Origin of the sequence: Streptomyces sp. MBT53, from assembly GCF_016654115.1 — a bacterium.
GTDB lineage: Bacteria > Actinomycetota > Actinomycetes > Streptomycetales > Streptomycetaceae > Streptomyces.
Genome location: NZ_JAEQAZ010000058.1, coordinates 1 through 42,650, shown reverse-complemented (window position 1 = coordinate 42,650; position 42,650 = coordinate 1). Strand labels below are relative to the sequence as shown.

The 42,650-nt window shown below is 70.3% G+C and carries 39 protein-coding genes; 20 read left to right on the top strand and 19 right to left on the bottom strand.

Annotation, left to right across the window (positions count from 1 at the left end; genetic code table 11):
- A partial coding sequence (locus tag JHN45_RS22445) for a cbb3-type cytochrome c oxidase subunit I (RefSeq protein ID WP_201050274.1) occupies positions 1-820 on the top strand: 820 nt, incomplete at its 5' end.
- A gap of 5 nt (positions 821-825) precedes the next feature.
- Entirely contained in the window at positions 826-1,167 is a 342-nt protein-coding gene (locus tag JHN45_RS22440) for a hypothetical protein (RefSeq protein WP_374195634.1), read from the top strand.
- Between the two features lie 49 nt (positions 1,168-1,216).
- Here JHN45_RS22440 and JHN45_RS22435 read toward each other — a convergent pair whose 3' ends face one another.
- On the bottom strand, positions 1,217-3,175 hold the full coding sequence (locus JHN45_RS22435) for a ricin-type beta-trefoil lectin domain protein (RefSeq protein WP_201050265.1): 1,959 nt from the start codon (positions 3,173-3,175) through the stop codon (positions 1,217-1,219).
- Positions 3,176-3,376: 201 nt separating this feature from the next.
- On the opposite strand from JHN45_RS22435, the gene JHN45_RS22430 reads away from it, so the two are divergent.
- Entirely contained in the window at positions 3,377-4,603 is a 1,227-nt protein-coding gene (locus tag JHN45_RS22430; RefSeq protein ID WP_201050293.1) for a glycosyltransferase, read from the top strand.
- On the opposite strand, the gene JHN45_RS22425 is transcribed toward JHN45_RS22430, so the two are convergent.
- Complete coding sequence (locus tag JHN45_RS22425; protein ID WP_201050263.1) at positions 4,600-4,998, bottom strand: VOC family protein; 399 nt, start codon at positions 4,996-4,998, stop codon at positions 4,600-4,602. The two genes, JHN45_RS22430 and JHN45_RS22425, sit on opposite strands and share 4 nt — an antisense overlap.
- A 100-nt stretch (positions 4,999-5,098) precedes the next feature.
- Here JHN45_RS22425 and JHN45_RS22420 point away from each other — a divergent pair, with 100 nt between their 5' ends.
- Entirely contained in the window at positions 5,099-6,073 is a 975-nt protein-coding gene (locus JHN45_RS22420; protein ID WP_201050260.1) for a YafY family protein, read from the top strand.
- Here the strand turns inward: JHN45_RS22420 and JHN45_RS22415 are convergent.
- Complete coding sequence (locus tag JHN45_RS22415; RefSeq protein WP_201050292.1) at positions 6,070-6,735, bottom strand: TetR/AcrR family transcriptional regulator; 666 nt, start codon at positions 6,733-6,735, stop codon at positions 6,070-6,072. The two genes, JHN45_RS22420 and JHN45_RS22415, sit on opposite strands and share 4 nt — an antisense overlap.
- Positions 6,736-6,899: 164 nt before the next feature.
- Here JHN45_RS22415 and JHN45_RS22410 point away from each other — a divergent pair, with 164 nt between their 5' ends.
- Positions 6,900-8,147: a YncE family protein gene (locus JHN45_RS22410; protein WP_201050259.1), complete on the top strand. Its 1,248-nt coding sequence runs from the start codon at positions 6,900-6,902 to the stop codon at positions 8,145-8,147.
- A 50-nt stretch (positions 8,148-8,197) separates the two neighbouring features.
- On the opposite strand, the gene JHN45_RS22405 is transcribed toward JHN45_RS22410, so the two are convergent.
- Together JHN45_RS22405 and JHN45_RS22400 are read right to left on the bottom strand one after the other, a co-directional pair.
- Positions 8,198-10,054: a cellulase family glycosylhydrolase gene (locus JHN45_RS22405; RefSeq protein ID WP_200710521.1), complete on the bottom strand. Its 1,857-nt coding sequence runs from the start codon at positions 10,052-10,054 to the stop codon at positions 8,198-8,200.
- Between the two features lie 88 nt (positions 10,055-10,142).
- Complete coding sequence (locus JHN45_RS22400) at positions 10,143-12,110, bottom strand: translation factor GTPase family protein (RefSeq protein ID WP_201050257.1); 1,968 nt, start codon at positions 12,108-12,110, stop codon at positions 10,143-10,145.
- 177 nt (positions 12,111-12,287) lie between these two features.
- Between JHN45_RS22400 and JHN45_RS22395 the strand changes: the two genes are divergently transcribed.
- Complete coding sequence (locus JHN45_RS22395) at positions 12,288-13,394, top strand: XdhC family protein (protein WP_200710523.1); 1,107 nt, start codon at positions 12,288-12,290, stop codon at positions 13,392-13,394.
- Between the two features lie 8 nt (positions 13,395-13,402).
- On the opposite strand, the gene JHN45_RS22390 is transcribed toward JHN45_RS22395, so the two are convergent.
- Positions 13,403-13,903, bottom strand: coding sequence for a metallophosphoesterase (locus tag JHN45_RS22390; RefSeq protein ID WP_201050255.1), 501 nt, complete (start codon positions 13,901-13,903; stop codon positions 13,403-13,405).
- A 4-nt stretch (positions 13,904-13,907) separates the two neighbouring features.
- Positions 13,908-14,306: an SAM-dependent methyltransferase gene (locus JHN45_RS22385; protein ID WP_307783162.1), complete on the bottom strand. Its 399-nt coding sequence runs from the start codon at positions 14,304-14,306 to the stop codon at positions 13,908-13,910.
- A 56-nt stretch (positions 14,307-14,362) separates the two neighbouring features.
- Here JHN45_RS22385 and JHN45_RS54735 point away from each other — a divergent pair, with 56 nt between their 5' ends.
- From JHN45_RS54735 to rfbC, 4 genes are all read left to right on the top strand, one after another.
- Positions 14,363-14,638, top strand: coding sequence for an SAM-dependent methyltransferase (locus JHN45_RS54735; protein ID WP_201050282.1), 276 nt, complete (start codon positions 14,363-14,365; stop codon positions 14,636-14,638).
- A gap of 5 nt (positions 14,639-14,643) precedes the next feature.
- Positions 14,644-15,105, top strand: coding sequence for a MarR family winged helix-turn-helix transcriptional regulator (locus JHN45_RS22375; protein ID WP_201050254.1), 462 nt, complete (start codon positions 14,644-14,646; stop codon positions 15,103-15,105).
- 172 nt (positions 15,106-15,277) lie between these two features.
- Positions 15,278-17,242: a glycosyltransferase family A protein gene (locus tag JHN45_RS22370; RefSeq protein WP_201050246.1), complete on the top strand. Its 1,965-nt coding sequence runs from the start codon at positions 15,278-15,280 to the stop codon at positions 17,240-17,242.
- Positions 17,243-17,276: 34 nt separating this feature from the next.
- Entirely contained in the window at positions 17,277-17,885 is a 609-nt protein-coding gene (rfbC, locus tag JHN45_RS22365) for a dTDP-4-dehydrorhamnose 3,5-epimerase (RefSeq protein WP_201050244.1), read from the top strand.
- Here the strand turns inward: rfbC and JHN45_RS22360 are convergent.
- The 6 genes from JHN45_RS22360 to JHN45_RS22335 all read right to left on the bottom strand — a co-directional run bounded on the left by JHN45_RS22360 (position 17,875) and on the right by JHN45_RS22335 (position 24,490).
- Positions 17,875-18,678, bottom strand: a complete 804-nt coding sequence (locus tag JHN45_RS22360; protein WP_019068584.1) for a class I SAM-dependent methyltransferase — start codon at positions 18,676-18,678, stop codon at positions 17,875-17,877. The two genes, rfbC and JHN45_RS22360, sit on opposite strands and share 11 nt — an antisense overlap.
- Positions 18,675-19,556 (bottom strand): dTDP-4-dehydrorhamnose reductase, encoded by an 882-nt coding sequence (gene rfbD, locus JHN45_RS22355; protein ID WP_201050242.1) that lies wholly within the window; start codon positions 19,554-19,556, stop codon positions 18,675-18,677. The genes JHN45_RS22360 and rfbD overlap by 4 nt, the downstream gene beginning before the upstream one ends.
- On the bottom strand, positions 19,556-20,527 hold the full coding sequence (rfbB, locus tag JHN45_RS22350; RefSeq protein WP_200710530.1) for a dTDP-glucose 4,6-dehydratase: 972 nt from the start codon (positions 20,525-20,527) through the stop codon (positions 19,556-19,558). The genes rfbD and rfbB overlap by 1 nt, the downstream gene beginning before the upstream one ends.
- The gene (locus JHN45_RS22345) at positions 20,524-21,591 is read right to left on the bottom strand and encodes a glucose-1-phosphate thymidylyltransferase (RefSeq protein WP_033278834.1); all 1,068 of its coding nucleotides are present in this window, start codon (positions 21,589-21,591) and stop codon (positions 20,524-20,526) included. Before JHN45_RS22345 ends, rfbB begins: the two co-directional genes overlap by 4 nt.
- Positions 21,592-21,682: 91 nt before the next feature.
- The gene (locus JHN45_RS22340; RefSeq protein WP_200710531.1) at positions 21,683-21,967 is read right to left on the bottom strand and encodes a hypothetical protein; all 285 of its coding nucleotides are present in this window, start codon (positions 21,965-21,967) and stop codon (positions 21,683-21,685) included.
- A gap of 81 nt (positions 21,968-22,048) precedes the next feature.
- Entirely contained in the window at positions 22,049-24,490 is a 2,442-nt protein-coding gene (locus JHN45_RS22335) for a SpoIIE family protein phosphatase (RefSeq protein ID WP_201050240.1), read from the bottom strand.
- A gap of 172 nt (positions 24,491-24,662) precedes the next feature.
- On the opposite strand from JHN45_RS22335, the gene JHN45_RS22330 reads away from it, so the two are divergent.
- Complete coding sequence (locus JHN45_RS22330; protein WP_201050280.1) at positions 24,663-26,807, top strand: SpoIIE family protein phosphatase; 2,145 nt, start codon at positions 24,663-24,665, stop codon at positions 26,805-26,807.
- 89 nt (positions 26,808-26,896) lie between these two features.
- Here JHN45_RS22330 and JHN45_RS22325 read toward each other — a convergent pair whose 3' ends face one another.
- Positions 26,897-28,288 carry a S1 family peptidase gene (locus JHN45_RS22325; protein ID WP_201050238.1) on the bottom strand — a complete coding sequence of 464 codons (1,392 nt, stop codon included), beginning with the start codon at positions 28,286-28,288 and terminating at the stop codon, positions 26,897-26,899.
- Between the two features lie 761 nt (positions 28,289-29,049).
- On the opposite strand from JHN45_RS22325, the gene JHN45_RS22320 reads away from it, so the two are divergent.
- The 4 genes from JHN45_RS22320 (at position 29,050) to JHN45_RS22305 (ending at position 35,216) form a co-directional block, all read left to right on the top strand.
- Positions 29,050-29,265: a type A2 lantipeptide gene (locus JHN45_RS22320; RefSeq protein ID WP_200710534.1), complete on the top strand. Its 216-nt coding sequence runs from the start codon at positions 29,050-29,052 to the stop codon at positions 29,263-29,265.
- A gap of 107 nt (positions 29,266-29,372) precedes the next feature.
- Positions 29,373-30,179: an HlyD family efflux transporter periplasmic adaptor subunit gene (locus JHN45_RS22315; protein ID WP_201050237.1), complete on the top strand. Its 807-nt coding sequence runs from the start codon at positions 29,373-29,375 to the stop codon at positions 30,177-30,179.
- Entirely contained in the window at positions 30,176-32,398 is a 2,223-nt protein-coding gene (locus tag JHN45_RS22310; RefSeq protein ID WP_201050235.1) for an NHLP family bacteriocin export ABC transporter peptidase/permease/ATPase subunit, read from the top strand. The genes JHN45_RS22315 and JHN45_RS22310 overlap by 4 nt, the downstream gene beginning before the upstream one ends.
- Position 32,399: 1 nt before the next feature.
- Positions 32,400-35,216 carry an NHLP bacteriocin export ABC transporter permease/ATPase subunit gene (locus JHN45_RS22305; RefSeq protein WP_201050233.1) on the top strand — a complete coding sequence of 939 codons (2,817 nt, stop codon included), beginning with the start codon at positions 32,400-32,402 and terminating at the stop codon, positions 35,214-35,216.
- 9 nt (positions 35,217-35,225) lie between these two features.
- Here the strand turns inward: JHN45_RS22305 and JHN45_RS22300 are convergent, their stop codons facing one another.
- The 3 genes from JHN45_RS22300 to JHN45_RS22290 are packed head-to-tail and all read right to left on the bottom strand — an operon-like array spanning position 35,226 to position 36,595.
- The gene (locus JHN45_RS22300; RefSeq protein ID WP_201050226.1) at positions 35,226-35,753 is read right to left on the bottom strand and encodes an SRPBCC family protein; all 528 of its coding nucleotides are present in this window, start codon (positions 35,751-35,753) and stop codon (positions 35,226-35,228) included.
- 6 nt (positions 35,754-35,759) lie between these two features.
- The gene (locus JHN45_RS22295) at positions 35,760-36,104 is read right to left on the bottom strand and encodes a helix-turn-helix transcriptional regulator (protein WP_200710539.1); all 345 of its coding nucleotides are present in this window, start codon (positions 36,102-36,104) and stop codon (positions 35,760-35,762) included.
- A gap of 50 nt (positions 36,105-36,154) precedes the next feature.
- Positions 36,155-36,595 (bottom strand): VOC family protein, encoded by a 441-nt coding sequence (locus tag JHN45_RS22290; RefSeq protein WP_201050224.1) that lies wholly within the window; start codon positions 36,593-36,595, stop codon positions 36,155-36,157.
- 76 nt (positions 36,596-36,671) lie between these two features.
- On the opposite strand from JHN45_RS22290, the gene JHN45_RS22285 reads away from it, so the two are divergent.
- The gene (locus tag JHN45_RS22285) at positions 36,672-37,361 is read left to right on the top strand and encodes a TetR/AcrR family transcriptional regulator (protein WP_201050216.1); all 690 of its coding nucleotides are present in this window, start codon (positions 36,672-36,674) and stop codon (positions 37,359-37,361) included.
- Here JHN45_RS22285 and JHN45_RS22280 read toward each other — a convergent pair.
- The gene (locus tag JHN45_RS22280; protein WP_201050213.1) at positions 37,355-38,197 is read right to left on the bottom strand and encodes an alpha/beta fold hydrolase; all 843 of its coding nucleotides are present in this window, start codon (positions 38,195-38,197) and stop codon (positions 37,355-37,357) included. The genes JHN45_RS22285 and JHN45_RS22280 overlap by 7 nt on opposite strands.
- 124 nt (positions 38,198-38,321) lie before the next feature.
- Here JHN45_RS22280 and JHN45_RS22275 point away from each other — a divergent pair, with 124 nt between their 5' ends.
- The 3 genes from JHN45_RS22275 to JHN45_RS22265 all read left to right on the top strand — a co-directional run bounded on the left by JHN45_RS22275 (position 38,322) and on the right by JHN45_RS22265 (position 40,965).
- Positions 38,322-39,824, top strand: a complete 1,503-nt coding sequence (locus JHN45_RS22275) for an MFS transporter (RefSeq protein WP_201050211.1) — start codon at positions 38,322-38,324, stop codon at positions 39,822-39,824.
- A gap of 117 nt (positions 39,825-39,941) precedes the next feature.
- On the top strand, positions 39,942-40,448 hold the full coding sequence (locus JHN45_RS22270) for an isoprenylcysteine carboxylmethyltransferase family protein (protein ID WP_201050204.1): 507 nt from the start codon (positions 39,942-39,944) through the stop codon (positions 40,446-40,448).
- 136 nt (positions 40,449-40,584) lie between these two features.
- Complete coding sequence (locus JHN45_RS22265) at positions 40,585-40,965, top strand: STAS domain-containing protein (RefSeq protein WP_200710545.1); 381 nt, start codon at positions 40,585-40,587, stop codon at positions 40,963-40,965.
- Between the two features lie 135 nt (positions 40,966-41,100).
- On the opposite strand, the gene JHN45_RS22260 is transcribed toward JHN45_RS22265, so the two are convergent.
- Positions 41,101-41,538, bottom strand: a complete 438-nt coding sequence (locus JHN45_RS22260; protein ID WP_201050202.1) for a protease inhibitor — start codon at positions 41,536-41,538, stop codon at positions 41,101-41,103.
- A gap of 370 nt (positions 41,539-41,908) precedes the next feature.
- Between JHN45_RS22260 and JHN45_RS22255 the strand changes: the two genes are divergently transcribed.
- Positions 41,909-42,460, top strand: coding sequence for a hypothetical protein (locus JHN45_RS22255; protein ID WP_200710547.1), 552 nt, complete (start codon positions 41,909-41,911; stop codon positions 42,458-42,460).
- The last annotated feature ends 190 nt before the right edge of the window (positions 42,461-42,650 follow it).

Genomic DNA, 42,650 nt, shown 5'->3' with positions numbered 1-42,650 from the left:
GCCGATGTTCGGCTACATGGGCCTGGTCGCCGCGACCATCTCCATCGCCGGCCTCTCCGTGACCGTGTGGGCCCACCACATGTACGTCACCGGCGGAGTCCTCCTCCCGTTCTTCTCCTTCATGACGTTCCTCATCGCCGTACCCACCGGCGTGAAGTTCTTCAACTGGATCGGAACCATGTGGAAAGGGTCCTTGAGTTTCGAGACCCCGATGCTCTGGGCCACCGGCTTCCTGATCACCTTCGTGTTCGGCGGCCTGACGGGCGTGATGCTCGCGTCGCCGCCCCTCGACTTCTCCACCTCGGACTCGTACTTCGTGGTCGCGCACTTCCACTACGTGGTGTTCGGCACGGTCGTGTTCGCGATGTTCTCCGGCTTCCACTTCTGGTGGCCGAAGATGACCGGCAAGATGCTCGACGAGCGCCTCGGCAAGATCACCTTCTGGACGCTGTTCATCGGCTTCCACGGCACCTTCCTGGTCCAGCACTGGCTGGGCGTGAACGGGATGCAGCGCCGGATTCCCGACTACCTCGCGGTGGAGGGCCTGACGACCCTCAACACGGTGTCGACGATCTTCTCGTTCGTCCTCGGACTGTCGATCCTGCCGTTCCTCTACAACGTCTGGAAGACCGCGCACTACGGAGAGAAGGTCGAGGTCGACGACCCATGGGGTTACGGCCGCTCCCTGGAGTGGGCGACGTCCTGTCCGCCGCCGCGGCACAACTTCCTCACCCTGCCCCGCATCCGCAGCGAATCCCCGGCGTTCGACCTTCACCACCCCGATGTCCCGGCCCTGGAACGGGAGTTGACGTCACGATGACCGCCATGGACGAACACCCCCTGGCCCCGGGGACGTTCCTCAACGAGATCGAGGGTCACCTGCTGATCGCGGCCACCCGCACGGAGGGCCGTGCCGCCGCCGCGCGTTTCACCGCCCGGCTCGACTGGCTCACCGACGGCCAACGGGCCGATGTGGAACGGCACTTCGAGGCGGAGTATCTCGAACTCTCCCGCGCGTCCTGGGAACGTACGGCCGAGCGGGGCAGACAACTGCGGGACGAGTACGAGGAGATGTACCGGGGACTGCGCCAACGTATCCTCGCCGCCTGCCTGTTGGCGTGCGCGCTGCTCGCGGCCACGGGACTGGTCGTCACCGCGCTCGCCTGAGACCACGCGTCCCGCCGGCCCTGACGACCGGCGGGACAACCCGCTACGACTACGTCAGCGTCCACTTCTGGTTGCTCGCCGTGCCGCAGGTCCACAGGATCAGCAGCGTCCCGTTGGCCGTGGCGGCGCCGGACGCGTCCAGGCACAGGCCCGCGTTGACGTTGGTGAGGGTGCCGTCGGAGTTGGCGGTCCACTTCTGGTTGTTCTGGCCGTTGCAGTCCCAGATGACGACCTTGGTGCCGTTGGTGGTGCCGTTGTTGTAGGCGTCCAGGCACTTGTTGCCGTACACCACGAGTTCCTTGCGGGAGGTGTACGTCCAGGCCTGGTTCTGGCCGCCGTTGCAGTCCCAGATCTCGGCCTGGGTGCCGTTGGTGATGGTGTTGTTGTAGACGTCGGCGCAGCGGCCGGACCCGGTGCCGACGACCAGGTTTCCGTTCGTGCCGGGGATGGGCTGGACGTTGATCGCTCCCAGGGTCGGCAGTGAACTTCCGGTGAAGGTGAGGGAGTTGGCGGAGCCCTTCGACAGATCGACCTGGACCGAGACCGTGCCCTGGCTGGAGCCGGTCGGCGGGAAGGAGACCGTCGTCGCGGTCTGGCTGTTCACCTGGAGGGTGCCGGTGACAGCGCTGGAACCGGTGTTGGTGTAGGGGATGTCCACGACGTCCAGGCCGGTGCTCGCCGCGCTGACGGAGGTGTACTTGCCGGTGGAGGTGGCGGTGTAGTTGGTGCTCGCCGCCTCGGTGCCGCCGCTCACCTTCAGCATCACCGAGCCGCCCGCCGGGACGCTGGCGGTGTAACTCGTGCTGTACGAGCCGAGGTTCGACTGGGCCCAGAGGTCGCGGACCGTGGCGGAGGCGCCGGTCAGGCCGAGGTCGGACCAGCGGACGGTGATGTTCTGGGCGGAGGAGGTGCGGTTGAGGAGGACGACAGCGCGGTTGCCGGTGCCGGAGAGGACCTTGCCGTAGACCTGGAGGCCGGTGGTGTCCTCGGCGACCTTGACGCCCTGGAGGCCGCGCGCGTCCTGGTCGACGGCGACGACGTCGGAGTTCTTGAGGATCGCGGCGGTCTCACTGGTCATCGTGGTGAGGTCGTTGCCGGCGAGCAGCGGGGCGCCGGAGATCGCCCACAGGGCCATGTGGGTGCGGTTCTGGGCCGCCGTGAGGCCCGTCATGCCGACGGTGAGCATGTCGGGGTCGTTGTAGTAGCCGGTGTGCTGGGCGGCCGGGTGCAGGGTCTGGTCGAAGTTGGAGAGCACGCTCGCCTGGGACGCCGTGCCGCCGTAGTAGTAGATGTCCGTGCTGGTCCGCCACATGGGGGCGAGGCCGGTGGCCCAGTTCCAGGTGTTCTGGTAGCCCCAGTTGCAGATGGAGAGGGTCAGCGGGCGGCCGGTGGTGGCCGCGGCCGTGGCGACGGCCGTGCTGATCGACTTGTACGTGGTGGCCGCGTCGAGGCCCTCGGCGTCACCGCCGCACCAGTCGACCTTCACGAAGTCGAAGCCCCACTGGGAGAACTGGAGCATGTCCTGGGCGTAGTGCCCTTCGCTGCCGGTGTTCGCGGCGGCGGGGCGGCCGGTCGGGTAGTAGTAGCCGCAGCCGTTGGCGCCGGCGTCCGTGTAGATGCCGGCCTTGAGGCCCTTGCTGTGGATGTACGCGGCGATGGCGCTCATCCCGCCGGGCCACTCGCTGGTGTCGACGGTGATGTTGCCCGCGCTGTCGCGGGTGCCCTGCCACCAGCCCTCGTCGATGTTGACGTAGTTGTATCCGGCGGCCGGGAGCCCCGATGCGACGAACGCGTCGACCTGCGCCTTGATGACGCTATAGTCGATCTTCGAGGCGAAGCTGTTCCAGGAGGCCCAGCCCATCGGGGCGGTGGGCACGGCGATCTGACGGGTCGTCGAGGCGACCGGGGCCGTGTGGAGCGGGTCGGCCGGCGCGGGTCTGGTGAAGAGAAGCAGGGTGACTGCGGCTGCGACCATCGCGAGGACGCGCAGGACGGGGGTGCGAAACATGCGACTCCTTTGTCGATATCTCGAACAAGGATCGGGCAACCGAACGAAACGGCGCGCTGAAAGTAGAGCCACCGGAGAGTGAAGTCAACGCCTGTGACACGAGGGGCAGTTGGAGTCGCCGCGGACATCCCGCACTCGTCGCGGGAATCCCCCACTTGTCGGCCGGCGGGCGCGATACTGACCGGCGTGCGCGTAGCGATCATGACAGCGGGATCCCGAGGCGATGTGGCCCCGTACACCGGACTCGGCCATGCCCTGGCCCGGGCGGGCCACGAGGTCACCCTCGTCACCCACGGAGGCTTCGCGCCCCTGGTGGCGGGTTCGGGCGTCGATTTCCATCCCCTACCGGTCGATCCCCGGGCCGAGTTGGAGTCCTCGCGGGGGCGCGCGCTGCATCGCAGCGCCTCGGGCGGGGGCAAGTTGCTGCGGGTGGTCGCGATGGCGCGGGCGCTGGTCGGGCGGATGACCGACGATCTGCTGACGGCCGCGCGGGCGAGCGACGTGCTGTTGCTGTCCAGCTCGCTGGGGCCTCTTGGGCATGCCATCGCCGAGGGACTGTCGTTGCCGAGCATGGGCGTGTATCTCCAACCCCTCGCGCCCACAAGGGAGTTCGCACCGCCGGTGCTCGGCGGCGGCTCCTGGGGCACGGTCGGCAACCGGGTCGCCGGGCGCGGGGTGAACCGGGCGGTGGAGCACGTCTTCGCCACCGCCGTACCGGAGGTGCGCTCCCGCCTGGGCCTGGCCCGCACCCGTCCCGGCACCGCACTCCGGTCCCGGGACGCGCACAACTGGCCCGTCCAGCACGGCTTCAGCCCGCTGATCGTGCCCCGCCCGGCCGACTGGCGCCCCGGGCTCACGGTGGCCGGCTACTGGTGGCCGTACGACAGAGACGCCCAACTCCCTTCCGAACTGCGGGACTTCCTCGACTCCGGGCCCGCTCCGGTGTTCGTGGGGCTCGGCAGTGCCACCGTGCCCGACCCGGAGCGGCTGAGTGCCGAGATCGTGCGCGCGCTGCGGCGGGCCGGGCTGCGCGGGGTGATCCAGCGCGGGTGGGGCGGCCTCGAAGCAGCCGGTGACGACGTACTGAGCATCGGCGAGGTGCCGCATGCGGCGCTGTTCCCGCGGATGGCGGCCGTGGTCCATCACTGCGGTGCGGGCACGACCGCGGCCGGGCTGCGTGCCGGGGTGCCGGCCGTGCCGGTGCCGATCCAGTTCGACGAGGGCTTCTGGGCCGCCCGTCTGGTCGCCCTGGGCGTGGCGCCCCGCGCCGTACCGCTGCGCGGGCTCACCGCCGACACCCTGGCCGCCGCACTCGTACGGACCACCCGCGAGCCCGCCTACGCCGAGCGGGCGCGGGCCCTCGGTGCCCGAGTGCGCGCCGAGGACGGTACGGCTCCCGTCCTCGCGGCCCTCGACAGACTGACCTAGCGCTGCTGTCGTGCCACGGCCTCGGGGGTGACCGGCGTGAAGAAGTTGACCAGGTTGCCGTCGGGGTCGCGGAAGAGGAGGGAGCGGTTGCCCCAGGGCATCGTCGTCGGCTTCTGGACGACCTCGCAGTCGAGGGGTGCAAGGCGCTCGAATTCGGCGTCGACGTCCGGCACGCGGAACTCGGTGATCACCGAACGGTTGGCCGCGGGTTGTGCGGAGCCGGTGCCGAAGAGGGCCACGGTGCGGGTGCTCGCGACCGCCAACGTGCAGGCGGGGGTGACGAGTTCGGCGAATTCGGGGGTCGACCAGGTGGCGGTGACGCCGGTGACCTGTTCGTAGAACCCGACGAGACGGGCGACGTCGTCGGTGATGACACGGATCGAGACGAAGTTCATGGCGGCTTCCTGTAAGTGGTGGCGTCGGACGAACGGACGTCCCTCACGCTAGGACCGATACCGGACAGCTTCCGCCCGGTATCCGAGGCAGACTTTCCGGGTGACCACCTCGACCGCCCGTGTACTGGCCCTGCTGGAGATCCTCCAGAGCGGTGGCCTCCGTACCGTCCCCGACCTGGCCGAGCGGCTCGGCGTCGACGAACGCACGGTCCGCCGCTACGTCGGCCATCTGCTGGAACTGGGCGTGCCGGTCGACTCGGTACGCGGTCGCTACGGCGGCTATCGGCTCGCTCCCGGCTATCGGATGCCGCCGCTGATGCTCACGGACGACGAGGCCCTCGCCGTGGTGCTCGGTCTGCTGGCCGGCCGGAGGGCGGGGCTCGTCACCGCGTCGGCCGCGGCGGGCGAGAGCGCCACGGCGAAACTGCTGCGGGTCCTGCCCGCCGCCCTGCGCCGTCGGCTCGATGCCCTGCTCGACACCGCCGACTTCACCGCGCGACCACGTGCCGCCACCGCCCCGGAGACGGAGGTGCTGCTCGAACTCGCCGAGGCCGCACTCCATCGGCGGCCGGTGGCGATCGGCTACACCGACCGGAAGGGCCGTACCAGCGACCGTACGGTCCTGCCCTACGGGCTGGTCGCGCATGCCGGGCGCTGGTATCTGACCGGCGCCGACCCGGGCGACGGCGAGGTCCGCACCTTCCGCCTGGACCGCGTCACCGCGCTGCGCGTGCGCTCCGGCTCTTTCGAGGTGCCCGCGGATTTCGACCCGGCGGCCACGGTGCTGGACAGCCTCGCGCGCACGCCGTGGGCACACGACGTGTCCCTGCGGATCCGGGGCAGTGTGGAGGACGTTCGCGGGCGTCTCCCGGCCGGGATCGCCACCCTGGCCACGGCCGACGAGGGCGCCGACTGGGTCCGTGTCCGGATCCGGGCCGAGCGGCTGGACTGGATCCCACCGGTCCTCGCGGCCCTCGACCGCCCGTTCGTCGTCGAGCGCCCCGCCGCTCTGCGCGACCTCGTGCGCGCGCTGGCCCGCCGCCTGGACGAGTACGCGACCGACGAGCCGTCCTAGGGCAGATCCTGTCCCTTCCAGCCCGGTGGCTGCATGATGCCCACGAGCTGTCGGACCAGTTCGTCGACGATCTCGTCCAGCGTGGCGTCCACCCAGCCCGCGCTCCAGTCGTGGAGGAGGCCGTTGACGCTGCCGATGAACGCCGTCGCGGCGATGCGGTAGTCGCGGCGCGCCGCCTCACCCCGCTCGGCCGCGGCCCTCGCCTCGCCGCGGATGAGGTTGATCCAGCGGGCGCGGCGGGCCAGCCGCTGTTCCTCGAGGCGTGGGCTGACACCGATGATCTCGACGAAGGTGATGCGGATGCGGCGCGGGTCGCCGGTGACGTTCGCCGCGTAGGCGTGGAAGATCGCGGTCGCCCGCTCGACGAGCGGCAGGCCGTCGGCGGCGTCGAGCGCGGTCAGTACGGCCTTCTCGGCCCAGTCGTTGACCTGGAGGTGGAGCGCGGCCAGCACGTCCTCCAGGCTGCGGAACTCCTCGTAGAACTGCCGGGTGGACAGCCCCGCGGCCTCGCTGAGCGCCGCGACGGTCGTGCCGCGGTAGCCGGGGGTGTCGCCGAAGAGCTGGAGCGCGGCGTCCAGGAAGCGTCCGCGTCGCTCGGCCTGCCGCTGCTCGGCGGACTTGCCGCCGTAGCGACCGGTCGGCGCCTTGAGCCTGCCCGCCACTGTCACACCTCTATCTTGTCGACCATCGGCCAATCTTGTCGTGTCGGGAGTCTTGCGGAGAAGAGGGCCCGTCCTTACTTTTCAGTAAGTTCATTCTGAATCCGCGCGTGTTCAGATTTCTTCACATCCTCCGGCACCCTCTCACCTCACAGAAGAGAGCAGTCATGCCTGCCTTCAGACCCAGGCACCTTTGCTCCATGGCCGCCGCCCTCGTCCTGACCGTAGCCGCTCCCGCGACGGCCGCCACAGCCGACTCCTCCGCCGCCTTGCGCGAGGTGCTCTTCGTCGGCAACAACTGGGACGGCACCGCGGACGTCATCAAGTCCACCGGCGACTTCGCGAAGATCGGGGAGATCAACATCGTCCCCGACAAGGCGGCGCGGCTGGCGGAGATCAACGCCGATCCGATCAAGTGGATCTACTACACGTCCATCCACAACGAGGTCGGACAGGGACACGACCAGTACGTGGACGACATGTACTCCACGCCGGACGGCAAGTCCCTCGTCGTCTCCCGCCCCAGCTTCGCCGACGTCGTGTCGATCAACCTCGCCACCGACACCATCAACTGGCGTTTCCCGGTGGCCGGTTACCGCGCCGACCACATGGCGGTCTCCCCCGACGGCACCCGCGTCGCGGTCTCGGCCTCGACCGCGAACAAGGTGCAGGTACTGGACATCAACACCGGTGCCGAACTGGGTGAGTTCGACACCGGCGACAAGCCGCACGAGAACTTCTTCACCAACGGCGGCAAGTACATCTGGAACATGGCGATCGGCGAGGTCACCACCGCCCTCGACGATCCGGTCTGGGACTGGACCAAGGGCGACCGGCACATCACCGTCGTCGACGCCACCACGTTCAAGCAGGTCAAGATCATCGACATGCGGGACCGGCTGGACGCGATCGGCCTCACGAACTTCTCGGACGCGGTCCGCCCGGCCGCCTTCACGCCGGACTGGTCCAAGCTGTACTTCCAGGTGTCGTTCTTCAACGGCTTCCTGGAGTACGACGTCGCCACCGACAAGATCACCCGGGTGAAGACGCTCCCGGCGAACCCCGCGACCAGCACGGACCGCACCACCTGGCTGCTCGACTCGCGTCATCACGGCATCTCGATGAACCCCGAGGGCACCAAGCTGTGCGTGGCCGGGACGATGGACAACTACGCGACGGTCGTGGACCGGGCCACCTTGCAGGAGGGTCCGCTCGTCACGGCGTCCACGCCGTACTGGGCGACCGTGAGCGGTGACGGCAAGGACTGCGTCATCTCGGAGGCAGGCGCCGACCAGGTGACGGCCATCGACTTCGCCACCGGCCAGAAGGTGCTCTCCGTCCCGGTGGGCGACCATCCGCAGCGCGTACGGCTGGGCCATGTGCAGGCCGACTGGACGAGCCCGTCCGCGAGTTGAGCGACCGTCAACGGCACCGGCCCCCGAGGGGACCGGTGCCGTTGCGTTGGTCAGCTGTGCGCCGCCGCCCATGCGGCCAGTTCGGACTTGGCCGCGCTCAGCAGTGTCGAGGAGGGGCTCGACGCGCCGTTGGTGATCAGGGCGTAGTGCAGAGTTCCCGAGCCGGAGGCCGAGAGCAGGAGGCGGTGGCTGCCGGTGCCGCCCGGTTCGTTGGCGAAGCCGATCGGGGTCGACGACGTGTACGCCGGGACACCCGAGACGGCTCCCAGGTCCGAGACCACGGTGGTGGACGCGGCCGGGAAGGACGCCGGGAGGTGGAGTTCGGTCGGTGCGGTGGAGCTGTTGGAGCGCCACATCAGCAGGCCGTACTGGCCGGAGCCGACCAGCGAGGACACGTTCGGGAGGGTGCTGGGGACCGGGTTCCAGGTCAGAGTCGTGGAGCCGTCGCGGGAGCGGTCCTCGTAGGTGAAGGCGACCGTGGTGCCGGCGGTCGCGCTCGGGTAGATCCGGTCGAGCAGCCGGGCGTCCTGACGGAGCGTCACCGTCCCGGAGTCGGTCATGTTGACGGCGGAGAGGTCCTCGTCGTTCCAGGCGTCGCCGGTGGTGAGTACCTTGTCGGCGTTGTCGTTCATCAGCTCGTGGTGGCGGCCGTTGTAGATGTCCCACTGCCACTGCGTACCGGACAGGACCGGGCCGGAGCCTGCCGGGTTGGACCACCAGGTGGAGCCCGGCAGGCGGGAGTCGAGGGCCTGGTACATCGCCTTGAGGACGGTCGGGGCCTTGCCCGAGACCGTCCCGGACAGCGGATGCCCGAACTCGCTGACGATGGCGGCGGTGCCGGCCGCGGTGGCCCGGTCACGGACCGTCCCGAAGTCGGTCGAGTACTGACCGTCGGCCGCGTTTCCCCACATCAGGATGCCGGAGATGGCCTTCTGGTCGTAGAAGTGGGTGTTGAAGACATAGCGCGAGCCGAGCGTGCCCGCGTCGAGGAGTCCGCCCTCCTGCACCTGGCTGGAGATGTTGGAGTTCCAGAAGAGGTTGGGTTCGACGAGGGCGGGCTTGGCACTCCAGCCGGCCGCGTCCATCCGCGCGCGGAACTTCACGTAGAACGGCCAGAGCAGGTTCTGCTCCCAGGTGCGGCTGGTCTGGCCCGAGTCGTAGGTCCCCGCGAAGGGCTCGTTGTACGGGTCGAAGCCGACGACACCCGCGAACTCTTCGGTGGTCAGGTGCTGTTGGATGTACGTCATGGTCGACTGGGCGGTGGTGAGGAAGGAGTCCTGGAGGCCGTAGTTGTTGTGCCAGAAGTCGTACTGGGCCTTGGTGACGGCCGAGTTCTGGGTGATGTTCTGGCCCCAGAAGAGGCAGATCCCGCAGGACTCCTGGGGGTAACTCCCCAACGCGACGGCCCACTTGGGCGCGCCGTCGCCGGTGTACCAACTTCCGCTGTTGAACAGGTACTTGGAGTACAGATCCTGGTGGAAGTCGGGGTAGACGCGAATGCCGGCGTCGAGGAACGCCTGCATCTGGGCGGTGGCGGCGGCCAGGTACGTGGTGTCGACCTGGCCCCGGACGGGTTCGGCGTAGGCCCAGGAGAGCAGGAAGCGGACCGAGTTGCCGCCGCCGAGGGCGCGCAGCGCGGTCGCGGACTTCTTCGCGTCGGCGACCGACGCGAAGGGGAGACCGCTGTTCTCAGCCAGTTTGGTCTCGCCGGAGACGTTGTAGCCGCGCAGCACGACCTGGCGGCCGTAGCTGTCGACGAAGCTGCCGTTCTGAACAGTCAGCGCCGATCCGTCGAACCAGAGAGAGTCGGTTGGGGTGGCGGCGGTGGCTGGTCCGGCACCCAGCACCGACAGGAATCCGCAGAGGACAACCAGGACAACGATCAAACGCGCCCGGATATTCGTCATGTCCACTACAGTCCGGTGATTTCCGGACACTGTCAACACTTCTGACTCACGAGTAAGTTCCCACTCTGCAAGCCCTGTTGAAACATTTTCAGCCGACCCGGCGCGTCACGTTCAGCAGGTACTCCTTCCGGTTCAGCGGGTTGTGGTCGGTGCGCGCCCGCTCCGGAACCGTGCCGTGCGCGACGGGCGCGTAGCGGTCGAAGGCGCTCTCCCACTCCCCCTCGCCCCGCGTCAGCCCCGGCAACTGCCGCTCAAGACCGTGCACTTGGGCCACCGGCACCATCCCTTCCAGCACACAGACCTGCCCTCGCGTCTCGGTGGTCCCCGGTACGGCGCGCACCGCGGCGAGGACCGGGAGCAGGGCGCTGAGGGTGTCGACCGGGGCCTCGACGCGGAACCGGTGCATCGGCTCGTACACCTGGCTCCCCGCCCGTCGCAGCGCCTCGACGAGGACCAGCGGGGTCAGCGCGCGGAAGTCGGCGCCGGTGCTCGACATGCTCTTGTCGAAGCCCTGGTGGGCGTGGCTCTGCCGGGGGCAGTAGCCGGAGCGCATCATGGTCACCACGCAGTCGGTGACCCGCCAGCCGTGCAGCCCCTGCCCGAGCGTCTCGCGCACGGTGTCCTCGACGGCCTTGAAGAAGGCGTACGGCATCGCGCCCAGCTCGACTTCGAGAGCGAACCGCACCCCCGAGCCGACCGGCGCCGGGTCGACGCGCAGGCCGACCGTGGCGAGGAACGGGTTCTCGTCCTTCTTGATGAACTCGGCCGCCGTGCCCGTGCCGACCGGCCGCTCGATGCACAGGGGCGTGGTCTCGCGGAAGGTGACCCGCACCCCGAACTCGTCGGCCAGCGTGGCCTGGACGACCTCCTTCTGGACCTCGCCGTAGAGGGAGACCGCGGTCTCCTGGCGCACCTCGTCGTGGCGCAGGCCGATCAGCGGGTCCTGTTCGGCGAGGCGGGTGAGTGCGAGGTGCAGGGCCCGCCGGTCGGCGTCGGGGCCCGGGACCACGACCGTCTCGAGGGTCGGCGGCGCGAAGAAGTGCTCGTACGCCTTCCTCGATACTCCGATCGCGTCGCCGATCCTGATCTCGCCGAGGCCCCACAGCCGGCCGATCCGGCCCGCCGGGACGGAGTCGGTGCCGATGTCCGTGCCGTGGTCGAAGACGCTGATCGCGGTGACCTTGCCCTCCTCGACGGCGTCGCCGAAGGTGATCCGGTCGCGGGTGCGGAGGGTGCCGGAGAACATCCGCGCATAGGCGACCTTCTCCCCCGCAAGGCCGCGCTCGACCTTGAACACCGTGCCGGAGAGCGGGCCTTGGGGGTCGCCCTCGGCTGCCGGGAGCAGTTCCTGGATGCCGGTGATCAGCGCGTCCACGCCTGCGCCCGTGATGGCGGAGCCGAAGTAGACCGGGTGCACGAGGGCCTGGCGGGTCTGAGCGGCGAGGGCCGTGCGCAGGAGGTCGTACGACACGGTGTCCTCGACGTAGGCGGCGAGCAGTTCGTCGTCGTGGTCGGCGAGGACGGCCGCCGCGCCCGGGTCGAGGCCCGGCCGGAAGCGGGCCGCCGGAGTGCCGATGTCGTCGACCGTGCCCATCGGGACGACCGCCGCCCTGAGCCGGTCGGAGATCTCCCGCAGCGGCTCTTCGCGGCGGGCCCCGCGGCGGTCGATCTTGTTGACGAAGAGGAGCGTCGGGATGCGCAGTCGCTGGAGCGTGCGCATCAGAACGCGGGTCTGCGGCTGGACGCCCTCGACCGCCGAGACGACCAGGACGACGCCGTCCAGCACGCCGAGCACGCGCTCCACCTCGGCGATGAAGTCCGGGTGGCCCGGGGTGTCGATGAGGTTGACGGTCACGTCGTCGACCGGGAAGGAGACGACGGCGGACTTGATGGTGATACCGCGCTGCCGCTCCAGTGCGAGCGTGTCGGTGCGGGTGCTGCCGTCGTCGACGCTGCCGATCTCGTCGATCACACCGGCCGAGTGCAGCAGTCGTTCGGTCAGGCTGGTCTTACCTGCGTCTACGTGCGCGAGGATGCCGAGGTTGAGCAAGTGCACCTGGTGTCATGTCCTTTGCTGAGGGGGGCCTTCCTTCCTGGGTGGACATGAGCGGTGTGCGCATCTCGGTGCTCCTAGGTCGTCGCTGACGGACACCGATCAGTGCAGCAGAGCGGCGGGGGCGGCGGCAACGGATTAACGTCCGTACAGAGACTGTGGCGGTGAGAGGAGCACGGCGTGCGGGAGATCCTCCCGGAGCTCGGTCGCTGGTACGCGGCGCGGGAACCGTTCGGCCTGGCCACCGTCGTCGCGGTCAGCCGCAGCGCGCCGCGCGACCCCGGGGCGGCCATGGCCGTGGGCCCGGACGACGAGGTCGTGGGCAGTGTGTCCGGGGGCTGTGTGGAGGGGGCGGTCTTCGAGCTGGCGCGGGAGGTGGTGGCGAGCGGCGAGGCGCGGCTCGAGACCTTCGGGTACAGCGACGAGGACGCCTTCGCGGTCGGGCTCACCTGCGGCGGCGAGATCACCGTGCTGGTACGGCCCGTCACGCCGGAGGCCGATCCCACGTTCGGGGCGGTCGCGCGGTCGGTCGCGGCCCGCGAACCCGTGACCGTGGCGACCGTGATCGACGGACCCGCGCCGCTCGGAGCCACCCTCGCCGTCTGGCCGGACACGGTGGGCGGCACCCTCGGCACCACCGGTCTCGATGTGGCCGTCACCGCCGACGCGCGCGGTGAACTCGCCCTCGGGGCAACGGGGTTGCGGCACTACGGACCGCGCGGCGAGCGACGCGAGGACTCCGTCACCGTGTTCCTGCACTCCTTCGCGCCGCCGCCCCGGATGCTGGTCTTCGGCGCCATCGACTACGCGGCGGCGGTCGCCCGGATCGGTGACTTCCTCGGCTACCGGGTCACGGTGTGCGACGCCCGCCCGGTGTTCGCTACGCCGAAGCGCTTCCCGGCCGGCGTCGAGGTGGTCGTGGACTGGCCGCACCGGTATCTGGCCGGCACGGACACCGACGAGCGGACGGTGATCTGCGTCCTGACCCACGACCCGAAGTTCGACGTACCGCTGCTGGAGGAGGCGCTGCGCCGGCCGGCCGCGTACATCGGGGCGATGGGCAGCCGCCGTACGCACGACGACCGTATGAAGCGGCTGCTCGAATCCGACCTCGGCGAGGGCGAGTTGGCTCGGCTGCGCTCACCGATCGGCCTGGACCTCGGGGCCCGCACGCCCGAGGAGGTGGCCGTGTCCGTGGCCGCCGAGATCGTCGCGCTGCGGTGGAGCGGCACGGGGGTGCCGCTGACGGGAGTGGCGGGGGCGATCCACCGGGCGTCGGCCGGGTGAACGGTGGGTCACCTCGGTGGCAGCCGGTGCAGTACGAGATCCGTCAGGGTGCCGTCGGTGACCGTCGCCGTGAGGTAGGTGCAGTGCGGCTGACGCCGGCGGTCGGTCGGGGAGCCCGGGTTGAGGAGCCTTAGACCGGTGGGGGCCGTGGTGTCCCAGGGGATGTGGCTGTGTCCGAAGACCAGCACGTCCAGGTCCGGAAAGCGGGCCGCGCAGCGCGCCTCGCGGCCCTGGGCGGGGCCCGTCTCGTGCACGGCACCGAAGCGCAGACCGCCGAGTTCGGCGTACGCCACCTCGGGGAGCCGGGCGCGCAGTGCGGGGCCGTCGTTGTTGCCGTACACCCCGACGAGGCGGCGGCTGCGGCTCTCCAGGAGGTCGAGGGTGGCGGTGTCGACCCAGTCGCCGGCGTGGAACACGACGTCGGCGCGCGGGAGTTCGGCGAGGAGTCGCGCGGGGAGTTCCTTGGCGCGCTTGGGGAGATGGGTGTCGGACATCAGCAGCAGACGCACGGGGTCAGCCTAGGGGCGCGCTGCTGTCACTGCTTGGCGCCCACTCCGCACCGCATCGGGAGGGGACTGGTCGCCGGGTGTCCGCGGGGTCGGGGCGCCGGACGGGGAGTTGGACGACGCCGGGGTCGCGGATCTGCGTGCCGTCGACGAAGCGGGTGACGTCGGCGTGGGTGCGCGGGGTGGCGCCCGCGTGCTCGGCGGCGCGTTCGCTGTAGCCGCGCATCGACTCGGCGACCTCCTCGGCGCCGGTGTCGGCGGCCGGGGGCGAGCGCGTCCAGGAGGCGGCGGGTGATGGCGTAGGGGCGTCGCGGTCGGGGACGTACTGGAGGATCGCCACCAGCATCAGCCCCACCGGCCGGGAGAGGTCGAGGGTCTCGGCCGCGGCGGCGGGGACGCGATCCACGTCGCGCAGGTCCGACTCCAGGTAGTCCGTCGCGCCGATCGACTCGTCCGTGGCACATCCGGCCCAGGGCCTACAGCGCCTGGCTCGGCGGCAAGGACAACTACCCCGTCGACCAGGAGGCCGCCGAACTGACCGATGCGGCCGACCCGGCGATCGTCCCCGCGGTCCACGCCGGCCGGGCCCTCCTCGGCCGGGCCGTCCGCGGGCTGAGCGGCAAGGCGGGCCTCCCCAGTTCCTCGACATCGCCGCCGCGGGGTAATGCACCCGAAGAGATCTCCAGGTCTGGCTGTTCAGTTGCGACTGGACAGTGGCCACTGCCGGTTCTACGGTGACGCCCATGGACCAGCAGCGCCCCCGGACACCGGCCGACATCTCGGACTCCGCCGCCCGCTCCGCGCGGGATCTGCGGGTGGTGTTCAGCCGGCTCCGGCGCCGGATCCGCGAGGTCGCGACGGACGAGGACCTCACTCCCTCGCAGGAGTCGGCGCTCACCCTGGTCGGCAAGCACGGCGCGGCCACGGCCAGCGCCCTGGCGTCCGCCGAGGGCGTCAGGCCGCAGTCGATGGCCGCCACCCTCGCCGCCCTCGACCGGCACGGGCTGATCCGGCGCGGCCCCGACCCCGAGGACGGCCGCAGACAACTGGTCACCCTCACCGAAGCGGGCCGCGCACGCGTCGAGGACAACCGGCAGGTCCGTGAGGAATGGCTCGCGCGCGCCTTCGAGGACCGCTACACCGAGCAGGAACGACGGACGATCATCGACGCACTGACCCTGCTGGGGCGGCTGTCGGAACAATGACGGCGAAGCGCACCCGGATATTGCGGGGTACACCGACGTGGGCCACGGCGGGTTAACCGTTGCCCAACAACAGCCCAATGGGTGGCATCGAGACAGACCGGGTTAGCATCACCCCACTCACGCCGTTCCGCAACGGGGGACGGTGAGCGCAAACAAGGGGGCTAGAAGCCGGATGTCGGTCAAGGTCAGTGTCGTCGTCCCTGTGTACAACCCAGGGCCCTATATCGAGGATTGCATCTCCTCTCTCCTCAGGCAGTCCCTGCCTAACGACGAGTACGAGGCGATCTTCGTCGACGACGGCTCGACGGACGGCACGCCCGCGCGGCTCGACGAGGTGGCCGCGCAGCACCCCAACATCCACGTCATCCACCAGGAGGCCTCCGGCTGGTCGGGCAAGCCCCGCAACGTCGGCATCGCCGCCTCCAAGGGCGAATTCGTCATGTTCGTCGACAACGACGACTACCTCGGCGACGAGGCCCTTGAGCGGATGTACGACTACGGCGTGGCCAACGGCGCCGATGTCATCGTCGGCAAGATGGCCGGCAAGGGCCGCGCGGTGCCGGTGGAGCTGTTCCGCAAGAACTACCCGCACGCGTCGGTCGAGACCGCGCCGCTGATGGACAGCCTCACCCCGCACAAGATGCTCCGCCGCGCGTTCCTCGACCGCATCAACCTGCGGTTCCCGGAGGGACGTCGCCGGCTGGAGGACCACGTCTTCGTGACGGAGGCCTACCTCGCCGCGGACAACGTCGCCGTGCTCAGCGACTACGTCTGCTACTACCACATCAAGCGCGAGGACGCCTCGAACGCCGGCTTCCAGCGCTTCGACCCCGTCGGCTACTTCAAGAACCTGCGCGAGGCCCTCGACGTCGTCGAGAAGTACACCGAGCCCGGCCCGGCCCGCGACAAGATCTTCCGCCGCTGGCTGCGCGTGGAGATGATGGAGCGCCTCGGCGGCGGCCGGCTCCTGAAGGCCCCCGACGAGTACCGCCGGGAACTCCTCAAGGAGATCCGCGGTGTCATGACCGAGCGCTTCGGCCCCGGTGTCGCGGCCGGCCTCGGCCCGCGGCTGCGGGTCGTCGCCGCCCTCGCCGCCGCCGACCGGTACGACGACCTCGTCGAGCTCGCCGAGTGGGAGGCCGCCCTCAAGCCGTCGGCGGTCCCCGGCGAGATCGAGTGGCGGGACGGCAAGTTGCTGGTCCACTACCGGGCCGAGTTCGTCGTCGACGGCAAGCCGGCGATCTTCGAGGCCAAGGGTGCCCCGGCGCCCAAGCACCCGGAGCCGAAGAACCTCGCCGAGGCGACCGCCATGCTCACGGCGGACGCCACCCACGTCTTCAAGAAGGCGACGGCCGACCTCGTCGTCCGCGAGCGCACCAGCGCCGCCTCGCACTTCCAGCCCGTGCAGATCTCGCACGAGACGGTCGCCGACGGTGCCGGCGTCCGCCTGGTGCTGCACGCCACGGCCACCGTCGACCCCGCCACCGCGGCCGGCGGCGCCCCGCTCGGCGAGGGCCTCTGGGACACCTACGTCCGGGTCGTCATCGGCTCCTGGAACAAGGAGTGCCGCCTCGGCCCGGTCCCGCAGCACGGCGAGAACGCCGGGCACGCCGGTGTCGTAGCCGGTCAGGTGATGCTGCCGTACTACACGGAGCCGCACGGCAACTTCTCCCTCGACGTCGACAAGGCGAGCAAGCGCCTCGGCCTCGCCGACCTCAAGCCCGACGACTTCACGGTCACCGGCGCCCGCGTCGGCGTCCTGCTCCCCTTCTACGTCCCCGCCACCACCGACGTACTGCTGCGCCTGACCCACAAGTCGTCCGGTACGACCCTGGACGTGCCCGGTGTGGTCTCCCCCGAGTCCTCCGGTGCGCGGCTCGCCGCCGAGGTGCCCGCCGCCGAGCTGAAGGACCTGGCGTGGAACGCGTCGGTGTGCCTGACCCCGGCCGCCACCGGGCAGCGTTTCCTGGCCCTGCCGGTGCGGCTGGCCGGTGACGCCGGCGGTATCCGGGTGGAGGCGGCGCCGAAGACCAAGCCCGCCGAGCCCAAGCCCGCGCCGAAGCCGGTGGCCGCCAAGCCCAAGCCCGGGCTGGCCCGCCGGGTGGCACGCAAGCTGAAGCGCGCCCTGAACAAGTAGCACCACGCAAGCAAGGCATGGAGGACGAAAGAACGTGCGAGCACTGGGAATCGAAGGCGCCTGGGTCCTGGAACCCAAGGTCTTCCCCGACGACCGGGGCAGTTTCCACGAGTGGTACCGCGGCGAGGAGTTCCGCGAGGCCACCGGGTACGACCTGGCCCTGTCCCAGGCCAACTGCTCGGTCTCGCGGCGCGGTGTGGTGCGCGGAGTGCACTTCTCCGACGTGCCGCCGAGCCAGGCCAAGTACGTCAAGTGTGTGCGCGGCGCCGTCCTCGACGTGATCGTGGACATCCGCGTCGGCTCTCCCACGTTCGGTCAGTGGGAGGCCGTCCGGCTGGACGACGACAGCAAGCACGCCGTGTTCCTCGCGGAGGGTCTCGGGCACGCGTTCATGGCCCTGACCGACGACGCGACGGTGGTGTACCTGTGCTCGACGGGCTACGCGCCCGGGCGTGAGCACGGCATCAACCCGCTCGACCCGGCGCTCGGCATCGCCTGGCCCGAGGGCTTCGAGCCGGTGCTGTCGGACAAGGACGCCGAGGCGCCCACACTGGCAGAGGCGGAGCAGTCAGGACTTCTTCCGTCCTACGCGGACTGCTCCGCCTACTACGAGCGACTGCGCGGTGGGCAGGTCAGCGACTGACGCTGAGCTGCTCCACCGAGCGGCGCAGGGGCTCCCAGCCGCGGGACCGCTTGGTCCCGCGGTCGCGAGCTTTGGCGAGGGGGCCCCAGAAGCCGGCGTTCAGCAGCGCCTCGGGCTGCACGGCGGTGGTGCGCTCCAGGATCGCCTCGGGCACCTTCTGCGGGTCCGGGACCTCGAACTCCGCGATGATCTCGTCGTACTTGTCCTTGAGGACGGTGCTGTTCGGGTCGGCGCCGAAGACCACGAGCTGACCCGTGGGCTGGGTGTCGACCAGGACCGTCACCAGGTCGGGACGGTAGCGGGCGAGGATCTCGACCAGCTTGTAGACGTCGCCGGTCCAGGCGTCGGTGTGCCGGTCCCGGGCCGCCTCGTCGATGCTGCGCGGCAGCATGTCGTCGAAGACGATGACGCTGGCCCAGTCCGAGTGCTTCTCCACGTTGATGAAGTCGCGCAGCGCGTACTCGAAGAGGTGCATGCCGTCGATGAACGACAGATCCAGCGTGGTGGTCTTCCACCAGCCCAACGGGCTCCGGTTGCGGGCCAGTTGGCGCAGCGGGTGACGGCCGCCGCGCAGGTGCACCAGCGGGTTGTCCCGGGCGAAGAAGTCGTCACTGGTCGCCTTGGCCAGGTGGACGTCACAGCGGATCTCCGTGACCACCTTGAACGCGGGATCGATCGCAACGCTGGGCACCCGGGAGAGCGTCAGGCTGCGGCCGTCGTTGACGCCGATCTCCAGGTAGTTGCGGTTCGCGGTTGACTTGTGGAGTCCCCGCAGGAACTCATGGCGTTTCACGAAGAAATCTCCTTGCGGATGTGAGGAAGTGCTTCGTGCAGGGCGGACCGCCAGTCCCTCGGCGGTTCCAGACCGACTTCCCGCCACCGCTCGTGCCCGAGGGCGCTGTAGGCGGGGCGGGGCGCGGGACGGACGAAGGCAGCGCTCGTGGTGGGGCGGACACGCTCCGGGTCGGCGTCGATGAGCCGGAACACCTCCTGGGCGAGACCGTGCCAGCTGGTCTCGCCGGAGCTGGTCGCGTGGAACACCCCGTGCGCGCCCTCGACCTGACCGATACGGGCGCCGAGATCGGCGATCCGTACGGCGACGTCGGCGCTCCAGGTCGGCTGTCCGTGCTGGTCGTCGACGACGTCGAGAGTGTCGCGACGTGCTTCCAGCTCGATCATCGTGCGGACGAAGTTACCCCCACAGGCTCCGTACAGCCAAGCCGTGCGGACGACCGCGCTCCCACCGGGCAGTTCCTCCAACACGGCCTGCTCGCCCGCGAGTTTGGTGCGGCCGTAGGCGGTGCGGGGTGCGGTGGGGTGGTTCTCCGGGTACGGCGTGCTGCGGGCCTCGCCGTCGAAGACGTAGTCGGTGGAGACGTGCACCAGCCGCGCGCCCGAGGCGGCGCAGGCGCGGGCGAGGAGCCGGGGCCCCTCGCCGTTGATGCGAAGGGCCCGCTCCTCGTCGGTCTCGGCGTCGTCGACGGCGGTGTACGCCGCGCAGTTCACCACCACGTCGGGGTGGTGCTCCGCGAACGCCCGGTCCACCGACGCGGGGTCGGTGATGTCCAGGGCGGCGCGGTCGAGACCGACGAACTGCTCACCGCGCCGGGCGAGTTCGTCCAGGACGTCGTGGCCGAGCATCCCGCCGGCACCGGTGACCAGCCACTTCATCAGGCGCGCTCCACCCTTGCCTTGAGCGGCTCCCACCAGGCGCGGTTGTCGCGGTACCAGGCGACGGTGTCCGCGAGGCCGGTGGCGAAGTCGTGCTTCGGGGTGTAGCCCAGCTCGTCGTGGATCTTGGACCAGTCGACGGAGTAGCGCAGGTCGTGGCCCTTGCGGTCCTCGACGCGCTCGACCGAGTCCCAGTCCGCGCCGCAGGCTTCGAGCAGCAGGCCGGTGAGCTCCTTGTTGCTGAGCTCGGTGCCGCCGCCGATGTTGTAGACCTCGCCGGCCCGGCCCTTGGTGCGCACGAGCTCGATGCCCTGGCAGTGGTCCTCGACGTGCAGCCAGTCGCGGACGTTGAGGCCCTCGCCGTAGAGCGGGACCTTCTTGCCGTCGAGGAGGTTGCTGACGAACAGCGGGATGACCTTCTCGGGGAACTGGTGCGGCCCGTAGTTGTTCGAGCAGCGGGTGACGCGGACGTCCAGGCCGTGGGTGCGGTGGTAGGCCAGGGCGAGCAGGTCGGAGGAGGCCTTCGACGCGGAGTACGGCGAGTTCGGCGCCAGCGGGTGGGTCTCGGGCCACGAGCCGGTCTCGATGGAGCCGTAGACCTCGTCGGTGGAGATGTGCACGAACGGGGTGCGGTAGCGCAGGGCCGCGTCCAGCAGGACCTGGGTGCCCACCACGTTGGTGCGGACGAAGTCGGCGGCGCCGTTGATCGAGCGGTCCACGTGGGACTCGGCGGCGAAGTGGACCACCTGGTCCGCCTCGGCCATCAGCTTGTCGACCAGTTCGGCGTCGCAGATGTCGCCCTGGACGAACTCCAGGCGCGGGTGGCCTATTTCAAGGTTGTCGAGCGTGCCGGCGTACGTGAGCTTGTCCAGCACCGTGATGCGGGGCGCGTCGGCCGCGTCCGAGGCGAGGAGCGTGCGGACGTACGTGGAACCGATGAAGCCGGCGGCGCCGGTGACGAGGAGATTCATGAACGGATCTGCACCTTGCTGTGGTCTCCGAGAACGAGGCGGTGGGCGCTGGGTACCCCCGGAGCGGGGGTCACTTCGACGTGCTTGCCGATGAGCGAGGACTCGATCCGGCCCACCCCGGCGATGGACGAGTCCTGCAGCACTATGGAGAACTCCAGCTCACTGTCCGTGATCCGGCAGTTCTCCGCGACCGAGGTGAACGGTCCGACGTAGGAGTCGCTCACGACCGTGCCGGCCCCGATGACGACGGGTCCGACGATGCGCGAGCGCTCGATGCGCGCGCCCTCCTCGATCACCACGCGGCCGATGGTCTCGGAGACGTCGTCGACCTCGCCGTCGATGCGGCGGTCCATACTCTCCAGGACGGTCCGGTTGACCTCGAGCATGTCGACGACGTTGCCCGTGTCCTTCCAGTAGCCGTGGATGACCGAGGAGCGCACGTCGGCGCCGTCGTCGATCAGCTGCTGGATGGCGTGGGTGATCTCCAGTTCGCCGCGCCAGGACGGCTTGATGGCGCGCACGGCGTCGTGGATGGCGGGCGTGAAGAGGTAGACACCGACCAGGGCGAGGTCGCTCTTGGGGTGCTCCGGCTTCTCCTCCAGGCCGATGACCTGGCCGGATTCGCTGAGTTCGGCGACACCGAAGGAGCGGGGGTCGGGCACGTGGGTGAGCAGGATCTGCGCGTCGGGCTTGTTGGCCTGGAATCCTTCGACGAGGCCGGTGATGCCGCCGACGATGAAGTTGTCGCCGAGGTACATCACGAAGTCGTCGTCGCCGAGGTACTCGCGCGCGATCAGGACGGCGTGGGCCAGTCCGAGGGGACGGTCCTGCGGGATGTAGGTGATCTGCAGGCCGAACTTCGACCCGTCACCCACCGCCTCCTCGATCTCCGCCGCGGTGTCACCGACGATGATGCCGACCTCGGTGATGCCCGCGTCGGCGAGTGATTCGAGCCCGTAGAAAAGGACGGCCTTGTTGGCCACCGGGACGAGCTGTTTTGCCGATGTGTGTGTGATCGGCCTCAGGCGGGATCCAGTGCCGCCGGAGAGAACGAGAGCCTTCATCGCTTCACCTTAGCGTCATCTTTGGACGTGCATCGTTCCTCCCTATGTTCGTTTATTACGACCATCCAACGATAGGTGGGACGGGAGGTGTCTAATCGACCGGCGGATCGGGCAAATCGCCCGCCGCCCGCTCCACGTCCGCGACGACCCCGGCCCGGTCCAGCCCCTCGTCCTTGGCGTACTCGCCCGCCGCGGTCTGCGCGTCACGGCTCAGATCGCGCCAGGCCCGCCAGGCCGTCTCGTAGGTCTCGGTCTGGGCCTCGGTCCAGGGTTCGTGGGCGGGGGCACCGAGGGCGTCCCGCATCTCCTTGACCCTGGCGCGCGCCTGGTCGGCCGCGCGCTGCTTCTCGACCAGTTCTTCGAAGGTGTGTGCCACAAGCAGGCACCCCATCACGGGGAACGCGTACAGCCGCTCCGACCTGCCGCTACGCGCCCCGACGGGCACCCGTGCGGCCGTCTACCGGTCGAGCGCGATCTCGGCCCACACCTGTTTGCCGCCGCTCACCGGCACCGTGCCCCAGGCCGCCGACACGGCCTCGACGAGGAGGATCCCGCGGCCGCCGGTGGCCTCCCAGCCGATGCTGGTCGGTTTGACCGGGGTGCGCGGCGAGGAGTCGGCGACGGCGACGCGGAACCGGTGGTTGACGAGGGTGAGGTCGAGGCGGACCGGGCCGTCGGTGTGCACGAGGGCGTTGGTGACCAGCTCGGAGACGACGAGGAGGATGGTGTCGACCTCGTCGGTGACGCCCCAGACGCGCAGGGTGCGCTTGGTGAAGCGGCGGGCGTGCCGGGCCGCCTCGGGGACGCGCCACACCGTCCAGTTCTCGCGCCGGGGGCGGGTGGCGAGGCCGTCGTAGCGCATGAGGAGCAGGGCCACGTCGTCGTCGCGGCGGGCGTTGCCGAGCAGGGCGTCGGCGACCAGGCCGAGGTGGGCGGGGTCGGAGACGGCGAGGCCGTGGGCGAGCCGGTCGAGACCCTCGTCGATGTCGGCCTCCTTGGACTCCACGAGGCCGTCGGTGGTGAGGGCGATGACGGTGCCGGGCTGGAGCCGCAGCGGGCTCATCGGGAAGTCGGCCTGGGTGACCACGCCGAGCGGTGGGCCGCCGTCCAGTTCGGGGATCTCGGTGCTGCCGTCCGGGTGGCGCAGGACGGGCGGCAGATGACCGGCCCGCACGTACCAGGCGGAGCCCTCCTCCATGTCGACGTCGACGTAGCAGCAGGTGGCGAAGAGGTCGGTCTCCAGGTCGATGAGGAGGCGGTTGGCGTGCGAGACGACGACGTCCGGGGGGTGTCCCTCGACGGCGTAGGCGCGCAGCGCGGTGCGCATCTGGCCCATGAGGGTGGCGGCGCCCGCGTTGTGTCCCTGGACGTCGCCGATGACGAGGGCCACGTGGTTGTCGGGCAGCGGGATCACGTCGTACCAGTCGCCGCCGACCTCGAGACCGGCCGTGGTCGGCAGATAGCGGGCGACGGCGACCCCGCCGGGCAGTTTCGGCAGTCGGCGCGGCAGCAGCTGGCGTTGGAGCATGCCGACGAGTTCGTGTTCGGCGTCGAAGGCGTGGGCGCGCATCAGGGCCTGTCCGGCGAGGCCCGCGGAGGCGGTGAGGAGGGCGCGTTCGTCGGGGCCGAAGACGTGCGGGTCGTCCCAGCCGATCAGACAGGCCCCGGACACCCGGCCGCCCGCGGACAGCGGCAGTACGGCGAGGCCGCCCGGTCCGACCTCGGCGAGGGCGGGTTCCAGGTCGGTGCCGGCGGGCCAGATCGCGGCGCGGCCCTCGCGCAGGGCGGCGGCGAGGGTGGGCATCGTGCGGACCGGCGCGTCGGGCCATTCGCTGCGCCACTCTTGGCGCCACAGCTCGGGCCAGGACTCCGGTTCGGGCGGGTCGAGGACGGTGACGACCAGGCGGTCGCCCTCCAGTTCGGCGAGCGCGATGCGGTCGGCGCGCAGCGGTTTGCGCAGGGCGGCGACCACGGCCTGGCTGACGTCACGGACCGTGCCGGCCATGGCGAGGGCGGCGGCGAGGCGCTGGACGCGGGCCACGTCGTTGACGCCGGAGCGCAGTTGGGAGGCGTCGCCGACGGTGCCGACGAGGCGGGCCGGGCGGCCGTCGCCGCCGGGCAGGAGCCGGCCGCGCAGCCGCAGCCACTTCGGCGGGCCCGAGGGCTGCAGGACCCGGAACTCCAGCTCGCGGTCGCCGATGGCCATGTGGTCGGCCTCGACGACGGACATCAGCGAGGGCAGATCCTCCGGCACGGTGAGTCCGAGGAGTGTCTCGACCTTGCCGTCGAAGTCGCCCGGGCCGAGCCCGAACAGCGTCAGGATGTCGCCGCCGACCTCGACCCGGCCGGTGTCCATGGCCAGGTCGAAGGAGCCCGCGGGCAGTTCCCCGCCCGCCACGGCCTCGTCCGGGAGCGGGATCGCGACCGCCTCGGCGATCAGCGTGAGGCAGGCGCGGTCCTCGGTGTCGAATCCGGCCGGGTGCTCGCTCACCGCGAGCAGACAGCCGCCGCCCCGGTCCCCGCGCACGGGCAGGGCCGCCAGATGGAACTCCCCGGTCGGCAGCCGTCGCGAGTCGTCACCGGCGGCCAGCTCCTCGGGACCGAGCCACACCGGGTGCCCGGACCGCCGCGCCTCGGCGACGGGTGCTCCCCCGGCCGCCGGATAGCCGTCCCGCAGTCCGTACAGGGTCCGTGGCACACCGGCCGACTCGACCAGGCACAGCAGGTCGGCCTCGCCGGACGTGTACACCCCGGCGAAGGTCGCACCGGCGAAGACGAGGGCCTGTTCGAGAACCCGGCGCAGCCGTTCGCGGGAGTCGAGGTCGGTGGTGAGCGTTTTGAGGGCAAGTTCGGCCCGCAGCGTTCTCGCTCTGCGTCCCTCAGCGCCCTCACTGACCACGTCCGCAATTACAGCGCTTATGCGGCGACTGCGCAGCCCCTGTGACCGTTCCGTGGAGATGAGGGGCCGGATGGCCCTCAGTGCCTTGGTGGCGGTGCCGCTCGCCGTGCGCGTCGGGCGCTCAGGGTGGAGCCTGAGCCTGAGCCCCGAAACGGCACGGCCGGGCGAGGAGGTGGTCGGCGTGTCAGACGGGCAGTTGTCCCGGCAGGCGCAGGCACCGGTCGGCCGGCCGATGCTGTCGCTCGCGCTGGCCGCGATGATGGACGCCGTCCACGCGCACTCGGGCGCGGTGTATCTGCTGACGCCCGACGAACCGGTGCTGGAGATGGCGGTGATGGCTGGCCTGCCGCGGGCGTTCGCCGCGCCGTGGGAGCGGGTCGGGCTGAGCGCGCCGATCCCGGTCGCCGAGGCGGTGCGCGAGCGGCGGCTGATCTGGGTCGGCGGCGAGGAGGACATGGCCCGCCGCTATCCGCGGATCGCGGTCGTGCTGCCGTATCCCTTCGCGCTGGCGGCGGTGCCGGTGGCAACCGGGTCCACGGTCTACGGCTCGGTGTTCGTGACCTGGCCCGGTTCGCATCCGCCGGTGCTGTCCGACCGGGACCGCGAGCAGCTGACCAGTGCCTGCGCCCGGCTCGCGGTGCGGCTGGAGCGGGCCGTGGAGGAGCGCCGCCCGGCGCGTGCGGAGCCCGATCTGCTGGCGACGGGGCCCGCGACGAGTGTGGCCGGGACGCTGGGCACGGTCGAGGCGGCGCGGATGGTGGCCCGGCTGCCGTACGGGCTGTGTTCGCTGGATCTGCACGGGCGGGTGGGCTTCGCGAACGCGGCGGCCGGGGAGCTGCTCGGGATGTCGGTGAGCAGTCTGCTGGGCACCCAGTTGTGGGCGGCGGTGCCCTGGCTCAACGACCCGGTGTACGAGGACCGTTACCGGGCCGCGCTGCTCAGTCAGCAGGTGACGTCGTTCGTGGCGCTGCGTCCGCCGGGCGAGTGGCTGTCGTTCCGGATGTATCCGAACACGACCGGGCTGAGTGTGCGGATCAGCCGGGCGCGGGCGGTGACGGAGCTGGGCCGGGCGGCGCCGCGGGCGGGGGAAGGGCCCTCGCGCCTGGTGTCCATCTCCCAGGTGCTGAGTCTGGCGGGGGCGCTGACCGAGGCGGTGGGGGTGGAGGACGTGGTGCAGTTGATCGCGGACGAGGTCGCGCCTGCGGTGGGCAGTCAGGCGCTGGTGGTGCTCGGTTCGCGGGGCGGGCGGCTGCATGTGCTGGGGCACCGTGGCTATTCGGATCCGCATGTGGTGGAGCGTTTCGACGGGATGGCGCTGACCGAGTCGACGCCGGGGACGGCCGCGCTGACCAGCGGTGTGCCCGCGTTCTTCGATTCGCGGCAGGATCTGGAGCGGCTGTATCCGAGCCGGCATGCCACCCCTGACGGGTTCGCGGCCTGGGCGTTTCTGCCGCTGGTGGTGTCCGGGCGGCCGGTCGGGACCTGTGTGCTGGCGTATGCCGAGCCGCGTGTCTTCCCCGCGGACGAGCGCGCGGTGCTGATGAGTCTGGGCGGGCTGATCGCGCAGGCGCTGGAGCGTGCGCTGCTCTACGACGCGAAGCACCAGCTGGCGCACGGGCTGCAGGCCGCGCTGCTGCCGCACTCGCTGCCGTCGCTGCCGGGCATCGAGGCCGCCGCCCGCTATCTGCCGGCCACTCAGGGCATGGAGATCGGCGGCGACTTCTACGACCTGGTGACGACCGAGGGTCCGGCTGCGGTGATCGGCGACGTCCAGGGCCACAACGTGACAGCGGCCGGTCTGATGGGCCAGATCCGGACGGCCGTCCGCGCCTACACGACGGTCGGTCAGGCCCCGGAGGAGGTCATGCGCAGCACCAACCGGCTGCTGATCGACCTGGGCGTGGAGCTGTTCGCGAGCTGTCTGTATCTACGGCTGGATCCCGCGCGCGGTACGGCGGTGATGGCGCGGGCCGGTCATCCGCCGCCGTTGCTGCGCCGTCCGGACGGGCGGGTGCGGGTCCTCGACCTGGCCGGTGGTCCGCTGCTGGGCATCGACGCCGACGCGACCTATCCGACGACGGAGGTGAATCTCGCGCCCGGTTCGGTGCTCGCGCTGTACACCGACGGGCTCATCGAGTCTCCCGGCGTCGACATCGAGGACGCCCTGGCAGAACTGGGGCAACGCCTCGCAGCGGCAGGGGACTTGCCGCTGGAGGACATCGCCGACGAACTCGTGCGGCACAGTGCCTCGGCACGGGAGCGGATCGACGACGTGGCGCTGCTTCTTCTGCGGGCCCGGGAGCCGGGCCCCGACTGACTGACTGACGTACACGCAGGGCGGTCCGGCCCTCCCGCCGGAGGGCCGGACCGATCCACCGCCGACCTGAAACGCTGGAAGGGGTCGGATCAGTGGTTCGAGGTGAGCGAGGAACCGTCGTCGGCTCCGGTGCCCGTGCCGTCTCCGGTGGCGTCACCGGTGCCGTCGGTCGCGTTCGGGTCGACCGCGCCGGACTGATCGCCCGTGCCGTCGGTCGCGGACGGGTCCACGGCTCCGGACTGGTCGCCGGTGCCGTCGGTGGCCGAGGGGTCGGCCGCGGTCGCCGACGGGTCCGCCGTGGCGGTGTCGCCCGCACCCGCGCCCGCACCGGCACCCGCGTCGCCGAGGGTGGCCCCGGTCGCCGTGAGCGCGGCGGTGACCGGCTGGAAGAAGGTCTCGCCACCGCTGGTGCAGTCGCCGCTGCCGCCGGAGGTGAGGCCGACCGCGCCGCCGTCCTGGGTGAAGAGGGAGCCGCCGCTGTCACCCGCCTCGGCGCAGACGTCCGTCTGGATCAGGCCGTTGACGGTGTCGACACCGTTGGGGTCGGTCTCGCTCTGGAAGTTGACCGTCGCGTCGAGACCGGTGACCGTGCCGTCGTGCAGACCGGTGGTGGAGCCCATCCGGAAGACCTGGGTGCCGACCGTGGCGTCCTCGGCCTGGGTGATCTGGACGGTCTGGCCGTTGCCCACGTTGACGTCGCTCGTGGTCTGGGTGGCCGGGTCGTCGTACTTCACCAGGGAGAAGTCGTTGCCGGGGAAGACGGCCTGGTCGACCGTGGCGATCGGCTGGCCGTCCTGCGTGTCCGACCACTGCTTCGCCGCGACACCGCAGTGTCCGGCGGTCAGGAAGGCGGGGGTGCCATCGCTCGCGGTGACGTTGAAGCCGAGGGAGCAGCGGACGCCGCCCTGGTCGGTCTGGGCGAAGATGGCGTCGCCGCCCGACACCAGGGTCTTGAAGGAGCCGCCGGTCTTCTTGACCGTGGCCATGCTCGTACCGAGGCTCTTGACGGTCGACAGGACGGTGTCCCACTTGCTGCCCGTGACGGTGCTGTCGGCGAGGACCTGGATCTTGTTGGTCTTCGGGTCGACGGACCAGGCGGTACCGGGGATGGTGGCCTTGGTCTTCAACACCTTGGCGGCGGCGGTGAGTTCGGCGGTGCTGTTCTGCACCTCGCGCACCTTGGCGCCGGCCTTCTCGGCCTGTACGACGACGTTGTTGTTGTCGCCGGAGATCACGTTGACGACGAGCTGCTGGGTGGCGCTGTCGTAGTAGGACCCGGCGAAGGCGTCGCCGAGCAGTCCGGCGATCTGCGAGGAGAGGTCCGAGGCGCCGGTGGCCTTGAGGGTCTTGGGGGTGGCGGCGCCTGCCGAGTTGTCCTGGGACGCGTTGGCGTTCGGCAGCAGGATCGCCGCCGCTCCGAGTGCAGCGACACCGCCGACAGCTATCGCGGCCTTGCGCTTCGGAATTCGCTTGTGACTCAAACTTCTCGACCTCCTGGGGACCGGGGTCTGTGCCGCCGGGGGTGGCGGCTTATGGGGGCGCCTGGATGCCCGTTGATACGCACGTGTCACGTGAGGTGTTCAATTCCGTTTCTCAACTTCCTTTGCGAAAACGCGAATCGGCCATGTCCAAGCGCTGACCTGGGACGGGTACGAGGTGGCTGCGGGCCTGTGCGCACGGCGCGAGAGGCCCTCCGTGTCCGGTGTCCGCCGAACGGCCGGATGTCTTGATCGAATCGGTGGCCGCCCTAACCGCCGCGCGCACGCGCCCAGTTCACCCCCTCCCCGACCGGAACCGAACGCAACCGGTCGGTGACGGTCCGTCGAGAACGGTGAGCGGAATCCCCGCTTCAGGGAATCTGCACAGCGCGTACCCAACGAAGTCACCGGACTCGACGGATCTGCACATGCACACACCCCCGGAAACGCCTTTGGTGGGGAGTGCCCGATTCCGCTTCGACTCCGCAAGCCCTCCTGCGGAGTGATGCCGTGCAGCGTGTGAAGAAGTCGCCGACACCTCGTGCCCACACCTGCACGGTTCGCGCCCCCTGAGGCTCAAGTGCCCTGGTGGGACAGGAGTTTGATTGGCTGCGCCCGTCCGCAGCGTGCTTTGATCCGTCGCACCGCAGGAGCCACCAGGGCTCCGGAAACGGCGCCCGGCGCCTGCGGTCGCGGCCGTCGTCTGTCCCCAGAGGGGGCCGCTCCCCCCCCTTGTGAATATCCATATGAAGGGAAGTTCCCCCATGAACTCCACCCCCCAGGTCCAGACCGTCGAGATCTCCGACGCCGAGCTCGACAACGTCTCCGGTGGTCTGTCCGTGAACGCCCTCGGCACCGTCACCGGCCTGGTCGACGGCGTTGTCCCGGTCTCCGGCCTGGTCGACTCGGTCATCGGCACGGTCGAGGGCACCACCGGCCTGAACGTGGCCCCGGTCACGAGCCTGGTCGCCGGTCTCTGATCGCGCCTTGTTCCACCGAGTCCCGGAGCCGTTTCCCGGCTCCGGGACTCTTGGGGTGCCGTACTCCGGTGCCGTAAAAGATCTCTCCCACAGGTGAGGGAAGTCCCGTGCAGTTCCGCCAACAGGCCCTCGCCAAGCTCCAGTCGGCCGAAGAGCTCGACCTTCCGGTGCGCTTCGCGCGTCCACAGGGCTGGCTCGTGCTCTGTGTGACGGTGGTCGTCGTGGCCGCCGCCTCCGTGTGGGCGGTGACCGGTTCCGTGGCCTCCACGGTCGGGGCGTCCGCCGTCCTCACACACGGGGAGGGCAGTTACATCCTGCAGAGCCCGGTCGCGGGCCAGGTCACGGCCGTCGTCGCCCAGGAGGGCGAGCGGCTGCCGGCCGACTCCCCTGTCCTGCGGGTCCGTACGGCCGACGGCGACTCCGTCGTGCGCACCGTCGCCGCGGGACGGATCACCGCGCTCGCCGCCACCATCGGCCAGATCATCCAGACCGGCGCGAACGTCGCCGCCGTGGAGAAGGTCGCACACGCCTCCGACCCCCTCTACGCAACGGTGTACGTCCCCGCCGAGAACGCGGCCACCATCCCCGCGAACGCCGCCGTCGACCTGACCGTCTCCTCGGTGCCGACACAGACGTACGGCGTGCTGCGCGGCCACGTGAAGGCGGTGGACCGGTCCGCCGAGTCGGCGCAGCAGATCGCCGCGTTCCTCGGGGACAGCCAGCTGGGCGAGCAGTTCACCAAGAAGGGCAGACCGGTGGCCGTGCTGGTGAAACTCGACAAGTCGGCCCGCACGAAGAGCGGTTACAAGTGGTCCTCCGCCGACGGACCGCCCTTCGCCCTCACCTCCATGACCATGGCCTCGGCCTCGATCCGGCTGGCCGATCAGCGTCCCCTCGATTGGCTGCTGCCGTGAGCCCCGCACAGGACACCCGTTCCCGGCGCCGTTCCGCCCCACCGAAACGCCCGGTCCCCAAAGGCCGTGCGAAGACGGTCCGTTCACCCACCGTCCTCCAGATGGAGGCCGTCGAGTGCGGCGCCGCCTCCCTCGCGATGGTCCTCGGCTTCTACGGCCGCCACATCCCGCTGGAGGAACTGCGCATCGCCTGCGGTGTCTCCCGCGACGGCTCCCGCGCCAGCAACTTGCTGAAGGCGGCCCGCAGTTACGGCCTCACGGCCAAGGGCATGCAGATGGACACCGCCGCCCTCGCCGAAGTGCGCTCCCCGGCCGTCCTGTTCTGGGAGTTCAACCACTACGTCGTCTACGACGGCATGGGCCGCCGCCTCGGCCGCCGCGGGGTGTACATCAACGACCCCGGCAAGGGCCGCCGTTTCGTGCCCATGGAGGACTTCGACTCCAGCTTCACCGGGGTCGTCCTGGTCATGGAGCCGGGCGAGGGTTTCGAGAAGGGCGGGCGCAAGCCCGGTGTCCTGGGCGCGATGCCCGCCCGGCTGCGCGGCACCGCGGGCACGATGCCCGCCGCCGTCCTCTCCAGCCTGCTGCTGGTCCTGGTCGGCGCGGCGATGCCCGCGCTCAGCCGGACCTACATCGACATGTTCCTGATAGGTGGTCAAACCTCCCTGCTGGGCGTGCTGTTCGCGTCCATGGGGACCTGTGTGCTGCTCACGCTGGTGCTGACCTGGCTGCAACAGGCGAACCTGCTGCACGGCCGCATCATCTCCTCCACTCTGTCCAGCGCCCGCTTCCTGCGCCATCTGCTGCGGCTGCCGGTGACGTTCTTCTCCCAGCGCAGCCCGGCCGACCTGGTGCAGCGCCTCCAGTCGAACGACTCCGTCGCCGAGACCCTGGCCCGCGACCTGTCGGCGGCGGGCGTGGACGCGGTGGTCGTGGTCCTCTACGCGGTGCTCCTCTACACCTACGACCCCCAACTCACCTACGTGGGCATAGGCGTTGCGCTGCTGAACGTGGTGGCGATGCGGGTCGTCATCCGGCTGCGCGCGACCCGCACGGCGAAACTCCGTGCCGACAGCGCCCGGTTGACCAACACCGCCTACACCGGGCTCCAGTTGATCGAGACGATGAAGGCGACCGGCGGCGAGGACGGCTACTTCCGCAAGTGGGCCGGGCAGCACGCCACCACCCTGGAGGAGCAGCAGCGCCTCGGGGTGCCGAGCGCCTGGCTGGGTGTGGTCGCGCCGACGCTCGCCTCCCTCAACAGCGCGCTGATCCTGTGGATCGGGGGCTTGCGGGCCGTGGAGGGCGGCATCTCGGTCGGTCTGCTGGTCGCCTTCCAGGCCCTGGTCACCCGCTTCACCGCGCCGATCACCCGGCTCAACGGCGTCGCGGGCCGCATACAGGACTTCGCGGCCGACGTGGCCCGCCTCAAGGACGTCGAGAACTTCCAGGCCGATCCCCTCTACTCCCGTGCGGGCGGCGCCGATTCGACGCGTCGACTGCAGGGACACGTGGAGCTGGAGAACATCACCTTCGGCTACAGCCCCCTCGACAAGCCCCTTCTCACCGGCTTCTCCCTCACGGTCGGACCGGGCCAGCAGGTGGCACTGGTCGGCGGCTCCGGCAGCGGCAAGTCCACGGTGTCCAGGCTCATTTCGGGTCTCTACACGCCTTGGGAGGGTGTGATCCGCATCGACGACCACCGCCTTGAGGACATCCCGCGCGGCGCGCTCGCCGCCTCGGTCTCCTTCGTCGACCAGGACGTGTTCCTCTTCGAGGGCTCGGTCCGCGACAACGTGGCGCTGTGGGACCCCTCCATCCCGGACGACGCGGTGACGGACGCGCTGCGGGACGCGGCCCTGTACGACGTCGTCATGCGCAGGCCCGGCGGCATCCACAGCCGGGTCGAGCAGGACGGGCGCAACTTCTCCGGCGGTCAGCGCCAACGCCTGGAGATAGCGCGGGCGTTGGTCCGCAGGCCCAGCATCCTCGTCCTCGACGAGGTGACGAGCGCCCTGGACGCGGAGACCGAACTGGTCGTGATGGACAACCTGCGCAAGCGCGGCTGCGCCTGCGTGGTGATCGCGCACCGGCTGAGCACCGTGCGCGACAGCGACGAGATCGTCGTCCTCGAACACGGCACGATCGTGGAACGCGGGCGGCACGAGGCCCTGGTCGCGGTCGGCGGCGCGTACGCCACGCTGGTCAAGGAGCGCTGAGATGACGTCGGTTCAGGAAGGCGACCTGGTCCTCGGCGCGCTGGGATCCCTGGGTACGCCGATCGACTGCACCGGGTTCAACCGCCTCGACCTCGAAGGCCCGCAGGTGCTGTGGCTGGTCGTGTCGGGCGCCATCGACCTCTTCGCGGTGGACGCCGTACAGCAGGGGCACTGGCACCACCTCGGTCGGCTGGAGGCGGGCTCACTGCTGCTCGGCCCGGTCACCGGCCCCCAACACACCCTGGTGGCACGCCCGTTGCGGGACTGCGTGGTGCACCGCATCAACCTGCGCGAGCTGTACCAGCCCGCGAACACCCAGACCTGGTCGTACGACGACTACGGCAACCCCCAGTACGTGCCCCCGACTTCGAGCCCGCTCGAATACGCCCTCGCCCTCGGCGTGGGCCGCGGTCTCTCCATCCTCTTCCAGGCCCCGATGGCCGGCGAACGGGCCGCCGCGCTCACCGACGACGACGTCTTCTGGATGCAAGTCCCGCCGGGCAGCGTGCAGTACGGGTCGCTGTACGGCGCGGAGGCGGCGGCCGATCTGCTGATGGACCCCGGTGTCTGGCAGGGCATGGTCGACCAGCAGTACCGCCTCCTTTCCACGCTGGACAAGTGGATCGAGCAACTGGAGCGGACGCACGAGACGCGAACCGCCGCCGGGATCAAGGCCGGTGAGGCGGTCCGCGCGCAGGCCGACCGGACGCTGCTGGCGTCGATCGGCAGGTCGTCGGCCCGGCGCACGACGGCCGCCGACGCCGACGCGTCGTACGCGGCCTGCAGGTTGGTCGCCGAGGCGGTCGGCATCACGCTCGCCGAACCCGCGCAGAGCGGCAGCGAGAGCGACCGCCTCGATCCGGTCGAGCGGATCGCCCTCGCCTCCCGGGTCCGGGTACGGGCCGTACGGCTCGACGGACGCTGGTGGCGGGACAACGTCGGTCCGCTGGTGGGCCATCGGGCGCTGTCCGGCGCACCGGTCGCGCTGCTGTGGCGGCGCGGCGGCTATGTCGCCGTCCATCCGGCGACCGGCCGTGAGACGCCGATCGAGAAGGCGAACGCGGAGGAGTTCGAGCCGCGCGCGGTGATGTTCTACCGCCCACTGCCCGAGCGCCGGCTCAGCCCGCTGAGGCTGCTGCGCTTCAGCATGCAGGGCACCGGCAACGACCTCTCCAACCTGCTGATCAGCGGGTTGGTGACGGTCGCGATCGGAGCACTCGTGCCCATCGCGACGGGCAAGGTGCTCGGCGAGTTCGTGCCGAAGGCGCAGACGGACCTGATCGTGCAGGTCTGTCTGGCCGTGATGGTGACGAGCGTGGTGGCGGCGGCCTTCATGCTGCTGGAGAACCTCACCATGCTCCGGCTGGAGGGCCGGATCGAGGCCACGCTCCAACCGGCCGTCTGGGACCGGCTGTTGAGGCTGCCGACGAAGTTCTTCACCGAGCGCTCGACGGGAGAGCTGGCGAGCGCGGCGATGGGCATCAGCTCGATTCGCCGTCTGCTGGCGGGAATCGGGCCCGTGGTCGCCCAGTCGCTGACGGTCGGCGCGATGAACCTGGGCCTGCTGTTCTGGTACAGCCCCTCGATGGCGCTCGCGGCGATCGGCATGCTCGTGGTGATCGCGGCCGTGTTCCTGGGCCTCGGCCTGTGGCAGGTGCGGTGGCAGCGCAAGTTGGTCGTGCTCAGCAACAAGCTGAACAACAAGGCGTTCCAAACCCTGCGCGGACTGCCGAAGTTGCGGGTCGCGGCGGCCGAGAACTACGCCTACGCGGCCTGGGCCGCCGAGTTCGCGCGCAGCCGTGAACTCCAGCAGAAGGTCGGGCGGATCAAGAACCTCACCACGGTGCTGGGCGCGGTGTACCTGCCCGTCTGCACCCTGCTGATGTTCATGCTCCTCGCGGGCCCGGCACGCGGTTCGATGTCGGCAGCCGCCTTCCTCACCTTCAACACCTCGGTGACGATGGTCCTGACCTCCGTCACCCAACTCACCGGCGCCTTCGTCTCGGTGGTCTCCGCGCTGCCGCTGTTCGAGGAGATCAGACCGGTCCTGGACGCGGCCCCGGAGGTCCGCACCGCGAGCACCCGCCCCGGCCGCCTGTCGGGCGCGATCGAGGCCCGCCGCCTGTCCTTCCACTACGCCGACGACGGCCCCCTCGTCCTCGACGACGTGTCGTTCCAGGTGCGCGCGGGCGAGTTCGTGGCGATCGTCGGCCCCAGCGGCTGCGGCAAGTCCACCCTGCTGCGCCTCCTCATCGGCTTCGACAAGCCGGTCTCCGGCAGCGTCCTCTACGACGGCCAGGACCTGGGCGCCCTCGACCAGTCGGCGGTACGGCGGCAGTGCGGGGTGGTGCTCCAGCACGCGCAGCCGTTCACCGGTTCGATCCTGGACGTCATCTGCGGCACCGAGCCGTTCACACCGGAGGAGGCGATGGCGGCGGCCGAGATGGCGGGACTCGCCGAGGACATCAAGCGGATGCCGATGGGCCTGCACACCATCGTCGCGGGCAGCGGCGCGGTCTCGGGCGGCCAGCGTCAACGCCTCATGATCGCGCAGGCGTTGATCCGCCGGCCGCGCATCCTCTTCTTCGACGAGGCGACCAGCGCCCTCGACAACGAGACCCAGCGCACGGTGATCGAGAGCACCAAGGCCCTGAACGCCACCCGGATCGTCATCGCCCACCGCCTGTCGACGGTGCTGGACGCGGACCGTGTCGTCGTCATGGAGGACGGCAAGGTCGCCCAACAGGGGCCGCCCGCACAGCTGTTGGCGGACACGGGCGGGCGGTTGCACGAGCTGGTGCGGCGGCAGATGGCGTGACGGGGCAGGTCAGTCCAGGCCGGGCACAGCAGCGCCGGACGGGACACCCGCCGCCAAGTACCCGTCGTAGAACGCCTTCCAGGGCGCGCCGGCACCCGCATGCGGTCCCTCGACGCGCTCGCCACGAGCCTTCGCGTCCAGGGCGCCGAGGCACACCTCCCAGCCGGCCCCGTTGCGGGACGCGGTGTCCTCGGCGCTCAGGACGTTGGTGAGGGTGAAGCGGGTGCGCTTCTCCTCGGTCTCCTCCAGGTCGAAGTGCAGCTCGTCGCCGCCCCATTCGAAGGAGAGGTGCCGGGGCGGGTCGACGGCGACGACCTTGCCGGTCGACTCCGGCATGTTCGGGTCGCCGCTGAAGGTGACCGTGCCGCCGGGGCTCAGCTCGAACTCGGCGCGTGAGGGGAACCACTGGGCGAGTTCGTCGGGGTCGGTCACGAACTGCCAGACGCGGTCCAGGGGTTGGTCGTAGATGCGGCTGAAACGCACGGCGGGGCGGCCGTCGCCGAGGGTGAGATAGGTGCCGGTGAGATCGACGGACATGGTGGATCAGTCCTTCGGGACGGGTTTCCGGTCGGTGTCGTCCGACGTCTCGTCGAGGCGCCGGCCCAGCGTGTCCAGGCTGCGGTTCCACAGCTCGCGGTAGGGGGCGAGCCAGGCGTCGAGTGCGGCGATCGGGGCGGGGTCGAGGGCGTAGACGCGGCGCTGCGCGTCCTGCCGTACCCGGACCAGGCCCGCGTCCCGCAGCACCCGCAGATGCTTCGACGTGCTGGGCTGGCTCAGACCGCAGGCCTCCCCTATCTCGCCGACGGGCCGGGGCCGCTCCAGGAGCAGGGCGACGATGGCCCGCCGGTGGGGATCGGCGAGGGCGGTCCAGAGCGAGGCGTCGGACATGACTTCAATATGCCTCGGTGGTTATATGCCGGTCAAGGCATGCATGGTTTTCAGGAAACCGGGCGGCCGTAACCGGGGATGTCCGCGTGATCCACCCCGTGCGCCGCCCAGCTGTACAGATGCAGATCGAGGCCGTCGGGGTCGTTGAACACCAGCAGCCAGCCGATCGAGGCCTCGATCACCGGCGAGTGCGGGATGCCGAGGGTGTCGAGGTGGGCCGCCCAGGCCTCGATGTCGGCGCGGTCCGGGACCGCGAAGCTGACCGGGTCGAAGCCCTGACAGCCTTGTGCGGCCTGGGAGTTGACCCGCAGGCAGAGCATCGAGTCGCCGAGGCCCGGCACCTCCCCCGCCACTCCGCGCACGACGCCGTCCTCCGCGTCCGGGAACTCGTGCGTGACCTTGAAGCCGAGGACGCGGCCGTACCACTCGCGTGAGCGGTCGAGGTCGGTGACGGGCATCTTCACGTGGTGGATTCCGGCGAGCTCCGGCATGGCACCCACACTCCTCATCGCCCTGATTGATTTCACCGCAGTACGACTGCGACGATTTCCTTCTAGACTCCTCCCCATGCCCGAACCCGTCAACCAGAAGAATGACCGGAAGAGCGCCCGGAACAGCGACCGGAAGCGGCCCTACCGCTCGGCCAAGCGCGCCGAGACGGCCGCGGCGACCCGCGCCCGCATCCGGGAGGCGGCCTCCCGGCTGTTCACGGAGAAGGGGTTCACGGGCACGCGCATGAAGGAGGTGGCGGCGCTGGCCGGGGTCGGCGAGCGCACGCTGTACGACGCGTTCCCGACCAAGGCGGCCCTGTTCGGGCACACCCTGGGTGTCGCGATCGCCGGCGACGAGGAGCCGGTCGCCGTGCCGGACCGCCCCGAGACCCTGGAGATCCGCGACGAGCCCGACCCTGCGCGCGCGATCGGCCGCAGCGTCGACCAGATCACCGAACTGCTGGAGCGCGCCGGTGACTTGATCATGGTGACCGTCGAGGCGGCCGGCGCCGACCCGGACATGCGGGCCTCGGCGGACGCCGGAGCCGCGGCGACCTACGGCGTGCATCTGGCCCTGACCACGGCACTTGAGGAGCGTGGGGCCCTGCGCCCGGGTCTCGACGCACGCACCGCCGCCGACACGCTCTACGCGCTCGCGTCACCGCACATGCATCAACTCCTGCGCAGACACCGGGGCTGGACACTGGAGGCCTACCGGGCCTGGCTGCGGCGGGTGTTGGTCGCGGAGCTGCTCGACTCTCACTGAGCGACACCCTTCCACCGCTCGGGGACATCGCCGTCGCGGCTGTGCAGCTGCGTCGCCAACACCCGTACCGCCGCCGCGAATCGGTCCGGGTGGCGCAGGAACTCCATGTGGATGCCGGGGAATTCGGCCCACGGTGCCCCGATCCGGCGGGCGATCTCGATCGACGGGCGGGCGTAGTACGTGCCCCGGTCCTCCGCTCCCGCGCCCAACACGATCGGAAACGGGGCCGACTTGAGCGCGGTCTCGTCGGGCCGGAAACCGGCGAAGCCCGACCACTCCGCGCCGAAGAGGTGGTCCTGGTTTCCCAGGAACCGCTTCCAGAGCTCGCCGGGCCAGCGGTACGTGCCCTCACCCCGAGTGGTCTCCGCGAACCGGCGTCCCGCCGCCGGTGCCCCGCCCTGCGCGTACAGCGCGGCGAGTTCGGCGAAGAAGCCGCGCCCGGGGTCGCCGTCGGGCAGGACGTTCACGGCGGGCGGTTCATGGGCGATCAGGCCCGTCATCACCTCCGGGTGCAGTGCGGCCAGCGTGAGTCCGATGATCGCGCCGCCGCTGTTGCCGAACACCAGCGCCCGCCCGCCGGCCAGGCCGTCGACGAGCGCGCGGGCGTCGGCGGCCTGCAGGGCCAGGTCCATCGGCGTCCCGGTCCGGCCGGTGCTGCGCGAGTTGCCGCGCCGGTCGTAGGAGATCACCATGAATGCGTCGGAAAGGATCTCCGCGACGCCGTCGTAGTAGCCGGCGTCTCCCCCGGCCCCGCTGATCATCAACAGCGCCGGGCCGCTGCCGCGCACCTCGTAGTACAGCCCGGCCCCGTCGGCCTCGAACCTGCCCTTGCGCATGCCTGGATCCCCATCCCCAGCGAAACGTTGCCGTTTCGCTGAAAGTGCTCTACTGTCGATGTGTACGAAACCGTTTCGTTTACGTTTTGGTAAACCCCGAACGACTTCCCTGGAGTGGTTCCCGATGTCCCAGAAGACTCTGACCGAAGGCACCCAGTCGGGTGTCACGGAGGCGCAGCCCGCGTCCTCCTCGAAGCGGTGGTGGATCCTCGCGATCGTCGCCGTGGCTCAGCTGATGGTCGTCCTCGACGCCACCATCGTGAACATCGCCCTGCCGTCGGCCCAGAAGGACCTCGGCTTCTCCGACGGCAACCGGCAGTGGATCGTCACCGCGTACGCCCTGGCGTTCGCTTCCCTGCTGCTGCTCGGCGGCCGGATCGCCGACCTCTTCGGCCGCAAGACCGCCTTCCTCATCGGCGTCGTCGGATTCGCCGGCGCCTCCGCCCTCGGCGGTGCCGCCAACAGCTTCGGCATGCTGGTCACCGCACGTGCCCTCCAGGGTGTCGCGGGCGCGCTGCTCGCGCCGGCCGCGCTCTCCCTGCTCAACACGACGTTCACGGACGCCCGTGAGCGCGCCCGGGCCTTCAGCGTGTACGGCGCCATCGCGGGCGCCGGCGGTGCGGTGGGCCTGCTGCTCGGCGGTGTGCTGACCGACGCCTTCGACTGGCGCTGGACGCTCTACGTCAACGTCGCCATCGCCTTCGTCGCCTTCGCGGGCGGCTGGGTCCTGCTCTCCAACCACCGTGACGCGGCGGGCTCCAAGCTGGACGTGCCGGGCACGGTACTGGTCGCCGGTGGTCTGTTCTCCCTCGTCTACGGCTTCTCCAACGCCGAGACGCACGACTGGAGTTCACCGCAGACCTGGGGCTTCCTGATCGTGGGTGTCGTCCTGCTGGCGGCCTTCGTCTGGTGGCAGAACCGCGCCGAGCACCCGCTGCTGCCGCTGCGCATCCTGCTGGACCGCAACCGGGGCGCCTCGTTCCTCGCCGTGCTGATCACCGGTGCGGGCATGTTCGGTGTGTTCCTCTTCCTCACCTACTACCTCCAGCTGAACCTGGGCTTCAGCCCCACCAAGACCGGTGTCGCGTTCCTGCCGATGATCGGCGCCCTGATGGTCATGGCACAGGTGGGCACCACGGTCCTGGTGCCGCGCCTCGGCCCGAAGGTCGTCATTCCGCTGGGCTTCGCCATCGCCATGGTCGGCATGGCCTGGCTGACCGGCATCGGGGTCGGCTCCTCCTACGCGACCCACGTCCTGCCGCAGCTGATCGTGATCGGCGCGGGCCTCGGCATGGTGATGCCGCCGGCGATGCAGCTCGCCACGGGCGGAGTGGCCGCCGAGGACGCGGGTGTCGCCTCGGCGACGGTCAACGCCATGCAGCAGGTGGGCGGTTCGATCGGTACGGCGCTGCTGAACACGCTGGCCGCGAGCGCCGCGACCGACTACCTGGCCGGGAAGGACGCGACCAGCAAGCTGGTCCAGGCGCAGGCCACGATCGAGAGCTACACCACCGCGTTCTGGTGGTCGGCGGGCTTCTTCGCCGCGGGCACGCTGATCGCGCTCGGGCTCTACCGCCGCGGAGTCCCGCAGCAGGACGCGGACGCCGCACCGGTCGTCCACATGTGATCCGTTCCGCCGCAAGGTGAGCCGCACAGACCGAGGGGTCGCCGTCCGCAGGGAGACGGCGGCCCCTCTTCTCTTCGGCCCTTCTCTTCGGCTTCGCCTCGGCGCGATGGTGGCGGTATGCGTAAATCGGTGGCCGCATACGGCAGTTCGCTCTTCCTGGCGCTCGCCCCGGGCACCGTGGCCGTCCTGCTGCCGTGGTGGCTGACCGGGTGGCGGGCCGGTGACTGGTGGCAACCGCTGCGGCCGCTGGGCCTCGTACCGCTCGCGGCCGGCACAGCCGTACTGCTCATGGCCTTCGCGCGGTTCGTGACCGAGGGGCTCGGCACTCCGGCGCCGGTCGCGCCGACGGAGCGGCTGGTGGTGGGCGGTCTGTACCGCTACGTCCGCAACCCGATGTACGTGGCGGTCGACACGACGATCGCCGGCCAGGCCCTGCTGCTCGCACGGCCCGTCCTGTTCGTCTACGGCGGCTGTGCCGGGCTGTTGATGTGGGCGTTCGCGCGCTGGTACGAGGAACCCGACCTGGCGCGCAGGTTCGGTGCCGACTACGACCGTTATCGCGAGGCGGTGCCTGGATGGTGGCCGCGGTCGACGCCTTGGGACCCCGACTCGACCGCCTACTGACAGAAAGTCAACCTTTTCGACCGAAGTTCACCATGTCGAGTGAACCAGATCTTGCGGGCGGCGTGTCATGGATGTTCAGGGCTTCTCCGGGGTAACTACCGAGACCGAATGCGCCCCGTGCCGAGGTGGAGCGGCCATGACAGCGGAAGCGGACGAACGCGACAGTCCCGCGGCCAACTCCTGTGCCCTGACGCGGTCGTACGGCCCCTTCACGGTGGTCGAGGTCTCGGGGGAGATCGACATGGCGACCGCCGGCCTGGTCGTCGAGCACCTGGACGCCGCGACGGCGGTCGCGGAGCCCGACGTACTGGTGGATCTGCGGCCCGTGGAGTTCCTCGACTGTTCGGGGCTGCGCGTTCTGTGCCGGGCCGAGCGGCGGGCGAGGGAACGCGGCGGGCGGCTGCGGATCGTCTCCGACGGGCCGCGCATCGACCGGCTGTTGCGCGCCTCGGGTCTGCTCGGCCGCTTTCCGCCGCTGCGCGCGCTGCCCTCCCAGGAGGAGAAGCCGCAACGATGACAGGGGCCGGCTCGGGCGACCCCACACCGCCCGGCCGACCCCTGGTGCGGGATCGCGGTACTCCGCGACAGGGGTGCGCACTCCCCAGCTACGGACCCTTCCTGATGCTCACGGAGACCGTGCGACCCCGGTCTCTCAGAACGTGAAGACACCTCCGTACCCGTAGGAGTCCTTCACGCACTCGTTGGAGAAGACGCGCTCGTAGGAGACGCGCTTGCCCTGCCAGACACCCTCGACCGTGACGACGACGGGACGGTAGAGCTTGTTGCAGAGCACATCGCTCCGGGCCGCCAGGGCGTCGAAGTCGCCCCCGATTCCGCGCAGTTCGGCGCAGGCCCGGGCAGCGGACGGGTGGGTGCCGGAGGAGGTGGGCGCGCAGGTGAGGGTCACTGCGCGCTCCGGTGTCGCGAGGGCGGCGTCGTCCCCGTGGCCCATGGTCAGCACCAGGGCCGACGGGGCGTAGAGCGCGGACGGGCCGGTGCCGTGGGCCGCGAGGGCGGTCCCGGTGAGGGGGCCGCAGACGGCGGTGGCCGCCAGCCCCAGAGTCGCTGCCCAGCGCGCGGTGTTCCGCATTGTGTGCATCCTTCCGCTCGATACGAACCGATCACGGACCGATCAGTTCGTGATCGGTCCGAAGCGGTGCCGGTCCCGCTCGGTCGGTGCCGAACCGGCGGGCGCCACTCTGCCGAGTCCGCCGCCGGAACACACATCCCACCCACAGCTTTCAGTAACCTTGCGTGTTGAATCAGTGGCGTGAAGTCACAGAATTCGAACGCGCGAACCCCGGAACCATGGGCTTCGCGAGCGCCGAATCGGGCCGGTTGGCCGGTTTACCCGCCCTCGCCAATCGTCCTGAAACAGTCCCGAAACATTCCGCTTCAGCTCTCGGCGCACTCCGCCGCAGCCCCTTGCGTTCGCACTGCTCGCGAGTAATCGTCATTACATGATTACGACAGAGCAGCAGGAGAAGCTTCGCGGCTGGTTCACCGGCCGCCTGCCCGACGACCTCTTCGAGGAGCTGGTCGAGGTCACGGTCGACCGCGAGGAGGTCACGGTCATCGGCCGCATCCCCGCGCCCCGGCTCGCCGAGGGCATCTCGGACGCCGAGAAGGAGGCAGCGGTCCAGGGCCGCGTCCAGGAGTTCCGCGAGCGCACCCGGGAGACCCGGATCGCGGTCGCCCGCGAGGCCGAGCACCGGTTCCGCAGGAAGGTCTCGTGGGGTGTGGAGTGCGCCGGGGAGCGGTCCCTGTTCACGCACATCTCCGCACCCGTCATGACCCGGCTGCGCCAGCCCGAGCGTCAGGTCCTCGACACCCTCATCGCCGCCGGCGTGGCCCGCAGCCGCAGCGACGCCCTCGCCTGGTGCGTCCGCCTCGTCCAGCGGCACACCGACGACTGGCTCGCCGAACTGCGCGACTCCCTCGAACACGTCCAGCGGGTCCGCGCCCAGGGCCCCGACACCGAGCCGGAGGACACCCCGACCGACAGCGAGTGACATCAGAGCCCCAGGGTGGACGATTACTCCACCCACGGCACGAAAGATGGATGAACCGTCCTCTGGTGCGGGTGTCGCGACCGACCGTAGCGTCGGCGGACACCCTGAGGACGGCATCCGCTCACCCCGCCCACCCCGCGCGCGTGACCAGCCGTCCACACCGCCACCGCGCCACCCCGCGCTCCACCGC

What these genes read in the sequence shown, in the direction of transcription:
- JHN45_RS22440 (WP_374195634.1), top strand. Translation starts at nt 826, where the DNA reads ATGGACGAACACCCCCTGGCCCCGGGGACGTTCCTCAACGAGATCGAG.
- JHN45_RS22435 (WP_201050265.1), bottom strand. Translation starts at nt 3,175, where the DNA reads ATGTTTCGCACCCCCGTCCTGCGCGTCCTCGCGATGGTCGCAGCCGCA.
- JHN45_RS22430 (WP_201050293.1), top strand. Translation starts at nt 3,377, where the DNA reads ATGACAGCGGGATCCCGAGGCGATGTGGCCCCGTACACCGGACTCGGC.
- JHN45_RS22425 (WP_201050263.1), bottom strand. Translation starts at nt 4,998, where the DNA reads ATGAACTTCGTCTCGATCCGTGTCATCACCGACGACGTCGCCCGTCTC.
- JHN45_RS22410 (WP_201050259.1), top strand. Translation starts at nt 6,900, where the DNA reads ATGCCTGCCTTCAGACCCAGGCACCTTTGCTCCATGGCCGCCGCCCTC.
- JHN45_RS22405 (WP_200710521.1), bottom strand. Translation starts at nt 10,054, where the DNA reads ATGACGAATATCCGGGCGCGTTTGATCGTTGTCCTGGTTGTCCTCTGC.
- JHN45_RS22375 (WP_201050254.1), top strand. Translation starts at nt 14,644, where the DNA reads ATGGACCAGCAGCGCCCCCGGACACCGGCCGACATCTCGGACTCCGCC.
- JHN45_RS22370 (WP_201050246.1), top strand. Translation starts at nt 15,278, where the DNA reads ATGTCGGTCAAGGTCAGTGTCGTCGTCCCTGTGTACAACCCAGGGCCC.
- rfbD (WP_201050242.1), bottom strand. Translation starts at nt 19,556, where the DNA reads ATGAAGTGGCTGGTCACCGGTGCCGGCGGGATGCTCGGCCACGACGTC.
- rfbB (WP_200710530.1), bottom strand. Translation starts at nt 20,527, where the DNA reads ATGAATCTCCTCGTCACCGGCGCCGCCGGCTTCATCGGTTCCACGTAC.
- JHN45_RS22345 (WP_033278834.1), bottom strand. Translation starts at nt 21,591, where the DNA reads ATGAAGGCTCTCGTTCTCTCCGGCGGCACTGGATCCCGCCTGAGGCCG.
- JHN45_RS22320 (WP_200710534.1), top strand. Translation starts at nt 29,050, where the DNA reads ATGAACTCCACCCCCCAGGTCCAGACCGTCGAGATCTCCGACGCCGAG.
- JHN45_RS22305 (WP_201050233.1), top strand. Translation starts at nt 32,400, where the DNA reads ATGACGTCGGTTCAGGAAGGCGACCTGGTCCTCGGCGCGCTGGGATCC.
- JHN45_RS22300 (WP_201050226.1), bottom strand. Translation starts at nt 35,753, where the DNA reads ATGTCCGTCGATCTCACCGGCACCTATCTCACCCTCGGCGACGGCCGC.
- JHN45_RS22295 (WP_200710539.1), bottom strand. Translation starts at nt 36,104, where the DNA reads ATGTCCGACGCCTCGCTCTGGACCGCCCTCGCCGATCCCCACCGGCGG.
- JHN45_RS22290 (WP_201050224.1), bottom strand. Translation starts at nt 36,595, where the DNA reads ATGCCGGAGCTCGCCGGAATCCACCACGTGAAGATGCCCGTCACCGAC.
- JHN45_RS22285 (WP_201050216.1), top strand. Translation starts at nt 36,672, where the DNA reads ATGCCCGAACCCGTCAACCAGAAGAATGACCGGAAGAGCGCCCGGAAC.
- JHN45_RS22280 (WP_201050213.1), bottom strand. Translation starts at nt 38,197, where the DNA reads ATGCGCAAGGGCAGGTTCGAGGCCGACGGGGCCGGGCTGTACTACGAG.
- JHN45_RS22275 (WP_201050211.1), top strand. Translation starts at nt 38,322, where the DNA reads ATGTCCCAGAAGACTCTGACCGAAGGCACCCAGTCGGGTGTCACGGAG.
- JHN45_RS22270 (WP_201050204.1), top strand. Translation starts at nt 39,942, where the DNA reads ATGCGTAAATCGGTGGCCGCATACGGCAGTTCGCTCTTCCTGGCGCTC.
- JHN45_RS22265 (WP_200710545.1), top strand. Translation starts at nt 40,585, where the DNA reads ATGACAGCGGAAGCGGACGAACGCGACAGTCCCGCGGCCAACTCCTGT.
- JHN45_RS22260 (WP_201050202.1), bottom strand. Translation starts at nt 41,538, where the DNA reads ATGCGGAACACCGCGCGCTGGGCAGCGACTCTGGGGCTGGCGGCCACC.
- JHN45_RS22255 (WP_200710547.1), top strand. Translation starts at nt 41,909, where the DNA reads ATGATTACGACAGAGCAGCAGGAGAAGCTTCGCGGCTGGTTCACCGGC.